We start from the raw sequence: 50,553 nt of genomic DNA, 5'->3' as shown, positions 1-50,553 counted from the left end.
AGTGGTTTTATCCATAAAAACACTCACATTTTCAAAAACAATATTCTTAATTTTATCTTTTGATTCTCCGCTTACAAACACTCCATTTTCTCCTGTACATTGAATATTAGTAAAATAAATATTTTTGATTTCACCTACTTTTCCTTCTGTTGCACCTTTTGGAAAACGCCAGTTCGCATCTTTATGATTTCCTTTTGCTCTACTGAAAGCCGTTACATAAATTGGTTCTGCTTTTCCCCACCAAGTATCGGTATTCAATTTGCTTTCGATAATAATATTTGAAAAAATAACATCACTTACAGTTCCTTCGTCTCTGTTCTGAATTCCCAAAGCACGATTACTGTTTTTAATGATACAATTGTTGAAAACGACTTGTCTAATTGCATCCATATTTTCTGAACCAATTTTAATCGCACAACTGCTGCTTGTCATAGTACAATTCGTTACCGTAATATTTTCGCACGCGCCAAATTCTTCAAATTCTCTACGGTTTTTTAAACAAATACAATCGTCACCACTTTCGATATAACAATCACTGATTCTAACATTTTTCGAATGATCCAAATCAATTCCATCGCTGTTACGAACTTTTAGACTATTTAATAAAGTAATCCCACTAATGACAACATCGTTACAACCAATTAAATGAACTGTCCAATACGCCGAATTCCCGATATGCACATCTTTGATTCTGATATTTTTTCCTCCAATAATCGTCAAAACGTGAGGTCTTGGGTCTAATACATTAAAAGGCTTCAAAATATACGCATCATCTTCTTCTGCTCCCATAAAAGAAATTCCGTTCCCGTCTATTTTGCCGCTTCCGCTAATGGTAAAATCTTCTATATTTTCGCCACCAATCCAAATCGTTCCTTCGCCGGGATTCGTTCTGAAAGCGCTTTTTGTGTACAGTTTTTCATCTGGACTTGCCAATAATTTAGCACCCGCTTCGATATGTAAATCCACTTTTGATTTTACATCAATTGGTCCAGATAGAAACGTAAATGGCGCCGGAATTAAAACTCTTCCTCCCGTTTTGCTACAAGCATCAATTGCTTTCTGAATGGCTACTGCATCATTGGTTTTTCCGTCTCCTTTGGCTCCGTATTTTTTAACGTCGTAAATCTTTTGTGCCGAAACAGTTAGGGAAATACAGAAAACAAGTAACGCGATTATCGATTTCTTTATCATGATTGTAATTTTTTAGTCTCGCAAAGTCGCAGAGTCGCAAAGTATTTTTCTTAAGATTTTCTTTTAAAAACTTTGCGACTCCGCATCTTTGCGAGCAATTTTTCAAGCTTTTTCTTTAATTTTTCTTTTAATAAACTTTGTGTCTTAGCGTCTTTGTGGCCAACTCTTAATGAGCAGGTAATTCAAATTTATTTTGTTCTGGTTCTATTTTTCTTTTTAAAGCTTCGTTATCCAAATTACTTGACAAAACATCTTTAAAAACAATCTGATTGTTTTTATCTGACGGAATATCAATCTTATTCATAGTTAGATTTTTAACATCATCGAAAACAAAAGCTGGGCGGAAATCTTCTTTATCCAAAATCAATTTAATGTTCTTCATTTCGATTCCATTGACGTGGCGAACGTAAAACCCCCAAGAAGGCAATTCTCCAAACATGGTAAATTCAGGATAACCGTTGATGTTTTCTTTTACATCTTTTAATCGGCTTAACGGATGATACGCCATTCCTTTTGAAGCTCTTCCCGGATATACGATTTCAATATTTTCTAAAGTCACATTTTCAATCGAATGTCCCGGAATTCCAGCAATCGAAGATGGAAACGGATTGTGGAAATAATCTACTTCTGGTCCGCGCATATCATAATCAATATCAGGACGACCAAACGGAATCTGCGCTTTTACATTTTTTACCGATACATTTTTGATGTAACCCGGTTTATCTCCATTTCTATGTCCCAAACGAATTAAAATCGCATTTCCAGTATTTATAGCAGTAATATCTGAAACTTTGATATTTTCGATTTCTGCTCCATCAACCGATTCAATCGCAACCGCCGATCTGAAAGTGTCAAAAACTTTGATATTTTCGATCGTTACATTTTTGAAACTTCCATAAGAACCTGTTCCAAATTTTACGGCATTGGCGCTTGACCTTATCGTACAATTTCCAATGTAAATATTGTTATTGTGCAATCCCGGCATTTCCGATTTTAAACAGATTCCGTCATCTGCAGCGTTTACGTTGCAATTGGTAATTCGGGCATTTTCACAGCCGTCAAGGTCAATTCCGTCATTGTTCCAATAGGCTCTGCTTTCTACTTTCATAAAATCAACTACAATATTTTTGCATGCTCTAAAACACATTGTCCAGCCCGGACTATTTTTTATCGTAATATGAGTCATGGTTACAGAATCACATTTTACAAACGAAATCAGTTTTCCTCTTCCGTCTTCAGGACGCATTCTTCTGTAATTGTATTTTGGATCAATTCGAACTCCTGTATGATGGAGACTATCGATTGCTAAAGCCAATTCTCTTCCTTGCCCATCAATAATTCCTTTTCCGTTTACAGCAATATTTTTAGATTCATTTGCAATAATCAAAGCTCTAATTCCTTCATACTTTGGATAATCATCTGGATTTGTACTTCCTAACAAAGTTGCTCCATCTTCAAAAAATAATTCTACATCATTTTTTAAAACGATACTTCCAGATAAAAAGGTTCCTTTAGAAAAAACAACTTTTCCGCCTTTGCTTTTATTCGCAGCATCAATTGCTTTTTGAATGGCTTTTGTATTTAAAGTTTTACCATCTCCAACTGCACCGTATTTTTTAATATCAAAAACCTTTTGCGCCGAAACGGTCAGCGAAAGGCAAAAGATAATTAAGGTAATTATAGATTTCTTATTCATATTTTTTATTTTTTTGCCACAAAGACACAAAGTCACTAAGTTTTTTTATGTATTTCTTTTAATAAAACTTTGCGCCTTTGCGCCTTTGTGGCAATTCATAAATTTTACCAGAAAACAGTGTACAAAGCCACTAGTATTCCACTGATAATAAACGAACCGACAATAAACTCTGAAGAAACTTTAAACATTGATTTATCAACTTCAATTTCGTGTACTTTAGATTCTACTTCAGAAACCGGTTTTGCTAAACTGATTGCAACCATTATTAAAACAATAATAAAGAAAACAATAGTCATTCGGTCTAAGAAAGGGTAATCTGGGAAAGCGCCTTCTGTCCACATTGGAAGAAATTTTAGAACTGCTGCAAGAGGCACTGTTAATAATGCACCCGCCAATCCAGCTGCTGGAGTTGTTTTTTTCCAGAACATTCCCAACAAGAAAATCGCCAAAACTCCCGGTGAAAAGAATCCCACATATTCCTGAATAAACTGATACGCTTGATCTAATGATTTTAATGCAGGAGCTACAAAAGCGGCAATAATCATACAAACGACCACACACCATCTTCCAGTACGAACCAGTTTCTTTTCTGATGCCTGCGAATTGAAATATTTTTTATAAATATCTAAAGAAAAAATAGTCGAAATACTATTGGCTTTTCCTGCCAAAGAAGCTACAATTGCAGCTGTCAGAGCCGCTAACGCCACACCTTTTAATCCAGCTGGCAATAAATTCATTAAAGTCGGATATGCATGATCTGGTTTTAAAACTCCAGCTGCATCCACCATTTCCTGCTGAAACATTCCGTTTTCGTGCATGACAAACATGGCGATTCCAGGTAAAACAGCAATAATCGGAACCAACAATTTTAGAAAAGCAGCAAATAAAATTCCTTTACGAGCTGTTTTTAAATCGGCTCCTAAAGCTCTTTGAACAATATATTGATTGCATCCCCAATAAGCTAAATTATTGATTAACATACCACCAACTAAAACCGACATTCCCGGTAATTCATTATAATGCGGATTTGATTCTTCTAAAATCATATGTAAATGTCCTGGTGCTTCATCAGCAATAATTGAAAGTGCTTTTAGAATATCTTTCCCAAAACCAAACTGATCCGAAAGTAATGTTAAGGCCAAATAAGTCGTTACTAATCCACCAAGAATCAAAACGATAACTTGAAACATATCGGTATAACCAATTACTTTCATACCACCTAAAGTTACGATTACAGAGAATAGACTCAAGCCGATAACACAAAACTGAAAACTCACTGGCGCAATCGACGAAATGGCCAAAGCTCCCAAATAAATGATAGAAGTAAGATTGACAAATACATAAATCAACAGCCAGATAATTGCCATAATAGTACTCACAGTTCCGCTGTATCTTTTTGCTAAAAACTGAGGCATCGTGAATATCTTATTCTTCAAATAAACAGGCAAGATAAACATGGCCACGATGATTAATGTGGCGGCCGACATCCATTCGTAAGAAGCAATCGCCAGTCCGATAGCGAAACCGGAACCGCTCATTCCGATAAAATGTTCTGCTGAAATATTGGAAGCGATTAAAGAAGCTCCAATTGCCCACCAAGTAAGTGAACCTTCTGCTAGGAAATACTCATTAGAGCTCGTTGCTGCAGTTTTTTTGCTTCTGTAAATATACATTCCATAGGCGGTTACTATGACAAAGTAGATAAAGAAAACAATGTAATCTGCGGTTTGTAATACATTCATAATAGTGTGGTTAGTGTAGTTAGTAAGTAAAATGTATTTTAAAATTTAAGTTTCTAAATTTTTAAAAACCATTTCTTCTTATATAGAAAGTAAAGTAAAATAAGCTGTACCATTGTGACCGATAATGCAGCAAAAAAAGGCTGCCAAATGATCGGTGTAAAATTTATCAATCCACCGAAAACATAATCTGCTGTGTGTTTAAAATCAACTAGACCTTCTGCAGCGATATAAATTAAAATTGAATTGGATCCGATTAATATCAATGGGAAAGCCCATTTATGAAAACCAAACAAATCGATTATCACATAAAAAAAGACAAAAAACAAAATACTGAATCCGCCAACGAAACATACAAACGAACTCGTCCATAAATGTTTGTTGATTGGAAAACTGATATCCCAAATCAAACCTGTAATGATTAGAACAACAGCAGTTAAAGTCATTAAAAGCAATTTTACATTGATTGAAAAAGGACATTTTGCCTTTAAAAATGTCCCGACAAAAACACCTAATAAAGCTGTTGAAATAGCTGGCAGAGTTGAAAAGATTCCTTCAGGATCGTAAACCGTACTGTGTAATCTTCCTGGTAATAGCAGACGATCAATATATCCTTCCAATGAACCTTCTTTGGTTAAAACTCCTGCTCCAAAATCTGGAACCGGAATCCATTTCATTGCAACGTAGTACCCAATCAAAATGCCGATAAACCAAATCAGTTGTTTTTTTACATCAAAATTCAAATAGATAATTCCAGCAAAAAACCAAGCCAAACCGATTCTTCCTAAAACACTTGCCAAACGCGTGTTATCAAAACCATCAAATCGTAATAATCCATTCACCACAAATCCAAGAACCAATAAAATACAGGTTCTTCTCAGCATTGATAAATATATTTTTCGTTTTTCGTTTGATGGTAAATCTTTTGCTGATTTTACGCCTGCCAATTGTATTTTCTTCTCAAATGAAAAAGGCATCGAAACTCCAGCAACAAACAAAAACACTGGAAAAATCATATCATAGAATGTAATACCATTCCATTCCGCATGATGCAGTTGCGATGACATCCAGACAAAAACAGGAATTGGCGCAGCTTTGGCCAAAGCATGAACAATATGTTCGCCACTCATGATCCAAAACATCACAAATCCGCGCAGTGCATCTAAAGAAATTAATCTTCCGCTTGTAGTGTTACTCATTTTAGTTTTCAGTTTTCGGTCTCGGTTTTCAGTTAGTTTTTTAGTATTCAGTCACAGTCGCAGTTTTCAGTGCTAAGTGTGACTGAAAACCGAGACTGAAAACTAAACTTTATTTAAGTTAAAGTGGTTTAATAATAAATCCGTAGCTGTACTCGCTTTGGGTTAAGGTATATTGTTCGTGTGGCGGTAATCCCCAGCTGTTGTCTCCTCCTAATCCGCGTTGGGTTAAGTCGACACAAACTACAACTTCATTTCTCGGAGTAATGTCGCTGGAATGAATATTCTTTTTAGAAATTCCTCCATCAAAATCACTCGGATAATTATTTAAAGTACTCATACCTAAAGGCTGCAGACCTTTTATTTCCAAGCCATTTCCTTTATTGCTTGACAATTTAAACCAGCGTATATCCGTCTTGTATCCATTTTCTTGTGGGCGTGTATAAGGCACATATTGGTCTGCAACTTTACTAGTATAAATTCCTTTTAGAGACGATGTTTTTCTGTCTGGATAATTTTCCAACGGCCCTCTTCCGTAATAATCCAGATTTTCTAATGTGTTTTTTAAAGTGAAAATCATTCCGAAACGCGGTAATTCTGGTAACGGATTATTTCCTTTTTTATAAGAAGCCTGAATTTCTAAAGCACCGTCATTTCCTAATGCATATTTGATCGTATAATCGGAAGCAACATCGTTCAATTTTAATTTTGCAACGATGTATTTCTTGCCGTTTTCTTCTGTTTGTTGAATACTTTCCAACGAAGTATTTTTTCCAGCCGTTCTCCAAACATTGGTTCTAATCTGCATTTTATTTCCAATATCATTATCGGTTGGAGCTCTCCAGAAATTCGGTTCTGGATATTGTTTGAAATATTCTTCCCCTTTTAAACTGTAATACGAAATCAATCCCGTCTTTTTACTTATGTTAACAGTTACATTCTCAGAACCTAAAACAAATTGCTCCTTTTCATCTTGAACTTTTGCTGTATTTGTTTTCTCCGTTTTTGTGAAATATTTATCATCTTCAATTACGAATTGTTCTTTGGCAATTTCGAAGTTCTGAGGCAATAATTCTGAACCTGTTTTGGTATTCGCAAAAACATTCAATAAATATTCTGCTCCTTCTTTTGATTCTAATTTTGGCAAATCAATTTTGAACTGTTTTTTAGATTTTGGCTCTAAAGCAACATTCAAAGTTCCTTCTTTAATTACTTTTCCATTTTCTAAAACTTCATATCTAAAGTTGTATTTGTTCAAGTTGGTGAATCCAAAATCGTTATTGATTTCAATAATTCCGTTTTTAATGTCAACCGCTTTGAATAGGATATTCTGATAGACTTTCTTCACTTCAAAAGCACCTGGATGTGGTGTTCTGTCGGCATAAACTAAACCGTTGTGACAGAAGTTTTCATCATTTAAATAATTCTGACTTCCCATGTCTCCTCCGTAAGCCCAGTATTCTCTACCCGCTTCATCTTTTCTTTTATAACCTTGGTCAACCCAATCCCAGATAAATCCACCTTGCATATTTTTGCTTCCGCGAATGATATCCCAATATTCTTGAAAGTTTCCGCTACTATTTCCCATCGCATGCGAATACTCACACATGATATACGGACGACTCACTTCTTTTCGTGCCGCATATTCTTTCATGTATTCAATCGTTGGATACATTGGGCAAACGATATCCGTATTTTCGTTTTCTTTTGCCTGCTCAAACTGCACCAAACGGGTATTATCTCTTTTTTTAATCCATTTATATGCTTCGTGAAAAACTGGTCCGTTGGCACTTTCATTTCCTAATGACCAGATAATTACAGAAGGCATATTTTTATCTCTTTCAACCAAACTGTAAATTCTGTCCAAATGTGCTTCTCTCCATTCTGGAAGAAAACCTGGATTCGTTTTTGGATTCATCCAAATTAACGGCTGTCCTTCTACTCCCATTCCGTGGCTTTCGATATTGGCTTCATCCACCAAAAACAAACCGTATTTGTTACAAAGTTTTACCCATAAAATATTGTTCGGATAATGACTGCAACGAACTGAATTAATATTCAGTTGTTTCATCATTTTGATGTCTTTCATCATCGTCGCTTCGTCCTGATAATGTCCTGTTTCTGGATTATGTTCGTGAATATTAACGCCATGAACCATTAATCGGACTCCGTTTACCAATAATTGGCTTCCTTTTAATTCTACTTTTCTAAAGCCAATCTGTGTTCCAACGGTTTCTACAATATCTCCTTTTGCATTTTTTAAAGTCAGAATCAACGTGTATAAATTAGGCGCCTCACTGCTCCATAATTTTGGACTCGATACATTTTGAGCAAAATTTAAAGTCTGAGTTTTTGAAGCCTCTACATTGACATTCAATTCTTTTACAAATACATTTTTCCCAGAAGCATCAACCAGTTTGGCAACTAATTTTTGATTGTTAACCGAAGTTGAAGTCAGATTTTTTAAACTCACATCCACACTTAAACTTCCGTTTTTGTATTTCGCATCTAAATCTGGTTTGGCAAAAAAGTCTGAAATGCGAACATTAGCTGTACTGTACAAATACACATTTCTGTCAATTCCAGAAAGTCTCCACATATCTTGATCTTCCAAATAAGAACCATCACTCCATCTGTATACTTCTATTGCCAAATCATTTTTCCCAGGTTTTAAATATTTAGAAATATCAAATTCTGCTGGACTTTTAGTGTTTTCGGTATAACCCACTTTTTGACCGTTTACCCAAATATACATGGCTGAAGTTCCCGCTTCAAAATGCAGAAAAACATGTCGGCCATTCCAGTTTTCTGGCAACACAAAATCTCTTTTATAAGATCCAACTGGATTATCCCAATGATTGATAAAAGGCGGATTTTTTTCGAAAGGATACGTGATATTGGTATAAATTGGCACGCCATAACCATTCAGTTCCCAGTTTGAAGGTACTTGAAGTTCTTTCCAATGCAACGTACTGAAATCCGTTTTATAAAAATCCTTTGGGCGTTCGTCTGGCGTTGGCGACCAAGAAAATTTCCATTTACCGTTTAACGAAAAATACCACGGTGAATTCTCATATTTATCAATTATAACAGAATTTTCATCTGCATAAGGAAGAAAAGCAGCGCGAGCTGGTTCTCTGTTAATTTGAAATACAAGTGGATTTTCCCAATCATTACGGTCTTTTTCTTGAGCCGAAACAACTGCAACGCAAAGTTGTAATAGGCTTATAAAAAATATTTTCGTTTTGGTTATCTGCATTATTTTGGTTTTAGATAGCTGACAATTATTTTTTAACACATAGAAACATAGTTTTTCTTTGTAGAAAAAGACATTTCATTTCATTACAAAAAACATAGCTATGTGTGGGAAACTAGTTTCTTTTAATTAGTACTCTTACATTCAAAAAAAAATCTATATTTCTATGTGTTGATATAAACTTTTAAAACTTCAACTTCTCAGGCAAATATTTAGCAACTAATTCTTTGTAATAAGGAAGTAATGCTTGTACATCTGGTTTCACTGGAGCTTTTGTATACAAATCGTAAGGATTGAATTTTCTAACCCAGTCAAACATTTCGATATCTTTTTCATTCATTAAATGTAAATACGCATTTTCTTTATGTTGTGAATAAAATGAATGGTAACGAATCATATACAAAGCTGGATCTGGAAGATAATCTTTCATAATCTGATACAAATATTCGTCGTGTCCCCAGCTCATTTTTACATTATCCAGTCCGCAGTTTTCGGTGTAAACTCCAAATTTAGTATTGAATCTTTCGTCTGTAAAATCTGGATTTTCTTTAAAGAATTCTGAATATACAATTTTATCTGAATACGCACAACCAACTGGAAAAGTATCTCCAACCACTGCCCATTGCGGTTCTCCAAACAGACATAAAACTTTACCTAAATCATGGATAAAACCTGTCAATACAAACCAATCTGGATGACCATCTGCGCGAATCGCCTCTGAAGTCTGTAAAAGGTGCTGTGTTTGGTCTAAGTCAATATCTGGGTCACTGTCGTCTACAAGCGTGTTTAAAAACTCAACAGCTTCCCAGATTGACATTTCTTTTCTATTAAATTGCAGAAAATCTTGTTCTTTACTGCATACAAAGTCATAAGTCTGATAGGTGTGGTTTATCCTGTAAAACTCTTTAACTGTTTCTACTCTTTCCGAATCGACATAATTTCTGAATTCTTCTTTCTGCTTTTCTTTTACCTCTTCATTTTCTTCAGAAGGATCAGGATAGCGCATTAACAAATCATCTTCCCACTCATCTAAATTATTCAACGGATTGTCTGTGTCTATATGCTTTTTCATAATGGTAAATAGTTAAAAGTTACAAGACAAAAATAGAATTACATCTCTTTTTCAAAATGGATTAATACATCAAAAACATGGATTATTTTGATTGTTGTAGGATTTTTATATAATTTATTACTTGAAAACCATTTTTTGTGACTTATACAGAGGACAAATCATAAGATTGCATCTTACGTAAAAATCTTTGTCAAAGTATAAAACTTTGACAAAGATCGCGTCGCATTCAACATAGCCCAAGGTTTCAACCTTGGGTACGCGCAGAATGGAAATACGTTGTGTACCCAAGGTTGAAACCTTGGGCTATGTTTTTAAATATTGGAGTTAAAATCTTTGCGGAGTTACTTTCGAAGATTCCTCCTTCGTCGGAATGACAAAACAGTACGAAAAAATCTTTGTCAAAGTTTTAAACTTTGACAAAGATCCAATCTAGTATAAATTAGTGAAAATTTGTGTAATCTGTGACAAAAAAAACCTAATTAATCAGTTTACTCGGAGGAAATCCAAACTGCTTTTTAAAACAACGACTGAAATACAACGGATCATTAAAACCAACTAAATCTGTTACCTCAGAAACATTGTATTTCTTGGTTTTAAGCAGTTCTGCTGATTTTTTCAAGCGAATGGTTCTGATAAATTCGTTAGGAGCCAAATCCGTTAATTCTTTGATTTTTCTATATAATTTAGAAGAACTCACTCCCAATTTATCGCAAAGAAAATCAGTTGAAAGATCAGCATCACTTAAATTATCATTGATTAGATTGGTTACTTTTTCCATAAATTCCTCATCAATTGGCGAATGCGTCAGCATGCTTACTTTGCTTTCTACTTCTCCAGAGAATTTTTGTTTGAGTTCTGATCTTGATTTGATCATGTTCTCAATCACCGTTTTAAGCAATAACGGCTCAAAAGGTTTCACCAAATAGCCATCTGCTCCTGTGTCGTACCCTTTTACTTTGTCCATATTCTCAGAAAGTGCGGTAAGCATTACCACCGGAATATGACTGATAAATTCGTCATTTTTAAGCTGTCGGCAGAATTCTAGTCCGTCCATAACAGGCATCATGACATCGGTAACACAGACAATTGGTTTAATTTGTCGGCAGATTCTCAGACCTTCTTCTCCATTTTCTGCATCATACACTTTGTAATAATCAGATAGATAATCAACCAGATATTTTCTAAGTTCACTATTGTCTTCAATTACCAAAATTTTCTCTTTTAAATCAGTGTTTTGAATGATTTTCTTTACCGTTTTTTCAGGAATCAACATACTTTGATTATCATTTTTCAAAGCATATTCAAATACTTCTTTCATTTCGTAAGCAGAACGGTCAATCGGAAGTTCCACTCTAAACGTACTTCCTTTTCCTTGTGTGCTTTCAACCGAAATAATTCCTTTATGAATTGCTACCAAAGATTTTACCAATGATAAACCAATTCCCGACCCCGTATTATTGGCCTTACTATTGGTTGCCTGATAAAAACGTTTGAAGATTTTCTCCAAACTTTTTACCGGAATACCAATTCCGTCATCGGTTACTTCAATAACCAAAATATCTTCAACGGTATCTTTCAGTCTGATATCCAAATCAACATTTCCGTTTTTATTGGTGAATTTTAAGGCATTCGATAAAAGATTGTACAAAATCTTATCGTACTTATCATTGTCCAGCCAGCCGTTTATTTCATCATCTTCGGTAATAAAATTGAGCTTAATCTTTTTGTCATAAGCCATTTCCTTAAAGGAATCAAAGATATTTTTGGAATACGACAAAATATCCGTTTTGGTTACTTTTAGTTTTAATTCACCTGACTGTGCTTTTCTAAAATCCAATACTTGATTTACCAGATTTAATAATCTACTGGCATTTTGGTAAATTAAATTGTATCGGCTTTTCTCGTAATCTGTTGCATTGCTGTTTTCCTCTAAAAGCTGTTTGGCAGGTCCTAGAATCAGTGTTAAAGGCGTTCTTAATTCGTGCGAAATATTCGTGAAGAAACGTAGTTTTTCATTGTTCAGTTTTACATCGTGTTCTCTATTTACTTTCTCTGTAAGTAATTCTTGTTTTAAACGAATTCGGTTTTTGATTTCTTTTCTGATGAAATAGAAAATCCCAAACAAAATCGCAAAAAACATTAAAAACGAAGTGGGTGTCAGCCAAAAAGGAGGCTGAATTTTTATCTTATACGAAACTGTTTTACTCCAATAGCCATCGCTGTTGCTTGACCTGATTTTAAAAACATAATTTCCCGGATAAAGGTTGGTGTACTGCACAATTCTCGAAGTACTGTTCGCCGTAATCCAATGTTTATCAAAACCTTCGAGCATGTATTGAAACTTATTCAGCTTTTCGTTCGCAAATGAAGGCGCTGAAAACTGAAGTGAAAAGTTTCGGTTTTTATGACTTAATTCTATTTCATTTCCATAATTCAAATCTTTGGAAAGCGGAATTTCTCCATTGATTTCCATTTCTGGAAAAACCTCTTCGTTCTGAATTTTAAATTCGGAAATCACAGGCAATGGCGACCAATTGTTTCTTTTCATTGCTGGTGGTGAAAAAGAAATAATTCCGTTTTTACCTCCTAGGAAAATATTCGAATTATTAAAATAAAAGAAACCGCTTGAGCTAAAAACATCCAGTCTGTTACCGCTGTTTACATGGTAAATACTAATATCTTTTAAATTTGATTTTACAAAAGCAATATTGTTGTTGTTGATATTCAGCCAAAGATTTCCGTTTGCATCTGATAAAATATCAGTAATCCATTTTCCTGAAAGTTCTTTTAGATTTTTTACAGGCTCAAATTCATTCTTTTTCGGATTGAACAAACACAATCCAAAACGAGTCGAAGCCCAGATTTTTCCTTTCACATCTACTAAAACATCACTCACGTTTTCATCATGAGGCACGCCTTTTTCTTTGATGAAAAGTGAAGAATATGTTTCAATTTTTCCTGAATTGATGTTGTATTTTACAACACCAGTTTCAGTAGCAAACCAAACATTGTTTTTGGCATCTCTTTCGATAGCATTAATCTGGAAATCAGGTAAAAGTTTACTTGAATTTTCTACCTGAAGCGTTTTGGTATTTAGAATTACAGCTCCTTCACCAAAAGAACCCACAATCATTTTGTCATCTGAAATTTTTCTAAAAGCAAAAACAGGTGATTTCTCAAATCCAGCATGAATTTCTCTGGAAGAATTACTTAAATAATTGTAAACCAAAATATTGCCATCCCAAAGACCGCAATAAAAAATCTTACCATCATCAGAATAAATGCTGGCGATATCTTTTCCCGTGTTGTGTAACGGCGTTGAACCTTTTATATTCGAAATATAAAGCCCGTTATGATAAGTCGCAACAATTACTTTTTCATCATAAGTCTTAGCAAAACCTCTAATTCTAGGCGCCTGATTGCCAATAGAACGCGAAATGTCTTTGTTTAAAGTAAACTGATTTTCATAAGGGTCGTATTTGTCTAAACCATCTTCGGTTCCAATCCATAATACGCCTGATTTATCAAAATAGAGTGACGCAATTAAATTATCGACAAGCGAAGTATCATCAGATAAAATCGAATAATACCATTTGTAATTTCCTTTCTGAATGTCTTCTAATTGATCGCAAACCAATAATCCGCCCAAAGTTCCTACCCAATATTTTCCGTCAGGAGCTTGTGCAACAGATAGAAAATAAGGCCCTAAAGCACCTCTCACCTGTTTGTTATCAATATACAAATTAACAAACTGATTCGTCGTTTTATCCAATTTATATAAACCTTCACGAGTTCCGATAAAAATATCCGATTTGGCATCTTCGTAAATAAAGTTGATGTACGGATTTTTGATGTTAGAATGTGGTACAGAAAGCCCGTAATAGTTTATTTTTACGATTGCTCCTTTGGCATCCATTGTGATTTTGGCCACAGAAGACTTCTCGTAACTTCCTATCCAAACATTTCCTTTTTTGTCCTCGAAAATTTCTTTAACGTAATCAAAACCTTTTAATGGAATTTTCTCGAATTTATTCTCTTTCAAAAAGAACATATACGTTCCTTTTGTTTTGGTTCCCACCCAAACTCTTTTCAATTTATCTACATAAACCGATCGTACTTCATCATCTGGAAGACTGTTTACATCGTCTTTTTTATTAAAAAAAGTAGTAAAAACGTGGGTATCCATTTTAAAAAGCGTCAGTCCTTTTCGGGTACCAATCCACAAATGATTAGAATCTTCATCAAGTTCTAAAGCCGTGATATCGTCATTGTATAATTTATTTTTTCCAGGCGTAGAACTCATGTAGTTTTTGAACTGATAACCGTCAAAACGGTTTAATCCAGAGAATGTTCCAAACCACATGAAACCTTTTTTGTCCTGTACAATATGGCGTACCGAATTATGAGACAATCCGTTATTGTCATTATAATGCGTAAATTTTATATTCTGTGAATACGAATTACAAAATACGGCAAATAATAAGAATGTTATAAAGGATTTTTGGCTCATGGAAATAAATTATAAATGCAATTTAATCTTTTTGATTTAATAAATATCAAAATTATTTAACAGATAAATTATCAATCTTATTTTTTTTCAGATTAATTTTAAAATGATCGGAAGGCTCGCCATTCATAGTCTTAAGAAATATTTCTGCCCATAAAACCAGTTTCGAGTCATTTGATTTTTTTAACTGCTTGCATATCAAATTGTATTGCTTTAGTCTTTTGCTTCCAATTTCTGGAATCGCCAATTCATCGGCACTTTTTAAGCGGTAAAAATCGTAAATCATATCAAATCCTGTCCACGATTCAAAATCAGAAAGTGTTAGCGAATTCTCTTTCAAATCTTTAAAAACTTCTTGCGGATTTTTATTTATTTCTAATAATTCCCTTCCAGAAAGTTTCTCAATCGATTTTAAAAAATCAGTCGGAAAATCTTCAGGCAAGAATCTTAAGCGAACCAATTCTTTTAAATGCCAATTGGTAAATTCCTTATAATCATTCGCTTTTAAAATTTCTTTATCCCAAATCGTATTGCTTTTACTATTTTTTAAATGAGCATATTCCTGTTCATAAAAAGGAAATAAACTATTGAATTTAGCCACTTTACCCACCACAATCGTTTCTACTTCAAGTTCAGAAGGAGAATGAATCGTTAAAATTTTATAAGCGGGCATGTAAGCGGAAAGCGATGGCGTTTGAATATTAAACAACGTATTTGCTTTTGTTGTTGTTCGAACTCCTGTATCGTTGATGTGCATGTGTCCACCAAAATGAATTTGAATTCCGGCATCGGCAAATTGTTGTGCTACTTCTTCGTTTGGAACTCTTTGCAATTGCATTTTGTTGGCTCCAAAAAGCGCTTTTAATTCTGGCGAAGCATCATCATTAAATTCCACCATCGGATAATGACTGAAAGCAATCAGTACTTTTCCTTTTTGTTTCGCTTCCGCGGAAACCTTTTTCACCCAATTAATCAAATGACTTTTATAAATCAGAACGTTATTATACCCTGTATTCGCTCCCGAAAAATCTTTAGGATTATTTGGTTCACCCGATAATTTCTCATTCGGAACATAAGCATTTGCATCAATTGCCAAAAGCCAAACTCCTTTTACGGGTTCAATCAAATAGCTCGCATCGGGAAGATACAAATTGGTATTCTTGATTAGATACGTTCTTTTTTCTAAATCGGATTCTTTTTGAGCTATGTCAAAATTGTAATTTTCATAAGTGTAAGTTGAAAAAGGAGTTTCCCAATACAAATCGGTTTTCTTTGGAAAAAAACCAAAATCTCTCATTTCGTGAATTGTTTCTTTGTAACCCCAGTTTTTTATATCGGCAGTAATAATCGGTTCGAGTTCACTTTTACTTTTATCGAAATTGTTTGGCGAACTGCTGATAATCTGCTCTTTTCCGTCTTTTCCTAAAAAATCGGTTTTAACAGCATCTTGTGCAAAAGGTTTTACCACATCATGATTTCCTGTAGTAACAAAGAATGAAAGTCCGTATTTCGTGGAATATTCATTTAGAATTTTTCGTAATCCGCGAACGTGAACAGGCTGTCCGTCATCGCTAAAATCGCCTGGAAGTACGACTTGTTTAATGCCTCTTTTTACAATGTCATTTAAAGCTTCTAAAAAGGCAAAATAATTTTCATTGAAAATTCTAGTCGAATGCAACTGCGAATTCATGGTTCGAATATTCGCATATTCTCCCGTTACCGGATTTGGAATTCCCTGATAATCGCTGTCTTCAAATTTGGCATAAATATCCTGTAAATGAGCATCGGCTATAAAAGCAATCTGAATTTCTTTTTTTGAAGTCTGCTGTGATTTGCAGGAATATAAAAAAAATAAAAGTACTAATATAGCCGATATTCTAAACATGTAATTTGTTTTTAATTTTATGATTATCCGTTATTTGTCCTATTTTTAAAAATAGAAAACCTGTAAAATCAGACGCGGATTAAACAGATTCGCTAACGCGAAGACGCGGATAAAAACGGATTTTTATTAATCTTTTTAAAAATATAAATAGATTATCCGTTTTTATCCGCGTCTTTACGAAGTAAATCCGTTTAGTCCGCGTCCTTGCTTAAAGGATAATTCAATTATTTTTTAATAAATGCCTCCAATTTATCTAAAGTATTCAATTCTGTTTCTCTTGCACATGAAGATACAATGGTAGTCTCTAAGTTTTTGGCAGGTTTTGAAATCAATAAATATTGTGTTCCATCGTCTGTCGTTTTTTCATAATCTTTTGGATTATATTTAATTGCTGCACCAACTTCAACAATTTCTGCTGCTACGTCTTCTGGGTGTTTTCCCCAAACTGCGATATAGTTCGCTCCTTTTTTTACTCCAAAATCTTTAAAGTAATTGATTCCAGTTGCAAATTGTACTTTTTCTCCAGTTAAAGAAACCGCCTCTACTTTTGCTTCTCTTTTTCCAGAAAACACAGTTACGCGAACTAAAATATCTACTTTTTTTCCTTTGTATGGAACGCCTCTTGAAATCATCTCCATCCAAGAAGTATTTTCTGTTTTACCCACACGAGCCAAACGATTCGTTACCGGATTTAACGGTACTAATTTTTCTCCATCCCAAAGTTTTACACCTCCTAAACCTACAGTCGATGCTACTTTATAATAATCTGCTCCCCATCCTTCTTTTTGCTGTTCTGGTGTTGGGTACCAATTTGCTTTTTTTAATTCCAGACCTTGTTTTGCTTTATTGTACACATCGATAGCTACTTTATCACTGAAATAAATTCGCAATGCCATCCACTCGTTTTCAACTGCTGGGCCGTGGTGCCCAATCGTTTTATATAAATCCCCTGATTCTGAGCCAATATCTGTTAAATAAGTAATTTTATCAGACTTCATATACAAACTAGTGTCTGTATTATTTTGTCCTAAACAAATGCCGCAGAAAAGTAAAGAGGCTACGATAGATAATTTCATAATTTTTAAATATTATAGGTTAGATGTAATTTCCGTAAATTTAAAAACAACTTTTATAATCTACCAAGAATTTCAATTTAATCTTAAGAAATTGTCATCTGATGATGAAAAGGTGTGAATCCGGTTATGTAAACATGCTCTCCATTGGTTCGTAAACTTCCCTGATGATAGGTATATTGCTCACTTTCGAGGTTTTCGATATTAAAATGTTCGCATTTTCCTGGGCCAAATTTTATGGAATCTCCAGCTTCAGCAACTTCTCCAAAACTGGTTTTCAGGAAATAATTATTCTTTTCATCTGTTATTGCGCCACTTACAATACTTTTTTCATTGAAACACATTTCGATGGTTACTTCCACATTTGGCGGTCCATCTACTTTAAAATCTAAACTTAAGGCTCCGTTATTTTCGGTAATCTCAATTACTGTAATTTGTTTTTTGACATTGCTTTTTGTTCTCGACTCAAAATCCATTTTGTTCCAAAATCTTCCGTCTGGTGATTCCGATAATTTATAATCTCCATCTGATTTTTGATATTGAGTGGCAAGAGGCTGATAATAATCTGCTTCTTTGGTTTCGGTCAAAATGTATTTGTTTCCTTCTTTTACGATTCCGTTACTGCTGAAATATCCCATTCTAAAAAAGGAAGTGGAAAGGCGCATGTATTTTAAAATCGCTTCTCCTTTTCTAAACATTAAAAAATTAGGATTTGATGACCTTCCTGATACAATTTGAACTGGCTGGTCGTTTCCTCCAAACAACGTAATGGAAGTTTTCTCTCTTCTGATTCTTGCTAAATTCGAAAGAACAAAAAACTTTTCGAAATCATTTGCAACATTGCTTTCAGTAGGAACTTGTTTTTGAAGCGTTTCATTTTCCATAAAAAAAGCCAGCGAATCTGATAAAATATCACTTGTAAATTCTGGAAGTTTCTCAATCAGATTTACCATATAAACAAACATCGGATTATTGGTACGAATAGCCATATAACGATATTGCCAGTAAAATTTTGTCACTTTTAAAGCCATAAACTGGTCCTGTCTTTTCGAATCGACCGTAACCAAATCGCCGTTTGTTTCGGTATAATAAAAATAAGTAATCAGGTTTTTGTTTACGATTTCCAGCAATTGCGGTCTCTTTAGTAATCTTGCCATCGTAATTAAAGCTTTATCTATTACAGCCGAATAAATACCGCTTCGTTCCGAATAATGGCCGTCTTCGTTAAGATAGATTCCTTCAGCAAGCCATTCATCAATTCGGTTCACATATCGAACATCTGGATAAAGTGAATTAATATTCGCTAAAGCGGCGCAAATAACCCATCGATGATTTGGCGTATGCACACCTCCTGTTATCATTGCTTCGCCCGCATTTAGAATGAATTTCTTTATTTTTTCGCGAAGTTCTGTCAAATCTCGCTGTTTACTTTTGTTTAATAAAACTGCGGCTGGACATATATATTCTAAAATAAAAGCGGTATCAGGCGGAGATTGTCTATTTCCTCCTGCGTCTAAAGTTCCGTCGCTATATTGATCTTTCAACAAAATATTTATTGCCTCATTCATTTTTTCGACTAAAATGGGAGACTTATAATATACTGAACCATAATTACATAAAGAAGCAGACATTACAGTTATAGTATTTGCAATGCCTCGAAAATTACTTATTCTGATAGACGGATCTTGTGATGGCTGGTTCAGTAAACTTTTGACTTTTGCATCATTGTTCTGAATTAGTTTTTTCATTAATTGAAGATCTTCTTTTGAAGCTATCTCATTTGCAAAAAAATCATTTGCTAAAAGCGTATTGCTCATTAAAACACCTCCTAACGACAAACTGCTCAATCTGATGAATTCCCCACGGCTCATATGATGTTTCATGATACTTTCTTTATTAATGAAAAAATATAACTCTTTATTTGTCTACAACTTTTACCAATGTTGGATTAATTCCTAACGGATTTTTGATGATTTTACAGATCAAAGGAAACTCTGGATTTTTTAGAATCCACATTTCGGTTTCGTCAATCTGAGCTTTTACATGCAGTACATCTATGGTTTTTCCATCAATAGAAACTCCATTTTTGTCTTCACTTTTATCCAAAACATAAGTTGTATTGTTATAAACGAAAGAACCCTTTTTGATCAAATCCTGATAAGCCGACTGCGAAATCATAAAAAATGTTTCGGTTGGTTTTAAGTTTGTAACGGGTTCATATTCTCCTTGATTAAAACTTAATGCAGTTCCGTTTTTTAATGCTTCAGGAAGCATGACGATTTTGCCATCTACGCCTCTGGTTTCTATTTTGAAAGCTAGCGTATTATTTGAAGTTTCGGCGGTAAGCTTTAAGGTCCTTGTTTGTCCGTGAAGCTTACAGACATAATGCAGTTCTGTATTATTTTTTAATGTTGGAATGTAGTTCTGAGAAATTCCTTTCTGATAAACAATGCAGAAAAGGATCATTAAAAGTATATTTTTCATCTTGTTTATCGTTTTATTTTGCTGGTGGTAAAATTGTAGTTCCCCAAGCTGAAGGTTTTGAATCCATTTCTAAAATCAGTTCTCCACCATTGTTAATATCATCATGTAAAATCCATGCTTTATTGTATGGTTTTCCATTTAATAAAGCCGTTTTGATGTATCTGTTTTTATCAGTCATTTTTTTAGTCGTGATTTTAAAACTTTTACCATTTTCTAATTTCATAACTGTTTCTTTTATCAAAGGCGTATTGATTAAATAATAAGGCTGTCCAGCATTTGGATACAATCCCATCATGTGGAAAGCGAGCCACGAAGACATTGCTCCAGAATCGTCGTTTCCTGGAAGTCCTTCTCTTGAAGTGTTGAAATTATCCTTGATAATCGTTCTGATTCTCTCACTGCTCAAATATGGTTTCCCAATCCAGTGGTACAAACAAGGTGTTAAGAATGAAGGTTCGTTGGCAACGTTAAATAAGTTGTTGTCAAAGAAAATATCCAATCTTTTTTTGAAAGCCTTTTCACCGCCCGATTTTTTTATCAGTTCTGGAACATCATGTGGCAAACTAAATGAATACTCCCAAGAAGTTCCTTCATAGAAAAACACGCACCAATGGCAAACATACCAAGGTGATTCGATGATAACAGGGGTGTATTTAAAAGTCGGTTTCTGGATTTTAGATTCTCCAAAAACGACATCATCCAGCCAATTTCCATCTTTGTCTTTTGGCATAATAAATCCTTTTGCTCCGTTATTTTCATAGTCTGGACGCCATAAATTCTGCCAGTTTTCAGCTTGTTTTATGTATTGATTGTACAGTTCTGTTTTTCCTAAACCTTTGGCTACTGTCGCAATATTATAATCATTGTATGAATAATCGATAGTTCGGTTTCCTGCGCGATCGGTGCCGTAAGGAACGTATCCCAATTTTAGATAATCTATAAGTCCGCCACGTCCTTCTCGTTCTTCATTTCCTCCAGGTGGAACTGTAGCATCTTTAATCATGGCCTGTAAAGCCAGTTCATAATCTATTCCTTTCAGATTTTTCACAAAAGCATCGGCAATTACAACCTCAGCGTTAGATCCTCCTTGAGTTCTTCCGTTGTCGTTACCGCTTCTTCCCTCTGGCATATAACCTTCACGTTTGTAAATATTAAGCATTGCATTGATAATATCTACTTTTCGTTTGCTGTCAATCAATGTGATTAACGGACTTGAAGTTCTAAAGGTGTCCCAAATCGTATAAAAATCATCATAATACGGCTCGTCGTTGGTCCATAACGGATTTTCTCCTGTTCGGTTTACAGGCATAATCATCGTATGATACAATCCCGTGTAGAACATTTTTCTGTACTCTACAGAAGTATCATCCGATAATTTGATTCGGCTTAATAAGTCTTCCCATTTATTTTCTAAAGTGCTTAAAGCAGTATTAAAATTCCAATGTGGAATTTCGACTTCTATATTATTTTTCGCTTTTAATTCGCTTAAAAATGAAATTCCGATTTTGACATTTAATTCTTCTTTTCCAGAGTTTCCGAAAGAAAATAATGCCCCAGTTTTCTTTCCTGAATCAAACTGTCCTTTTTCATTATAAAATTTTCCGTCTTTAAAAGTGACAAATTTTGCAATTGGCTGATCGAAAACCGCCCAGAAATAAACGGTGTAAGCGCGTCCGTTGTTCCATCCTCCGCGAATTCTGCTGTAACCTCTTACTTCGGTATCTGAAACAATTTCAATCTGAGAACCTACAAACTGTTGTGCTTCTCTGGCATCTGGAATCTTTTCTTCTCCCAAGAAAAATCCTGGATCAATTTTTAATTCTTTTGATTTATTTTTTGGATAAGTTATTCTGTAAAATGAAACTTTTTCGCCTGTCGTGATTTCAGTTTTAATGTTGTTTTCCTTGAAAATCGTTTCATAATAACCCAATTTCACGTTTTCTTCTGCTCTGAAAGAAGTCTGATCCATCTTATCTAAAGCTCCAGAAAACGGCATTATGGATATATTTCCGTATTTCGGGCCTCCGCCTGTTCCGCTCACGTGAACCTGACTGAATCCTGTCACTTCTTTAGGCATTGGAAGCCAACCGCTGTTCGGACTTGAAGTACAATCTGGACTTGGTTTTACCATTCCGTAAGGACATGACGGACCAATAAAAACTCTCCCCACGCCTTCGGAACCAATCATTGGATCGACATATTGATGAACGGTTTGAGCGTTGATGAATATTGTAAACAAAAATGATATTCCTAAAAGTATATTTTTACCGTATATTTTCATTACTTATCTTTTCTTTAAGAACTAATTTTTTTTTTTGCCACTGATTAAAAGGATTAAAATGATTTTTTACTACGATTGAAAGTAATCCGTTTAATCTGTGGAATCTGTGGCAGAAAATTTTACTTCGACATTTCTAAAACTAATTCGCCTCCATTGGTAATTTCCTGATGCGACAGTGTAAAATCTTTTACCTCTTTATTGTTGTATTTAATGTCTTTTATATACACATTTTCAGGACTGTTATTATTGGCTTTAATGACAAATGTTTTTCCTGTATAATATTTCGGATTTAAATCAATTGAAATTTTATTGAAGATCGGACTTCCAATTTGATAGACAGCATCTTTGTCTGTTCCTCCATTCATTTGAAATAAACCTAATTTTAGTAAAACATTCAAACTTCCCATTAGTCCTTGATCTTCGTCGCCATTATAACCTGTTGCTGGTGATAATCCGCTGAAAGTTGCTTTTACAACATTTCTGGTCCAATATTGCGTTAAATCTGGTCTTCCTAATAATGTAAAAATATTCGAAGTCTGCATAGAAGGCTGATTTCCAAAATTGACCGGAATTCGGCTGAACTCTGGGTGCAATTCTGCATCATGAGATGTACCAGAAGTATAATTTTGCTTTTTAGCAGTTTCAAACTGTTGATTTAATTTAGTAACTGCTTTTTCTTTTCCTCCCATTAAATCGGCCAAACCATCAATATCATGTGGTACAAACCAAGTTGATTGCGCTCCATTTGCTTCTATAAAACCGTTTTCATATTGGTACGGATCATAATTTTCACGCCATTTTCCTTCTACATTTTTCGGACGCATCCATCCAATAGATTGATCAAAAACATTCTGATAGTTTTTGGCTCTTTTCATGAAATATTGATAATCCTCTTCGTGGTTTAGTTTTTTTGCCAATTGCGCTAAAGTCCAATCCTGATAAGCATTTTCCAAAGTCTGGCTGGCTCCGTCTTCGTGACTTCCAAAATTACCTTCTGGAAGCGGATACGGCACATAACCTTTATCTAGATAATATTTTAATCCACCACCAATATTGGTATTGTGTTCATAGCCCGCTTTTTCCATGATACCGCCAGGCATATGATTTTTTTTGAGCGCGATATAAATATCTTCTAAATTTTCTTTTACAATTCCTTTCTGAATGGCACTAACAATAAAAGGTGTCGTTGAAGCTCCTGTCATTACATATGTATCGTTACCTCCTGAAGGCCCACGCGGAATGATTCCCCCGTCTTTGTAATATTGCATTAATGAATACACAAATTCTTCCATAATTTCAGGATAAACTAATCCCCAAAGATTGTTGATCGTCCATTGTGCGCCCCAAAAAGCATCTGAATTGTAATGGTTGAATTTTGGTTTTCCGTCTGCATTTAATGGCAAATGTCCCACCCTGAATTTGTCCCCTGTATTATCAGGATAGGCTCCATTTGCATCACTGATCGTTTTTCTCCCTTGCAGGGCATGCCATAGATCGGTGTAAAATCTTCTTTGATCGGTTGCTGTTCCTCCTTCAATTTTTATTCTTCCTAATAAATCACTCCATTCTTTTTTGGAATCACTAACTGTTTTGTTAAAGTCCCAATCTGGTAATTCGGTTTGTATATTATTATTGGCATTCTCAACCGAAGTATACGAAATCCCGACTTTCATCAATATCGTTGGTGTTTTTTCATTAAAATAAACCAAATAATTGCCCGTCGTGTTGTCTTTTTCAACAGAAGCAATTGGCTGTTTTGTTTTAACTTTAAAAAATACAGTCAACGGTTTTGGACGTCTGAAATTGGTACTTAAAACTAATGAACCTGAAAGTTCGTAATCGTTGCTTTTTTCTAATTTCCCATTCGTATTGTCACAAGGCCCTAAAACCGTATTCAAATTAAAAAGAACTGCTTTTTGTGCCTTTGCTGGAAAAGTATATTTATGAAAACCGACTCTTGGCGTGCTGGTTAATTCTGTTTGTATTTGATATCTGTCTAATTTTAAGGAATGATATCCTGGCGTTATAATTTCTGTTTTATGACTGAATTTTGAATAAAAGTCTTTAAAAATACCTGCTTTGTTTTTTGTTGAAATTGTTACAGGCATTACCGACACACCCGATAACTGCCATTCGTGAACGTGGCTAAAACCTTTTACTGTATCTGTAGTATATTTATAACCACCTCCCCAATCCCCTTTGATCTCGGTGTCGGGATTTAGATTTACCATTCCAAACGGACGACTTGCAGAAGAGAAGTAAAACCATCTTGAATTTTCAGTGTCCAACAACGGATATACCAGATCTGAGATTTGCTTCTTTTGTAAAGAAACTGCTTTCTGGGCGTTGCATGACACTAAAAAAATAAGCGTTAAACCTATTCCAATACGTCCTATTTTTAAGATTTTCTTTAATTCCATTTATTCTGTTTGTTGATGGGCAATGGTTTTTAGACTGGATTGTGTTTGTATTGATTTATTGCTAAATCGAAAATATAAGTCAATAGGATTTAAGTGAGAATTACTTATTCTCAAATTGATAGAATGTTACAAAGCTTAATCTTTCCTTGCTTTATGAAACGGCATTCAATTAAGCTTTGTTCATTCAAAAATGAAACTGAAACTGAACTGGCTCTCATGAGCAAATAAAAACCAGTTTTCTTTTTAGTAAAAAAGGAGAGGATTTTTGACGCTCCTCTCCTTTTTAAAATTAAATGGTTACAATGCGTACTTAACTAAATTCTTATTTTTTAATATCCGTCATTCTGAGTAAGAGCCGGATTTAAGACCATCGCGTTTGTTGGAATTGGGAAAACTCTACGGTAAACATCTGCATTGGTTTTGTATCCCCATGATCCTTCATATTTTCCAAAACGAATCATATCATTTCTATGCCAAGCTTCCCATGTAAATTCACGGCTTCTTTCTTTGTAAAGTTCTTCTAAAGTTACACCGCTTAAAGCTGCAGATGTTGTACGATTAGAACGAACCATATTTACTAATGCATCTGAACTTTGTCCTAAAGTAACAGTTCCCCCACGTAGGATTGATTCTGCTTTCATTAAAAGAATATCTGAATATCTTAAGAAAGGAACGTCGTTCTTTTGATTACGGTTTGTTGAAGTTGCATCTGGATAGAATTTAATATTTCTATATCCCATATTCCAAGCAATTTCGTCGTTTCCTAGGTCAAACAAAGGAACACTTTGACGAGGAATAATATCTGGTGTTAAATTTACCTGATACGTATACGCTGCACCACCATCAGCTCCTGTATAAAACTGATCGTATCCTTTTTTAGTTGTAGTAACGGTTACTGGTGTAACACCATCATTCATAAATTGAAGTCCTGTAAGCCATTGTCTGTTACGAATATCATTTACATCATTGAAGTAAGCGTAAAATTCAGGAAGTGTACTTCTTGGTGCACTTGGCGTGAAAGGAAGTCCAAATTTTGTTCTTTCAGAACGAGGCACATCATAACGTGCATGATACATTTGCCCGTTGAAACCAACTGTAACCGCTGCCGGATCGTAAGGAACTGCAAAGATGAACTCTTTCATCAATGGTCCGTTAGTTGGATAAAACATTTGCAAATAAGTTGCTCTTGGCTCAACAGCATACAAACCTGAATTAATTACCTGATCACAAGCTGCAATACAGTCATTATAACGTTGTGTTCCTGTATATACGTCGGCATTCAAGTACAATTTAGCCAACATTGCATTAGCTGTTTGTCTGTTTGGTCTTCCGTAAGTTGCAACTCCTGAAGCAGGATTTAAATTAGGAACCGCGCTTTTTAATTCGCTTTCAATAAAATTAAATACTTCTCTTCTTGGTGTTTTAGCATGCGATGTAAAATCACCATATACAGTATCCAAAGGTACATCTCCGTAGCTATCCATTAACATGAAATAGGAAATAGCACGCATTGTTTTTAACTCCGAAATCAAAGTCTTTTTATCTGCACCTTCAGGCATTGTTTGTCTTAAAATTGAAATCGCCTGATTACTGGTTCCGATTACTTTAGATGACCAGTCCCAAAGACTTCCTACAATACCGTTATCGGCATTCCAATCGTGAAAGTGCATGGCAATATAGTTTCTGTTATCAAACCAGTTACCTCCTCTTGCTGGTAAAATAGCCTCATCTGTAGATAAAGATTGTGACCACCACCAAGCGAATGAAAACTCACCACGGAAAGCTGCATAAACAGGTCCGGTTGTCTGAATATATTGTGTTGAATTCTGAGGAAATACTTCAGGTGTCAATTGGGTTGTAATAGGCACATCAAGATCATCACAAGACCATACTAAACCGGCCATAAGTACCGGAAGCCCTAAATATTTTAATATCTTTTTCATAATTTTTAGCATTTAATTTTTAGAACATCACATTTAAACCGAACATATACGTTCTGGTCTTTGGATAGAAGTTATTTGAATCTACACCTGGAGCTGTTCCTCCTTGTTCAACTTCTGGATCAATTCCTTTGTATTTAGTAATTACAAATACATTGTTTATGGTTTGATAAATACGTATACCACTAATGTACCTTCCTACTTTACCAAAATTATATCCTAAAGTCATGTTGTCTAATCTTACATAACTACCGTCTTCTATAAAACGATCTGAGTATCTATAAGCGTTTAAGTCGTTTGGTGACTCATTTCCAGCATCAACTAAAATATTAGTGGTCATTGCTGTACTTGGTCTGAATAAATCTGCACGAGTTGCATTGAAAATTTTGTTTCCAAATACTCCTCTGAAGAAAATACTTAAATCAAATTTTTTGTATTGAAAATTATTTGCCCATCCTACTAATAATTTTGGTTGTGCGCTTCCTGCATAATGATAATCTACTCCAATTTGTGGTGTAGTAGTCAAATCACCATTTTTGTCATAATACTGAGAAACTCCGGCAGCATTTTTTCCTGCATATTTCAATGTAAAGAATTGTCCTAGAGGTTTTCCTTCTTTAAAGATTTGTAAAGTACTTCCTGTTTGTCCGCCTCCGTCAGGTTGTACACGACGAATTGAATCTCCTCCAACAAAGAATGGACTAGTTAATTTCACAATCTCATTTTTGTTATGAGCTAAGTTCAGGTTAGTTGTCCAGCTGAAATCTGCAGTTTTTACAGGAGTTGTGCTTAAGCTAACCTCAATACCTTTATTAGACATTGTTCCTCCATTTGCTACAATTGATCCTACTGGTACTAATACTGGATTCACATTGTAGTTGAAAATCATGTCTGTTGTTTTCTTGTCGTACACGTCAACAGAACCTGTTACTTTTCCTTTTAAGATAGAGAAATCAAGTCCAATGTTTGCTGTCGCTGTTTTTTCCCATTTCAAATCAGGGTTAGCTGCCTGGTTAGGTCCGTAAGCTCCAATTTGTTGTCCGTTATAATAGAAAGTTCCTAAACTTCCAGAGATAAACTGCGCTGTGTAAGCATTAAATCCAGATGAGTTTCCTGTTACCCCCCAGCTTCCACGTAATTTTAAATCACTAAAGAAACTTTGATTTTTCATGAAATTCTCTTTGTCTAATCTCCACGCACCCCCTACAGAAGGAAAGTATCCCCATCTATTATTTTCTCCAAACATTGATCCACCATCTCGTCTGATTGATCCTTGTAAAAGATATTTATCGTTAAAATTGTAATTTAAACGAGCGAAATAAGCAATTAAACGTGTTTTTTGATACGCTTTACTATCTCCAAAATTTACTACATAACCATTAACTGAAGTATAATTACTTAAAGCTAAGTTGTTATATCCAACATTGTCTACAGGAAAGTTCGTTGTTGTAGCTTGGAATCCGTCTCCTAAAGTATTTTCTTGCCAAGAATAACCTCCAACTACTTTTATTTTATGAGAACCAAAAGTTCTATCCCAAGTTAAGAAACTTTCAATAATATTGTTTCTAGTCTCATATGAATTTCTTAATGCTGCACCATTTACACCAAAGTTAACCAATGTTTTTGTCAAAGGTGGATCTGGATTGTTGTAAAAGTTCGCACTATTGTATTGTGAATAATAACTATCATAGAACTCTCCGTGAGTTGCTGTTAATCTCTGATGTGCTAAATTTAAATTATAAGTAAATCCAAATGGAAGTTTTACTTCTGCAGTAAGGTTACCTACAAGGTTATCTGTTTTAGTTTCATCAGTACCATGTTGAATCAAAGCCACTGGGTTAAAATATCCCGTACTAACAAAATTTTCAAAATAACTTCCGTCAGCATTTTTTACTGGAGAAATCGGAAGATAACTTGCTGCTTGTAAAAGAACCGTATTACGTTGTGGTACATTTTGATATTTTGTACTAGAATTAGTAACATTCAAACCAAATTTAACCTTATCATCAAAAGCATATTGTTCTACAGATAAACGAGCAATGATACGAGAGAAATCACTTTTCTGCAAAACCCCTTCTTTATTAAGAGAAGTAATACTTGCTGTATAGTTTCCGTGATCTCCACCACCACTCATAGACAAGTTGTGGCTGCTTGATGCCGCGCGTCCTGGTCTTAAAATTTCTTTCTGCCAGTTTGTGTTAGCACCTTTATCATTTTCTGGAGTAAAATTCAAATTGTTTTTAGTTGTAAAAGCTCTCAATTGATCTGCATTCATCATATCCAGATTGTTTGAAACTTCTTCCCAACCTACATATCCATTATAGGCAACTTGAGTTCTACCTTTACTTCCTTTTTTAGTTGTAACCATGATAACTCCATTTGCTGCTCTGTTACCATAAATAGCTGTTGCAGCCGCATCTTTAAGAACATCAATAGTTGCAATATCATCCGGAGAGATTACTGAGATATCAACTCCCGGAATTCCATCGATTACATAAAAAGGTCCTTGCGAACTATTTAATGTAGAAGCTCCACGCAAAACCACAGAAGCCGTTTTTGTCGGGTCACCGCTTGACGAAATATTTAAACCAGAAACTTTACCTTGTAAAAGCTGACCCACATCACTAATTGCTCCTCTGTTTAAATCTTCTGCTTTAACAGAAGTTACAGAAGTGGTCAGGTTTTTACGAGATCCTTTTCCGTATCCTACTACAACAACTTGTTCAAGATTATTTGTAGCAGATTGTAGTTTAATTGAATAATTAGATTTTGTTCCGTCTAATTTTAAAGTTTGATCTTCAAATCCAATAAAAGAAAAGACTAATGTTGCATTTTTATTTGAAACCGAAAATTTAAATTTTCCATCAAAATCTGTTGTTACTGTATTCGTTGTACCTTTCTCTAGTACATTGGCGGCTGGCAGTGGAATGCCTTTGTCATCTAAAACTACACCGGTCACTTCTGTTTTTTGTGCCCAGGTATTAATTGAGAAGCCAAAGAAGAAGGCTAATAATAAAAGTTTAAGTTTTTCCATTGTGATATTGGTTAATTGGTTAAATAGTATTGACGAAATTAGTGCTAAAGAAATGTTAACAAATGGACATGTTATTCATAAACATGGATAATTTCTATAAAGTCAGTGATAGTAAGGCTTCGCAAGGTTATTTTTCTAAAATTCTATAATCAAATACTTACTAATAAAACGATTTCGGTACTTTTTCATATCGTATTTTTTGGCATAATTTAAGTTTAAGTTAAAAGAATAAGTTAATTTTTAGTTTATATACGTATTAATCGTAATTAAGTATTGTATTAATTTTGTTCTGTCCATTTAATTTCCCAATTTTTGATTGATTCTCTTTCTTTGGTTTCATCAAATGAAGTATTATTTACAGCTGATTTTTTTAGGGCTTCTAAAAACATTTTCCATCTTGGCCAGTAAAATCCTTTATACATTCCTTGCCAAGATCTCGAAGCATAATCATTTAAATGACCTTCTCCGCCCCAAAGCGTAATTAAGGTTTTGGCATTTTTTGCATATAACTTAGAAACTTCAGGCGAACTTCCATAATCAGAAGCTGATTTCACCCATTGATCGACGTTATTTAATGGTTGTCCTGACATTACTTTATCGATATCTAAAGCTTGTTTTTCTATCTTTTTGAAAAGCTGATCTCCTTTAGAAATGTCTTTATTCTGATAGGCTTTTACACATTCAATCAAATCTTCATCAATAGAAAGCGAATAATAATGTCTTGTCACATCAATTAAATCATACTGAATAAGATTCTTTTTATCGTACTTTTTTGCTTCTTTACTTAAAATATCCAAAGCCTCTTTCAACTTTTTCTTATCTCCAGGATTTCCTTTGAATGTTGTAATGGTGACTGTTGGACGTTTAAAAAACAAGTACGCTCCAGCCCAATCATTCCACCAACGAGTTTCCCAGTATTTTACATTATAAACAGATTCTAGTAATAATTCCCAAGCCTGCATTACAGGTTTAGAAGTTGTTTGACCATATCTTGCATTTAGATATTTGGTCATCCAGTCATTTATTGGCTGTTCTCCTTTACTCCACGGAAGATCATATATATATTCGTAAACAACTGAATTGTTATTTAAACCTTCAGGCATTGCCCCATAACCTACTACATTTCCTTTGTTTGGATTTTTCAGTAAACTGGTCAATTCGTCTTTATAAAAACTCAAATCTCCATATACAGGATTTGATCCTCCATAATTATGTACATAACCGTAAGTCCATTGTTTGCCATAAAAAGCTTCCTGAGTTTCCCAAACTTTATACCTGTCGTTGGCATAATCCTGAACCATTACTTTATCATTTGGAACTTTACTTAAAAATGCGCTTGTTGCTTCTTTGGTCCAGAATTCTTTATTATCGCCAAAAAGCCATCCTTGCATCACCCAAGTTGCGCCTGGTTGTGCTTCATTTATAGTTTCATAAACAGCGCTTCCGTAATTTGAAAGTTCTTCATATTTATTATGTTCAGAAACCGGAGGTTCAATCTCATTAAAAGAATCAGCTAAATAGAAATTAGACTTTCCATACATTTTAGTATAAATTTCAATAAAACGTTTTCCGATTTTCTTAAACAGAGGATCTTTTGAATCTAACAGAAAAGTACTGGCAAAACCGCCTCCAGACCATGATTTCAATTCGGTGATTTTTGCCTCAGGATGTTTTTCGGCGAAAGCTTTTGGAACATAACCGCTAAAAGCAGGAACCACAGGATGCATGTCTAAAGCTCGCATTCTCTCTAAAATTTTCTTTTGAAGTTCTTCTTTTTTAACAAACCATTCTTGTGGCAATGGTCCTTCCAAACTATTAATATTTCCCATTCGTTGCCATGGTAAATAAGCAGGTCCTGCAAAATGTGACGCTAATTGTGTATTCGTCAAACCGTATTCTTTCCATAATTCCTGCCAAGCTGCTTCCTGACCTTCCATAGCCGTCGGAAGATTGATTCCGTGCAATGCCATCCAGTCGATTTCTTGTTCCCAGCGTTTCCAGTCCCACCACGGTGTTGTGTAGCCAAAAGTGCAGGCATTTAGGTATTCTCTATATTGAAAAGGAGTATCTCCTTTTTTTGAATATTTCGGCCATGCTTTAGGAAGATTCACTCTATTTCCTTCCCAACTTACTAAAACGGCTCCAATGTCTCTCAGAAAGTTATAAGCCGCATAACAGATTGCAGTATTGTTTGATGCTTTTATTTTTACATGATTATCCGTAGTTTCAATTTCAAACCAATCCGATTTGTTATTCTTGTTTTCAACAATACTCAACTCGAACTCAGTGGCTCGATTACCAACAAGCCTTTCAATTACTCCAAAAGCGCTTTTTGTCTGTTCCTGGTTCTGACAAAATGCTTTAACCGAACCAAAAAATAAGAGCAAAGAAAGCATTACAGCTCTTTTTATGGAATCGCCTTTTTTAAATTTAAAATTCTCACTTTTCATATAAATCATATATTTATTAAACTATCTTAATTCATGAATAAAAAATAAGGGAGATTAATCGCTCTCATTAATCTCCCACTCAAATAAAAACTAACAAAAATTTACTAATAATTACTAATCCTAATTCAGAAACTCAAAATAAAAAAAACTGATTTCTGAATTGAAAATAAAATTACACATCCTGTATTTTTTTAAAATGGACAAATCAATCAAAAATATAGACATATTCTTTCTGTAGTTGGGACGTTTTGTGGTTCAATAAAGTGATGTTACCTTACTAAATAAAAGACAATCAGAATATTTTGGACCTTTTACTCCAAAGTATAGAAACGCAGCAGCCCGCCGTTACTAAATAAAACTGGCGGGCTACTAGAACAGTTGGGGGCGCTGTTCTTTAAATTATTATGTTATTCTGAAATCTTCTTACTTGTCGACTACTTTTACTAATGTCGGATTAATGCCTAACGGATTTTTAATGATTTTACAAATTAATGGAAACTCTGGATTTTTGATGATCCACATTTCGGTTTCATCGATTTGTGCAATTACATGTAAAACTTCTACAGTTTTTCCGTCAAGCGAAAAACCATTCGGATCTTCGTTTTTGTCCAAAACATAGGTTGTTTTATTATATAGGAAAGAACCGTTTTTTATCAAATCCTGATAAGCAGACTGCGAAATCATAAAAAAGGTTTCTGTCGGTTTTAAGTTTAAAACAGGTGCAGATTCTCCTTGATTAAAACTCAAATCTGTTCCGTTTTTGACAGCTTCTGGAAGCATCACAATCTTACTTTTTACGCCTCTGGTTTCGAGTTTAAAAGCTAGCGTATTATTTGAAGTTTCTGCTGTAAGTTGTAAAGTTCTGGTTTGTCCGTGAAGTTTGCAGACATAATGCAGTTCTGTATTATTTTTTAATGTCGGAATGTAATTTTGAGCTATTCCCGTTTGATAAAATGCAAAAAACAGGAATGTTATGATTATATTTTTCATCTTGTTTATCATTTTATTTTTTTGGAGGTAAAATCGTTGTTCCCCAAGCTGAAGGTTTTGAATCCATTTCTAGAATCAATTCTCCGCCGTTCATAATATCATCATGAGAAATCCATGCTTTGTTGAACGCTTTTCCGTTTAATGAAGCCGATTTGATATATCTGTTTTCCTCACTCATTTTTTTGGCTGTGATTTTGAAACTTTTGCCATTTTCCAGCTGCATGGTGCTTTCTGTTACCAAAGGTGTATTGATCAAATAATACGGCTGTCCTGCATTCGGATATAATCCCATCATGTGGAAAGCCAGCCATGAAGACATCGCTCCTGAATCGTCGTTTCCTGGAAGTCCGTTGTGAGACGCATTAAAACTGTTTTTAATAATCGTTCTGATTCTGTCACTGCTTAAATACGGTTTCCCAATCCAATGGTACAAACAAGGAGTCAAAAATGATGGCTCGTTGGCCACATTGTATAATTTCGAATCAAACAAAGTATTTAATCTGTTTTCGAAAGCTTTTTCTCCTCCTGATTTTTTAACCAACTCCGGAATATCATGCGGAATGCTCAATGAATATTCCCATGAATTGCCTTCGTAGAAAAACACACACCAATGGCAAACATACCAAGGCGATTCGATAATAACCGGTGTATATTTAAAAGTCGGTTTCTGGATTTTTGATTCTCCAAAAACAACATCATCCAGCCAGTTTCCGTTTTTGTCTTTTGGCATAATAAATCCTTTTGCTCCATTATTCTCATAATCGGGACGCCACAGATTTTGCCAGTTGTCGGCTTGTTTGATGTATCTTTCGTAAAGTTCTGTTTTTCCTAAACCTTTGGCTACCGTTGCAATATTATAATCGTTGTAGGCATAATCGATGGTTCTATTTCCTGCGCGATCGGTGCCGTAAGGAACGTAGCCTAATTTTAGATAATCAATTAATCCGCCTCTTCCCTCTTTTTCTTCGTTTCCACCTGGAGGAACTTCGGCATCTTTTAGCATTGCCTTAAGTGCCAGTTCGTAATCAATTCCTTTCAGGTTTTTCACAAAAGCATCGGCAATTACAACCTCAGCGTTTGATCCTCCTTGAGTTCTTCCGTTATCATTTCCGCTTCTTCCTTCAGGCATGTAACCTTCACGTTTGTAGATGTTCAACATCGCGTTGATGATTTCAACTTTTCTTTTGGAATCGATAAGTGTTATTAACGGACTTGACGTTCTAAAAGTATCCCAAATCGTATAAAAATCATCGTAATACGGTTCATCGTTCGTCCATAACGGATTTTCTCCTGTTCGGTTCACAGGCATAATCATCGTGTGATACAAACCTGTGTAGAACATTTTTTTGTATTCGTCTGAAGTGTCTTTAGAAAGCTGGATTCTGCTCAACAGATTTTCCCATTTGTTTTCTAAAGTCTTCAAAACTTCATTGAAATTCCAATGCGGAATCTCAACTTCTATATTGTTTTTTGCTTTTAATTCACTTAAAAATGAGATTCCGATTTTCACATTCAGTTCTTCTTTTCCATTTCCAAAAGAAAGCAGTGTTCCTGTTTTCTTTCCTGAATCAAACTGCGCTTTTTCATTGTAAAATTTTCCATCTTTGAAAGTAACGAATTTTGCAATCGGCTGGTCGAAAACCGCCCAAAAATAAACGGTGTAAGCACGACCGTTGTTCCATCCTCCGCGGATTCGGCTGTAACCTCTTACTTCAGTATCTGAAACGATTTCAATCTGAGAACCGACAAACTGCTGGGCTTCTCTTCCATCTGGAATCTTTTCTTCTCCCAAGAAAAATCCTGGATCAATTTTTAATTCTTTTGATTTATTTTTTGGATAGGTTATTCTATAAAATGAAACTTTCTCTCCTGTCGTAATTTCAGTTTTAATATTATTTTCCTTGAAAACCGTTTCATAATAACCCAATTTCACGTTTTCTTCTGCTCTGAAAGAAGTCTGATCCATTTTATCCAAAGCTCCAGAAAAAGGCATAATTTGGATGTTCCCGTATTTCGGACCACCTCCTGTTCCACTCACGTGAACCTGACTAAATCCTGTTACTTCTTTCGGCATTGGAAGCCAACCACTGTTCGGACTTGAAGTACAATCTGGACTTGGTTTTACCATTCCGTAAGGACATGATGGTCCTACGAAAACTCTTCCCACACCTTCTGAACCAATCATTGGATCGACGAATTGATGAACGGTTTGCGAATTGCTGTTTAAGGCAAAAAGAAAAGTGATTGCTGAAAAAATGAGAGATTTAGTATTTTTCATTCCTTTTGATTTCTTGAGTATTAAAAGCTACTCTTAATTTATTTTAATAATGAAAGTATTTTAGTGAACACTTCATTGTTTTCATAAACACCTTGAAAATCTTGCGAATGTGGTCCATAAGAAAAAATAGGAACCATTGTCGCCGTATGATCATTAGTTATAAAATCACCTTCAATTATTCGTTTTTTTACATTTCCTTGCGGAATAGCAAATCCTGAAGTTTCGTGATCTGCTGTAACAATAACCAAAGTTCCTTCATTTTTATCTGCAAACATAAGCGCTTGACTAATGGCAGTGTCAAAATCAATTGTTTCAGCTACTATTCCGCCAACATTATTTACGTGTCCAAAACTATCAATTTGTGCTCCTTCAACCATTAGGAAAAAAGGTTTTTTCTTTTTGTTTAAAAAATCAAGACTGTATTTTGTAGCGTCTGCTAATAATTCTCCCCTACCTTCTAAAACTGACGGAACTCTACCTTCAGAAATAAAAACTCCAATGGTATCGTTTGCTACTGTTTCTAATTCTTTAACGGAATTCAATACTTTAAATTTAGAGTTAATTGAAGTATTTTTAAAAGTAGAAGCCCCACCTCCAACAAATAAATTCAATTTACTTTTCAATAAATCTTTAGCAATTATTTCTGTATTTGATCTTTCTTCTGTATGAGCATAAAAAGATGCTGGAGTTGCGCCCGTTACTTCATCAGTTGTAATGATACCTGTACTGTAGTTTTTCTTTTGTAAAACTTCCATAATATTGGCAATTGGTCTTTTTAAACTATCGGTTCCAATGGCTCTGTTATTTGTTTTTTGACCTGTTGCCAATGCAGTTCCAGCCGCCGCAGAATCTGTTGTAAAATCATCTGCAGATTGTGTTTTGATAAAACCAACACTTTTTAATTGTGTTACAGATAATGCTCCTTTATTGGCCAAAACAGCAGAAGATATTTGAGATAAACCATTTCCGTCTCCAATTAAAAGAATAACATTTTTAACAGGAACTTCTTTTTGATCGGTTTTATAAGTTGGTTTATAAACTTGCGAAGTATTACTTGCCGTTATAAGTCTTTTAGGTAAAGCCTTTGCATACTGAACACAATTATAAGGAGAATCTGTATTGATGATGTCTACACCCAATTCCAAAAACACTTTCCATGCACTTTTTGTATCTGGAGTTCCCCAAAAACGAAACGGTTTCTTGGTTTCTTTAGCTTTAGCAATAACTGCACTTACTTTATTGTAATCGTCATGAGTTAATCTTCCTAAGCCATTCCAAACCGAGTATTTTTTAAAATCGACACTGATCATCGCTACTTTTTCCCAATTTTCTTTGGAGACAGATTTTCCTAATTCCTGAAAATCAAATGAAATAAAAGATGGATATTTTGTATAGCTTTCAGCATCAGGTCTGTTTCCAGATATAATGATTTTAACATCCTTATTGTCAATTATCGCTTTATATTTTTTTAAAATCGAAATAAGCTTGCTTAAAGTTGCTTCAGCTTCTGTTTTAATGTCTATAAGTAAAAATAAATTTTGCTCTTTTTTATAATTCATTTTTAGAGCCGTTTCTAACGGTTTTAAATACAAATCTTCTAAAGTTCTTGCAGGAGTTATTTCTTTCTCATTATGAGCAACATATAAGTTATTATCTTTTAGAAAAATATCTGCTTCTATAGACGAGGCTCCGTTTGAATAAGCATCCCAAAATGGAATTACCTGATTGTAATCGTTGTGCGAATGTATTTTAACCGGATTTTGAGAATGCAACTTACCCGGTGTTCCCCAAAAAAAGAGGGACAACCAGATGAATAAAACTGATGTTTTCATTTGGATTATATTAATGTATTTTGAATGAACAAAATGGTAGATTGGGAGTGGGGCAAAAAGGGCAATAAATAAAAAAAGAATTGTCAGTTCAGATTTTTAATCCAAACAAATTCTTTTCAAAAAATTAAAAATTAGAATTAAAAAAAACAGGGGGTTTTAAAAGTTCAAAACTCCCCTGCTTTTAACAACTAACACAAGAAGACTGCCTACTTATAAAAAATAAATAAAACAAAGAGCAGTCTTCAACACTTAACGTAAAAAAACAAACTTAAACTAGTATCCTTTATTCTGAATTAAATATCCTGGTACGTTAGAAGCTCCATCAATTGCTACCTGAGGAATTGGGAACAATCTTTTGTTTGGATCTACATCTGCTTTTTCAGTCCATTTATCTTCAAAATGGCTGAAACGAATTTGAGTAGTTCTTCTTAAACCTTCCCAGTAAAATTCAAAACCATATTCTCTGTATAAAATATCTAAACTGATAGCTGGAAGTGCAGCAGGAATTGGAGCACGAGCCGTTCTTGAAGTTCTTACTGTATTCATATCAGCAAGTGCACCAGCGTTATCTCCTTTTCTCAATTTAGCTTCAGCACGCATCATAAAAATTTCAGCATATCTTAACAATACCATATCTACACTACTAAATGTATTTCCGTCAGGAGAAGTATGGCTGAATTGGTATTTAGAAACTCTGTAACCAGAATAGTGCATACTTCCTTCTTTTGTAAAATCAACTTTCAAAGTAAGGTTTACGTATCCAACATTTTTATCAGGTCCGTTTCCTTTAATTTGTTTAACTGGATAGATTCTGTATCCAGTATCACATCTATAAAAAGCACCATTATTATCTTTTCTTGCAGCCCAAGGAATACCTCTCATGATTCCTCTGTCAATTTCAAACTCTTCAGCTTTTACACAGTAATAGTGATTTTCATCATTTAATGGAGAAAGCCCTGTAAGATCTTTTAAGTTATCTGGCACTTTAGCATTATTTTTATAAAATCTTGAATCAGCATTAGCAGGATCTACAGATCCGTAAGCATCAACCCAAGTTTGGTAAAAATCTGATGTAATAGCTGGACCGTCAGTTCCGTCAGCATTAATAGATTCTGGTCTAGGGAACATTGAACCTGGTATTGACCAGTATGCCCAACGGTTGTGCTCATCAGCTAAAACTCCACGTTGATCTATTGAAAAAATGATTTCTTTATTTTTATCATTAGAATCATCAAACAAGTCAAAATATTCAGGAGACATACTGAATTTTCCTGAGTTGATAATATTATCTGTGTATTTAATAACTTTATCCATATCAGCAGCTGTAAATGAAGGTGTTCCATAAGGATCACGATAAACGGCTGCATTTAAATTCAATCTTGCAAGAAGTCCCCAAACTGCTGCTTGTGTCATTCTTCCAGGTCCTTTATCTGTATTAATAACGTCTGCAACAGACAATAATTCATTTTCGATATAAGAAACTGCGTCTTGACCTCTAAGAATTTCTGAAGTACTAGCTGAAGATTCTTTTTTAAATACAATTCCCCAACTGTCTAGCGTCTGCATATTTAAGTAAGCTCTTAAAGCTTTCATTTCGTAAAGCGCTCCTTTAGCTTCTGTATTTCCAGCTTCTGCAAGAGGAGTTAGTACTTCAATAGCAGATAATGCTCTAGAAATATTTTTAGTAAGCGCATTCCAAGTACTTGTTACCAAGTCATTAGTAGCTGTTGTAGTATGAGCATGTACCGCTAAATATTTACCTCCATCATACCAATCTGTTCCTCCTCTGTAAGGTAGAATACCTTCATCACTGGCAATTAACTGCAAACCAAAATTGTTTGTATGATACCAAGTTGATTTTAATTGTCCATAAGCGGGAGCAATTGCACCACTGATTGCTTCTGCTTGTCCGGCTCCATTTAAAGATTCGTCCAGCACTTTTTCGTCTAAGCTAGTACAGCTCCAGTTAAAAAACAAACTGAATGTAAGACTTGCTATTATTATTTTATTTTTCATGTTTTTTTATTTTTGATTAAAATGCCACGTTTAAGCCAAATACAATGGTTCTCGCTCTTGGGTAACTGAAATAATCAATACCAAAAGACTGAATTTCACTTACTGGAGTTCCAGTATTAATTTCTGGATCGTAACCACTGTATTTTGTGATTACAAATAAATTTTGTCCTGTAACTGATAGACGAATGTTATCCATTACATCACCAAGTCCGATTGTTTTTGGACTTAAATTGTAACCCAGAGTTGCATTATTTAATCTTAAGAAACTACCATCTTCCAAATATCTGGTAGAAACTGTATTAGAGTTCGTAGAAGCTTCGTTTAAATATTGTGAAGCTCTGTCTGTAGTATTAAATGAATTTGCCAAATTACCTCTGTTGAAAGAAGTCATCGCAACGTGGTTGTAAATTTTATTACCTCCAGCTCCGTTAAAATTAGCTCCGAAATCAAAATTCTTGTATTTCAAGTTCAGGTAAAATGCATAAACATAATCTGGTAACGCACTTCCAGCAACGATACGGTCATTGTCAAGAATAGAACCATCTCCATTGGTATCTGCAAATTGATTTAAACCATCAGCACCAATTCCTGTAAAATCAAGCATATAAAAAGAACCTATTGGCTGTCCATTAATTACTCCATTAATAGTTGCATTGGTTTGTCCGCCTCCTTGTGCAGCTCCAGTTGTCAATATTTTGTAAGGTGAATTTTTTACTTTATTTTTTGTAAAAGATACGTTTCCACCAACGCTATAAGAAAAATCTTTACTTTTATCACTACTGTAATCTAAAGCAACCTCAATACCGTTGTTTACAACTTCCATATTAGGAATATTTGTCCAGTACGTTGATGCAGGCTGAATAGGATCTACAGGTGTTACTTCTAATAAAATATTATCTGAAACTTTGTTGAAATAATCAACAGTACCTGATAGTCTATTATTGAATAAACTAAAATCTAAACCAATGTTTGTTTGTGTTGAAACCTCCCATTGTAAATCTGGATTAGCTAAACGAGTGTAGATTGAACCGTAAGGATAATCACCAACAGCTGTTGCAGATGGGTCTAATGGATAAGTATCATATCCGTTAATACTTTCTGTATAACTAGTTTTCGTCTTTTTAGAAGGAATTTCCTGAACACCAGTTTGTCCCCAACTTGCTCTTAATTTAAGATTATTAAGCGTTTCAGAATCTTTTAAGAAATCTTCTTTTGTAATATTCCATCCCAAAGCAACAGATGGAAAATATCCGTAACTATTGTTTGTACCAAATTTAGTAGATCCATCGGCACGAAGGGTCGCAGTAAGAAGATATTTATTATCATATCCATAGTTTAATCTTCCGAAGAAAGACTGAAGTTCATTCTCTACAGCAGTCGAAAACTTGCTTCTAAGCTCAGTTGCAGCTCCAATTTGATTCTTTGGTTCAACACCATTATCTGGGAATCCTCTAAAGTTATAATTCTTTTGATTAATCTGAGTTTTTTGGTAAGATTGACCAGCTAAAACTGTGAAATTATGAGCTTTAACATTAAAATTATACGTAAGGGTATTTTCGTATAAAGTATTACTATTATTAGTAGTAATATTGTTTAAAGTACTTTCTGTTGTATTCGTATTCGTAGTGTATGGCAACACTTGAATGTCTCTTTCAGACATAGAATAATCAACACCTAAATTAAATTTATAAGTTAATCCTTTTATAATTTCATAAGATGGAGAAATATTCGCTAAAATACGATTGTTTACAGTTTCGTCAGAATAAATTCTCTGGCTAATTAAAGGATTTACAGCATCATTACTTAGGTTTGTATTAAGCTGTCCATTTACATAAACTGCATCAGTTGGGTTCATTGTCAACATACTTCCAACAACACCTCTCGCATCTGGTCTTGAATTTTCAAGTTTTGTTGCTGTCATGTTAAAAGCAATGTTAAACTTATCGTTTAATGCTTTTTGAGTTAAATTCAAACGTCCAGAATAACGTTTCAAATCACTATTTTTTAAAATACCTTGTTGATTATCTGCACCTAAAGATGCTGCATAAGTTGACTTCTCCGTTCCTCCGCTCATCGATAAGTTAACGTTTTGAGAAACTCCAGTTCTAGTCAATTCATCTTGCCAGTCTGTACTCGCTCCACCATCTTGCAAGTTTCCGTTTACGGCAGCAACTTGTCTTCTAAATTCATCAGCGCTAAAAACATTCACTTTGTTTGCTAATGTTGAAACTCCCGTTGTCATCGAAAGGTTGATTTTATTCTGTCCTTTTGATCCTTTTTTAGTTGTAATTACAATTACACCATTACCTCCTCTTGCACCATAAATCGCTGCAGCAGATGCATCTTTAAGAACCTCAATACTTTCGATATCCTGCGGATTGATAAAGTTCAAAGGGTTTGAAGCAACACCAGTACCAGAATTATCTAATGCAAATCCGTCAACTACATATAGCGGTGTTGTTCCAGAACGTAAACTTCCAACTCCACGAATAATAATATCCTGATTAGCTCCTGGCTCACCACTAGCTGCAACAACATTCACCCCAGCAACTTTTCCTTGAATCAATTGTCCTGCGTTGGCAACAACTCCTTTATTAAAATTTTCATTTTTTACAGAAGAAATAGCTCCCGTTACATCAGATCTCTTTTGAGAACCGTAACCTACTACTACTACCTCATTTAAAGTACTCACTTCTTCTTTTAGAGAAACAGTTAATTTTTGAGTACCTGAGAAAGAAACTTCTTTTGTTTGGAATCCAACGTAAGAAAAAACCAAAACACCTTCATTCTGTTGTGCTTTAATTTTAAAATTTCCATCAAAATCTGTTGTAACAGCTCCTTTTGGTTCTCCTTTTATATAAACAGAGACTCCGGGAACCGGCACTTTTTCAACATCAGAAACTACAATTCCTGATACATTAATCTGCGCATAGGAGTATGACATACATCCGAAGGCAAGAATTAGAAATGCATAAATTTTTTTCATTTAAAATACTTTTTTTGTTTTGCCAAAAGTATCTTAACGATACCTCCAAAGGGAGGATTTTTGTTTTTGAAAAGAGGACTTTTAATTCAATTTAGGATAGAATTAACACCGAAAAAGGGTGAATTTTGTTCATTAACATTAGGCTAACTTTCTGCAAATACAGGGCTAACAAAAATGCTACAAAGAATATTCTTTATATTCCTTCGGACTTTTACCAAAATACTTTTTAAAAGAACGTCCAAAGTATTTTGGATCGTTATAACCACATTCAAAACTTATTTCGGAGATGTTTAATTTTTTAGTTTTTAATAATACCTCGGCTTTCTGCAATCGAAGTGACATTAAAATATCTGAAGGAGATTGATTCAAAGTTTCTTTAAACAAGCGATAACATTTAACTCTCGAAATTCCTAATTGCTCCACCAGCATTTCGACATTAAACGAAGGATTTTGCAGTTCTTCTTTTATGATTTCTAAAGCTTCTTTTAAAAGCTTTTCATTTGGTGTAATATGTTGGTTATCTTCCGTCAGAATCTCAAATATCTTTTGCTGAATTTTGTACTCTTTAAGAGGCTCAATATTTTGATTAATTAACCTATTTATCTTTTTACTGATAAAGGATACACTAGCTGGTAATTTAATATGCGTATCAATGCCTAATTCTAATAATTGCTCGTCCTCTTCATAATTAATATTTTCAGAAACATAAATCAGAGGAATTTTTGCAGCGTTATTTTCTTTATTTAGTTTTAAAAAGTTAATAAGCTCTCTGGAGAATTCTGCCTGATAAAAAACCAAAGCCGAAATCTCAATCTGTTTGATGATAGCATTTAGGTTCGATATTGAACTTTCGAAAATCAAATTGTATTTATCACTTTCCAAAATCTGATTGGCAGCAATATTATTATACGGATCTCCAAAAACCAAAAGGCATTTTTTATCTGCAGACAACTGATCCTGATAATTAAAGTTCTTCCAGGAAATTGTTTCCTTAAAATTGGCATTCGAATCTACAATTTCGACCGGAATGCGCAATTTTGCCTGAAATTGTTCTTCAGACGACGAAATAATTTCTCCTTTCAAATCCTGCAATAAAACTTCAAGCGCTCTAAAATAAGGACTGTAATGTAAAATGTTGTCCCAGTTATTTTTTAATATAATACTGTCTGAAACTGCTTTTACTTCTATAAAACCATTTTCATAAGTAATCATTATTCGGAGCGTACTGTCTTTATCTGAATATTTACTCAAATCGTTAAAAAAGTACAACATCGAAAGTTTTAAACGCAATACATCTACAATAGCAAAACAATCTTTATTGTCGATTTCACAACTAAAATTTACTTCGTTTAATTGTGAATCTTTTTTTAGTTTTTCTACCTTGTTTTTTAAAACAGGATATAAATTTACAGCCGTTTCTTTTACAGGTCCCAAATCTTTAACATGTTCTAGATAATTCCATTCAGAAATAAGATTGACCAATTTACCCGACTCTGACATCAAAATACGTTGTGTTTCTGTATCTTTTTTTAAAGTACCCGAGGTCTTAATTATTTTAGCTATCGGATCCTGAAATTCAGCCAGCATAAAAGACTTAAACTTTTCAATTTCAAAATTTCCATTTTTTGAATTGCTGTGCAGAATCAAAAGCTTTTCTTTTTGTTCTACAATTTTTTTATTTTTCTGATCAAGTTCTGCATTAATTTCTTCCAGGTTTTTTTTCTGATTTTCAATTACAGCAGTACGGGCTTTAATAAGTTCTTCCATGTACTTTTGCTGTGCAAGTGTGGTTTTATTTTTAAGATACATCGCCACTAAACACCCCACTAATATCAATCCTGATAATAAGATGTAGAACAAAATAGATTCATAAAAAGCTTCTGTAATATGAAGCGTAAAAAAAGCCGGCTCAGCAATTCCGTCTTTTCCTTGTTTTATCAATAAATTGTAATTTCCGGATGATAGATTAGAATACGTTATTTTCTTGTCTGAGGGTAATAAAATCCAGTCTTTATCTTTTCCTTCCAGTTTGTAATAAATATTCGTTTTACCAGTAGGAAACAAAATTGGAATAACCTCGATTTTTATTTCATTATCTGTAAACCCTTTTTCAATAGCTGTTGCATAATTTTCGCTTCCATCTACTTTAAGTTTTATTTTTGCTATTGAATTATTCGGTTGTATATTATTTGGATTAAAATAATTAAGTCCGCCTACACCTCCAAAAAACAAAACCCCTTTCGAATCCTGATAATAAGCTCCTTCAGAGAATTCGGTTGCCTGCCATCCAAAATCAGGATTATAGGGAGTTACAGAATAGTTTTTCTTATCAATAGAAGCAATTCCTTTTGTAGTGCTTACCCAAACCTTATCGCCATTATCTATAAGTCCGTAAACCATATGACTTGGCAATCCGTCAAATTCTGTAATGTTTTTTACAACGCCATTCTTTTTGTTATAAATAGTTACACCACCCAAAGAAGCAATCCAGTAATTATCAGATTCATTATCAACAAAAACCGAATAAATACTGTTCCCTAAAATACCTTGTTTTGTCGTTATTTTTTTAAGTGTTCCAGTTGTCAAATTAAAAACAATAACACCATTATTTTCTGTAGACAATATTAGATTCTGATTGTTTTTCTTAACACATCGTATATGGCTTTTATTCAGTAATTCTTGCCCTTTAAACTTCTCAAATTTTCCAGATATCAAATTAAATTTTGCGAGCCCTTCCCAACATCCCATCCAGAGTTGTTTGTTTTGATCTTCATAAATAGAATAACATCTGTTAATTGGCATTCCTTCTATGGCACTGCTTTCATAACTTGTAACATTGTGATCTGAAATTCTTAGAATTCCTTTGTACGTTCCTGCCCAAACTGTTCCGTCGCTTGCCGTAAATAAAGTTCGAATTCTTTCCCAATCCGCATTTGTAGCGGCTTTATCAATTTTAAACTTTTCAAAAAAATGACTATTTTCATTATAGTTGTAAAGTCCTCTTGTATAATAACCCAACCAGATTTTCCCTTTATTGTCTTTTGTCACAGCTCTAATGGTCTCATTTGGAAGATTCGGCTCTTTGACTGGATGTGGCATAACCGAATTTATTTTTTCAGAACCACTGTATGCCATACTTAATCCGCCGTCTTTTTGTCCTAACCAAATATTTCCAAAATCATCTTCGTGAAGGCTTTCTATTTCATTGTTTTTAAAGGAATAAGGAGCGTATAAATCGGATGTAAAATGCTGTATATTATTTTCATCAGATTCATTTGTTATAATATACAAGCCATTTTCTCGTGTAGCAAACCAAATATTTCCAGCTTTATCTTTTAAAATGTCATTAATAATGATGTTAGGATATTTTCGATAAAGAATATTTTTAAGGCTCTTAAAATCATTTTTTCTGATGTTGTTCTGAGGTATTTCGACAAACGATTTATTTTTAAACTCATAATACTTTGCACCAGTCTGTACTACAATATTTCCTTTATGAGACAAATGAAGATCGGTAGGTTTACTTTTGAACTTAAACTCATTAAACTCTTCATTTCCAACATATTTATTGACATGACCTTCATTTGTAATAAGCCAAATTTGTCCTTCCGAATCCTTTCTCAATTTCATGATATAGTTACTGGAAATCGTTTTAGGATCATTAAAATTATTCTTGAATATTTTAAAATTGTATCCGTCAAAATAATTTAAACCATCCCAGGTGGCAATCCACAATCCTCCGTCTTTTCCACTTTCGATATCAACTACCGAATTATTGGATAATCCTTGATTTGTAGTAAAATTTTCGAATTTAATCTGTTGTCCAAATGAGTATATTGTAAAAAAGTAAAAAAATAGTACTATCCTAGTCATCGCTTGTAATTTAACTTACAAGGATACAATCACAAGTTTACCTAATTATAAAATGTATGTTAAGTTAAAAATGAAGCATTAAGGAATCAAGCTTCAATTTACCGCAAGCTCCTAAGCTTGGTTAGTTTCCGTAAAATTATAAGATTTAAAAAATTCATACGCTCTTTTTTCTGCGTAGGAATAGGTTGAATTTCTAAGTGGAAAAGCACAATGTCCTCCATATTTTGGTGTTTCAAGATATACATAATTACTGTCCTGAGCTATCGCTCTCGGATAACATCTTTCCCCTAAAAAAGGATCATCTAGTGAATTAATAATTAAAACAGGAGTTGTAATATCTTTAAGAGAAAATTCTGGAGAAACACGTTGGTAATAGTCATCACGGCTTGCAAAACCGTGAAGCGGTGCTGTAAAATACTGATCAACTTCATCAAAAGTAGAAATCTTATCAATTTGATCACGATTTATAAAATCTGGAAATTGTGCCGCTTTGTATTTCAGCTTTCTTTTGATATCAATTGTGAAGTTCTTTAAATAAACTTTATTAAAGCCCTGTTTAAGCACTTCGGCGCTTGTTGCAATATGAGTGGGAACAGAAATCGAGACAGCAGCTTTTATTCTGGAATCAATTTTTGTCCATCCTAAATAATTCAAAAGTTGAACACCTCCCATTGAATATCCGATTAAATAAACCTCTTCAAATCCTTTCTGAAAAGCAAACTGAACTACTTCATTAAGATCGTCGACCGCACCATGATGATAAAGTCTTGGCAATCGATTCATTTCGCCTCCACAAGTACGATTATTCCATGCAAAAACCGAAAAACCTTTTTCCTGAAAATAAGTCGCACAGCTGTTATTATAAGTTCTTCTCGAATCTCCCTCCAAACCATGACATAATATAACAGCCTTTTTGGGATCATTTATAATAAAATCGATATTGATAAAATCGCCATCATTTAACTCCAGTTTCTCTCTAATATACCCTGGAGCATCAAACTTCTTAATCAAAGCCGCATAAATAGTAGAAATATGCCTGTTACGATGAATAATAGAAGGAAAATTATATTCTGATTGTTCAATTATTGGCATAACAGAAAGATTTTATGGTGTATTACAAATTTAAGAAATCTTGTTATATGTAAAGTTAAACTGTCTTTTTTTATTTTAATCTTTCACTATTTCTTTTTACCAAATTACAACTAGCAAATTACAACGTTCTGACTGTTCATTTTTTATAAAATTTTACGTGTTAACTTTAGTATAATATCATAAATTATCGATAAAAAGTCTAAAAAATACGACAAATAACATATTTATTCGCTAATTTAACATTAGCTTTAATATAAAAGTATAATCCTCTCTGTCTTTTATGCGTACATTTGCGTCCACGATTTTTAATCACGATTAAGTTAATAATGTTCCAACTTTTACCAGTAGATCCCAAAACCATCTTTCTTCTTTATTTTTGGGGAAACTTTTTTACTTGCATTCTCATTTTCAGTTATTCTTTCTCTTATGCTACAATCGATAATAGAAAAATCTTAAAATGGTTCGGTGTTGGAAAATTGGTACTTACCCTTGCGTGGATTTTGGCTCTTCTACGAAATATCATTAGTGATTTTGCTTCGATTAACATTGCAAATTCGATGATTTTTGCTGCCTGTTGCTATGAAACTATAGCCATGTTATCTCTGATAAAAGCAAATGCTAAAAAAGAATATCGAATTCAAATAGCCATTACCACTGTTGCAATCATTGTCTTCAACATATTTACGTTTTTAGGAGCCACAATGAATACTCGAGTGGTAATTGGTGGAGCTGGCGTTTTTGCTATTTATCTACTTCCTACTATCATTTATTTTTTAGAAAAAGAAAAAAGTTTCTTTAAGACCTTTTATGTTCTTTGTTATATCGGATTTGAAATTCTAATTCTTATACGAACGGTTTACAGGTATCTGGAACCACAAAATCTTATTATTGCTAATGATAATTTAGACAGTTTGTACAGCATTTGTTTGCTTCTTTTAACTCTAATTGGAATTGTTGGATTTTTGCTTTTAGTAAAAGAAAAACAAGACAATAAAATTCAAAAACTATTGGTCGACAGAAACCAATTTTTTTCTATTATTTCTCATGACTTAAGAGGTCCAATTGGCTCATCAGTTTCGCTTTCAGAAATTTTATTGGAGAATATGGAACAATACAATCGGGAAGAAATTAAAGAGATTTCAGAAACCTTGCATGACTCCAATAAAAATATTTACAAACTACTTGAAAATCTCTTGGAATGGTCACAAGTGCAAACTGGAATGATTACGTTTTCGCCTAAAAAAGTTCTCTTAAATACATTAATTAAAGAAAATATTGAACTCACCAAAAATGCTGCTTTGAACAAAAATATAAATATTGTATTGGAATCTACTGACCTTATAGAAGCCGAAGTAGATCAAAATATGATAGGCACCATTTTACGTAATTTACTTGGTAATGCCATTAAGTTTACAGACAAAAACGGTGAGATTAAAATTAAACTCCTTAAAATAAATCAGGAAGCAAAGATTTCTATTACAGATAACGGAATTGGAGTTCCAGATTATATAAAAGAAAACCTGTTTAGAATTAATAGAAAAGTTACCCAAAAAGGAACCGAAAATGAAACAGGAAGCGGACTAGGATTGTTACTTTGTAGTGAATTTATTAAGCTCCACAATGGCGAAATTTGGGTAGAAAGCGAACCTGGAGAAGGAAGTGCTTTCAAATTTACTTTACCATTAAAAAATGTTTAAAATAAAAAAATCCAAATCCCAGTTAATTTGGAATTTGGATTTTAAATATTGGTATTTAGATTTTTTAGTCTAAAACAAAACTTACACTCACATTGGCAGTAATTTCGATTTCGCCAATTGCTAAAGTTTCATTAGAAGCTCCCATAGAATCTGCTTCTTTCATTCTCATAGCCGCATACATTGGCTGTGGATGATACACTTGAGAATTGTCTGAAATTGTAAAAGCTTTACCTACTTTCTGTCCTAAAACAGATACATATTCTTCTGCTTTTACTTTAGCATCTTTCATCGCTAATTTTCTTGCTTCAGATTGGTATTGCGCTAATTTAGATGATTCAAAAGAAACTCTGTCAATTCTGTTAATTCCTTGTTGAACCAAACCTTCCATCAATTCATCGTATTTCGCTAAATCTTTAACTACAATTTCTACCGTTTGTGTAGCATTGTAAGAAGTTTTCTTTTTCTCATAATCGTACTGCGGATTTAGAGAAACTTGTTTTGTTTTGAAATCTGCTGTTGGAACATTCATTTTTTTAATGAATTTTAAAACAGCATCCATCTTTTCGTCGTTTTGTTTTTTAACGTCTTTAGCATTATTCCCTTTTGTTTCAACCGTAGCTGAAATACAAACTTGATCAGGTGCTACTTTTACTTTTCCTTCCCCATTTACATTGATTAGAGGTATTTGTTTGATTTCCTGGCCGTAAGACATAGTCATAAACATGATTGTTAAAAATAATACTAGTTTTTTCATTTTTGTTAAATTTTAATATTTACTAAAGGCTTTTCAAAAGTTATGCCAGCATTACAATTTTCCCAATTTTGCCATTCCAAAAAGTATCAAAATCGGAATCGCCAATAAAATTACCATTAATGTATTATCTGTAAGTAAAGAAGGTTGTTTTATTAAAGTAATCAAATAACCGCCTATAGCGCCACCAAAATGCGCTGTATGACCAATATTATCATTCTTCGCTTTCATACCATAAATAGAGTATAATAAATACACAATTCCAAAAATATATGCCGGCATCGGAATAACAAAAAACACTCCCAACATCATATTAGGTTGCAACAATATGGCAGAATACAAAACTCCTGTCACAGCTCCCGACGCCCCAACAGCACGGTAACTATAATCGTTTTTATGGAATAACATGGTAAGGAGATTTCCAAAAATCAAACTTCCAAAATAAATCAGAACAAAAGAAAAAGTTCCGAGCCAGCCTAAAACAACTGGAGCAAAAAAGTAGAGTGTCAGCATGTTAAATATAAGATGCATCATGTCAACATGCAAAAAGCCCGAAGTCAACATCCTAATTTGTTCACCAGAACGAATGCTTCCTACATGAAATTCATACTTCCTAAAAAAATAAAGATCATTAAAACCTTTGTAACTAATAACAGCATTAGCAACTATAATACCTACTAAAATGATATTCATAAATCTTAATTATTGTGAATTGTAAATATACTCATTCTTAAAGATATGTTAGCACGAAAGCAAAATATCAATCACTAATCATTTTTAATTTATCTTTGTAAAAAAAATTTACATGCAGTTT

26 protein-coding genes are annotated in these 50,553 nt (G+C 34.0%); 1 reads left to right on the top strand and 25 read right to left on the bottom strand.

Going from position 1 to position 50,553, the window contains the following annotated elements:
* From VGE71_RS15490 to VGE71_RS15380, 23 genes are all read right to left on the bottom strand, one after another.
* Positions 1–1,191 (bottom strand): glycoside hydrolase family 28 protein (locus VGE71_RS15490; RefSeq protein ID WP_331139154.1); only part of this gene is annotated, 1,191 nt, incomplete at its 3' end.
* A gap of 166 nt (positions 1,192–1,357) precedes the next feature.
* Positions 1,358–2,887 (bottom strand): glycoside hydrolase family 28 protein, encoded by a 1,530-nt coding sequence (locus VGE71_RS15485; RefSeq protein WP_331139153.1) that lies wholly within the window; start codon positions 2,885–2,887, stop codon positions 1,358–1,360.
* A gap of 104 nt (positions 2,888–2,991) precedes the next feature.
* Positions 2,992–4,629 carry a sodium/sugar symporter gene (locus VGE71_RS15480; protein WP_331139152.1) on the bottom strand — a complete coding sequence of 546 codons (1,638 nt, stop codon included), beginning with the start codon at positions 4,627–4,629 and terminating at the stop codon, positions 2,992–2,994.
* Positions 4,630–4,682: 53 nt separating this feature from the next.
* Complete coding sequence (locus VGE71_RS15475) at positions 4,683–5,825, bottom strand: DUF5009 domain-containing protein (protein ID WP_331139151.1); 1,143 nt, start codon at positions 5,823–5,825, stop codon at positions 4,683–4,685.
* A gap of 118 nt (positions 5,826–5,943) precedes the next feature.
* Entirely contained in the window at positions 5,944–9,081 is a 3,138-nt protein-coding gene (locus VGE71_RS15470) for a glycoside hydrolase family 2 TIM barrel-domain containing protein (protein ID WP_331139150.1), read from the bottom strand.
* Positions 9,082–9,262: 181 nt separating this feature from the next.
* Positions 9,263–10,150 (bottom strand): inositol oxygenase family protein, encoded by an 888-nt coding sequence (locus tag VGE71_RS15465; protein ID WP_331139149.1) that lies wholly within the window; start codon positions 10,148–10,150, stop codon positions 9,263–9,265.
* Positions 10,151–10,625: 475 nt separating this feature from the next.
* Positions 10,626–14,660, bottom strand: coding sequence for a hybrid sensor histidine kinase/response regulator transcription factor (locus VGE71_RS15460; protein ID WP_331139148.1), 4,035 nt, complete (start codon positions 14,658–14,660; stop codon positions 10,626–10,628).
* 52 nt (positions 14,661–14,712) lie between these two features.
* Complete coding sequence (locus VGE71_RS15455) at positions 14,713–16,542, bottom strand: metallophosphoesterase (protein ID WP_331139147.1); 1,830 nt, start codon at positions 16,540–16,542, stop codon at positions 14,713–14,715.
* Positions 16,543–16,766: 224 nt separating this feature from the next.
* A complete protein-coding gene (locus VGE71_RS15450) occupies positions 16,767–17,618 on the bottom strand; it encodes a DUF4861 family protein (protein WP_331139146.1) in 852 nt (283 codons plus the stop codon).
* 83 nt (positions 17,619–17,701) lie between these two features.
* A complete protein-coding gene (locus VGE71_RS15445; protein ID WP_331139145.1) occupies positions 17,702–19,498 on the bottom strand; it encodes a hypothetical protein in 1,797 nt (598 codons plus the stop codon).
* A gap of 34 nt (positions 19,499–19,532) precedes the next feature.
* Complete coding sequence (locus VGE71_RS15440; RefSeq protein ID WP_331139144.1) at positions 19,533–20,099, bottom strand: hypothetical protein; 567 nt, start codon at positions 20,097–20,099, stop codon at positions 19,533–19,535.
* 13 nt (positions 20,100–20,112) lie between these two features.
* On the bottom strand, positions 20,113–22,380 hold the full coding sequence (locus VGE71_RS15435) for a GH92 family glycosyl hydrolase (RefSeq protein WP_331139143.1): 2,268 nt from the start codon (positions 22,378–22,380) through the stop codon (positions 20,113–20,115).
* Between the two features lie 119 nt (positions 22,381–22,499).
* A complete protein-coding gene (locus tag VGE71_RS15430) occupies positions 22,500–24,800 on the bottom strand; it encodes a GH92 family glycosyl hydrolase (RefSeq protein WP_331139142.1) in 2,301 nt (766 codons plus the stop codon).
* A gap of 329 nt (positions 24,801–25,129) precedes the next feature.
* Positions 25,130–26,743 carry a RagB/SusD family nutrient uptake outer membrane protein gene (locus VGE71_RS15425; protein ID WP_331139141.1) on the bottom strand — a complete coding sequence of 538 codons (1,614 nt, stop codon included), beginning with the start codon at positions 26,741–26,743 and terminating at the stop codon, positions 25,130–25,132.
* A gap of 19 nt (positions 26,744–26,762) precedes the next feature.
* On the bottom strand, positions 26,763–29,774 hold the full coding sequence (locus VGE71_RS15420) for a TonB-dependent receptor (protein ID WP_331139140.1): 3,012 nt from the start codon (positions 29,772–29,774) through the stop codon (positions 26,763–26,765).
* Between the two features lie 278 nt (positions 29,775–30,052).
* Entirely contained in the window at positions 30,053–32,224 is a 2,172-nt protein-coding gene (locus VGE71_RS15415) for an alpha-N-acetylglucosaminidase (protein ID WP_331139139.1), read from the bottom strand.
* A gap of 423 nt (positions 32,225–32,647) precedes the next feature.
* Positions 32,648–33,214, bottom strand: a complete 567-nt coding sequence (locus VGE71_RS15410; protein ID WP_331139138.1) for a hypothetical protein — start codon at positions 33,212–33,214, stop codon at positions 32,648–32,650.
* A 13-nt stretch (positions 33,215–33,227) separates the two neighbouring features.
* Positions 33,228–35,492 (bottom strand): GH92 family glycosyl hydrolase, encoded by a 2,265-nt coding sequence (locus tag VGE71_RS15405; protein ID WP_331139137.1) that lies wholly within the window; start codon positions 35,490–35,492, stop codon positions 33,228–33,230.
* A gap of 38 nt (positions 35,493–35,530) precedes the next feature.
* Positions 35,531–37,324 carry an alkaline phosphatase gene (locus VGE71_RS15400; protein WP_331139136.1) on the bottom strand — a complete coding sequence of 598 codons (1,794 nt, stop codon included), beginning with the start codon at positions 37,322–37,324 and terminating at the stop codon, positions 35,531–35,533.
* Positions 37,325–37,597: 273 nt separating this feature from the next.
* On the bottom strand, positions 37,598–39,340 hold the full coding sequence (locus VGE71_RS15395; protein ID WP_331139135.1) for a RagB/SusD family nutrient uptake outer membrane protein: 1,743 nt from the start codon (positions 39,338–39,340) through the stop codon (positions 37,598–37,600).
* A gap of 16 nt (positions 39,341–39,356) precedes the next feature.
* Positions 39,357–42,326 carry a TonB-dependent receptor gene (locus VGE71_RS15390; protein ID WP_331139134.1) on the bottom strand — a complete coding sequence of 990 codons (2,970 nt, stop codon included), beginning with the start codon at positions 42,324–42,326 and terminating at the stop codon, positions 39,357–39,359.
* A gap of 177 nt (positions 42,327–42,503) precedes the next feature.
* On the bottom strand, positions 42,504–46,199 hold the full coding sequence (locus VGE71_RS15385) for a two-component regulator propeller domain-containing protein (protein ID WP_331139133.1): 3,696 nt from the start codon (positions 46,197–46,199) through the stop codon (positions 42,504–42,506).
* Positions 46,200–46,310: 111 nt separating this feature from the next.
* A complete protein-coding gene (locus tag VGE71_RS15380) occupies positions 46,311–47,291 on the bottom strand; it encodes a YheT family hydrolase (RefSeq protein WP_331139132.1) in 981 nt (326 codons plus the stop codon).
* Positions 47,292–47,617: 326 nt separating this feature from the next.
* Here VGE71_RS15380 and VGE71_RS15375 point away from each other — a divergent pair, with 326 nt between their 5' ends.
* Positions 47,618–48,988 (top strand): HAMP domain-containing sensor histidine kinase, encoded by a 1,371-nt coding sequence (locus VGE71_RS15375; protein ID WP_331139131.1) that lies wholly within the window; start codon positions 47,618–47,620, stop codon positions 48,986–48,988.
* A 64-nt stretch (positions 48,989–49,052) separates the two neighbouring features.
* Here VGE71_RS15375 and VGE71_RS15370 read toward each other — a convergent pair whose 3' ends face one another.
* Complete coding sequence (locus VGE71_RS15370) at positions 49,053–49,742, bottom strand: SIMPL domain-containing protein (protein WP_331139130.1); 690 nt, start codon at positions 49,740–49,742, stop codon at positions 49,053–49,055.
* Positions 49,743–49,793: 51 nt separating this feature from the next.
* The gene (locus VGE71_RS15365; RefSeq protein ID WP_331139129.1) at positions 49,794–50,432 is read right to left on the bottom strand and encodes a rhomboid family intramembrane serine protease; all 639 of its coding nucleotides are present in this window, start codon (positions 50,430–50,432) and stop codon (positions 49,794–49,796) included.
* Between the last annotated feature and the right edge of the window lie 121 nt (positions 50,433–50,553).

This window comes from Flavobacterium sp. (assembly GCF_036405015.1).
Taxonomy (GTDB): Bacteria; Bacteroidota; Bacteroidia; order Flavobacteriales; family Flavobacteriaceae; genus Flavobacterium.
This window is presented reverse-complemented; position numbering and strand designations above follow the sequence as displayed.

Excerpts from the sequence above, each read along its gene's own strand:
- VGE71_RS15485 (WP_331139153.1), bottom strand. The coding sequence starts at position 2,887 with ATGAATAAGAAATCTATAATTACCTTAATTATCTTTTGCCTTTCGCTG.
- VGE71_RS15480 (WP_331139152.1), bottom strand. The coding sequence starts at position 4,629 with ATGAATGTATTACAAACCGCAGATTACATTGTTTTCTTTATCTACTTT.
- VGE71_RS15475 (WP_331139151.1), bottom strand. The coding sequence starts at position 5,825 with ATGAGTAACACTACAAGCGGAAGATTAATTTCTTTAGATGCACTGCGC.
- VGE71_RS15470 (WP_331139150.1), bottom strand. The coding sequence starts at position 9,081 with ATGCAGATAACCAAAACGAAAATATTTTTTATAAGCCTATTACAACTT.
- VGE71_RS15465 (WP_331139149.1), bottom strand. The coding sequence starts at position 10,150 with ATGAAAAAGCATATAGACACAGACAATCCGTTGAATAATTTAGATGAG.
- VGE71_RS15460 (WP_331139148.1), bottom strand. The coding sequence starts at position 14,660 with ATGAGCCAAAAATCCTTTATAACATTCTTATTATTTGCCGTATTTTGT.
- VGE71_RS15455 (WP_331139147.1), bottom strand. The coding sequence starts at position 16,542 with ATGTTTAGAATATCGGCTATATTAGTACTTTTATTTTTTTTATATTCC.
- VGE71_RS15450 (WP_331139146.1), bottom strand. The coding sequence starts at position 17,618 with ATGAAATTATCTATCGTAGCCTCTTTACTTTTCTGCGGCATTTGTTTA.
- VGE71_RS15445 (WP_331139145.1), bottom strand. The coding sequence starts at position 19,498 with ATGAAACATCATATGAGCCGTGGGGAATTCATCAGATTGAGCAGTTTG.
- VGE71_RS15440 (WP_331139144.1), bottom strand. The coding sequence starts at position 20,099 with ATGAAAAATATACTTTTAATGATCCTTTTCTGCATTGTTTATCAGAAA.
- VGE71_RS15435 (WP_331139143.1), bottom strand. The coding sequence starts at position 22,380 with ATGAAAATATACGGTAAAAATATACTTTTAGGAATATCATTTTTGTTT.
- VGE71_RS15430 (WP_331139142.1), bottom strand. The coding sequence starts at position 24,800 with ATGGAATTAAAGAAAATCTTAAAAATAGGACGTATTGGAATAGGTTTA.
- VGE71_RS15425 (WP_331139141.1), bottom strand. The coding sequence starts at position 26,743 with ATGAAAAAGATATTAAAATATTTAGGGCTTCCGGTACTTATGGCCGGT.
- VGE71_RS15420 (WP_331139140.1), bottom strand. The coding sequence starts at position 29,774 with ATGGAAAAACTTAAACTTTTATTATTAGCCTTCTTCTTTGGCTTCTCA.
- VGE71_RS15415 (WP_331139139.1), bottom strand. The coding sequence starts at position 32,224 with ATGAAAAGTGAGAATTTTAAATTTAAAAAAGGCGATTCCATAAAAAGA.
- VGE71_RS15410 (WP_331139138.1), bottom strand. The coding sequence starts at position 33,214 with ATGAAAAATATAATCATAACATTCCTGTTTTTTGCATTTTATCAAACG.
- VGE71_RS15405 (WP_331139137.1), bottom strand. The coding sequence starts at position 35,492 with ATGAAAAATACTAAATCTCTCATTTTTTCAGCAATCACTTTTCTTTTT.
- VGE71_RS15400 (WP_331139136.1), bottom strand. The coding sequence starts at position 37,324 with ATGAAAACATCAGTTTTATTCATCTGGTTGTCCCTCTTTTTTTGGGGA.
- VGE71_RS15395 (WP_331139135.1), bottom strand. The coding sequence starts at position 39,340 with ATGAAAAATAAAATAATAATAGCAAGTCTTACATTCAGTTTGTTTTTT.
- VGE71_RS15390 (WP_331139134.1), bottom strand. The coding sequence starts at position 42,326 with ATGAAAAAAATTTATGCATTTCTAATTCTTGCCTTCGGATGTATGTCA.
- VGE71_RS15385 (WP_331139133.1), bottom strand. The coding sequence starts at position 46,199 with ATGACTAGGATAGTACTATTTTTTTACTTTTTTACAATATACTCATTT.
- VGE71_RS15380 (WP_331139132.1), bottom strand. The coding sequence starts at position 47,291 with ATGCCAATAATTGAACAATCAGAATATAATTTTCCTTCTATTATTCAT.
- VGE71_RS15375 (WP_331139131.1), top strand. The coding sequence starts at position 47,618 with ATGTTCCAACTTTTACCAGTAGATCCCAAAACCATCTTTCTTCTTTAT.
- VGE71_RS15370 (WP_331139130.1), bottom strand. The coding sequence starts at position 49,742 with ATGAAAAAACTAGTATTATTTTTAACAATCATGTTTATGACTATGTCT.
- VGE71_RS15365 (WP_331139129.1), bottom strand. The coding sequence starts at position 50,432 with ATGAATATCATTTTAGTAGGTATTATAGTTGCTAATGCTGTTATTAGT.